Annotated in this window: 50 protein-coding genes and 1 riboswitch (2 of these 51 cut by a window edge); of the genes, 21 read left to right on the top strand and 29 right to left on the bottom strand. The window is 71.5% G+C overall.

The window, feature by feature from the left end; genetic code table 11:
- From ACFYOJ_RS02815 to ACFYOJ_RS02790, 6 genes are all read right to left on the bottom strand, one after another.
- Positions 1–602, bottom strand: the 5' portion of a protein-coding gene (locus ACFYOJ_RS02815) for a ribonucleotide-diphosphate reductase subunit beta (protein WP_356550385.1). Its footprint begins 412 nt before the window's first position; only the first 602 of its 1,014 coding nucleotides appear in the window; its start codon is at positions 600–602; its stop codon lies off the left edge, out of view.
- Positions 602–2,977, bottom strand: a complete 2,376-nt coding sequence (locus tag ACFYOJ_RS02810; RefSeq protein ID WP_356550383.1) for a ribonucleoside-diphosphate reductase subunit alpha — start codon at positions 2,975–2,977, stop codon at positions 602–604. Before ACFYOJ_RS02810 ends, ACFYOJ_RS02815 begins: the two co-directional genes overlap by 1 nt.
- A gap of 123 nt (positions 2,978–3,100) precedes the next feature.
- Positions 3,101–3,281: riboswitch (cobalamin riboswitch) on the bottom strand.
- Between the two features lie 16 nt (positions 3,282–3,297).
- Positions 3,298–3,804, bottom strand: coding sequence for a GNAT family N-acetyltransferase (locus tag ACFYOJ_RS02805; RefSeq protein WP_356550382.1), 507 nt, complete (start codon positions 3,802–3,804; stop codon positions 3,298–3,300).
- 74 nt (positions 3,805–3,878) lie between these two features.
- Positions 3,879–5,489 carry a monocarboxylate uptake permease MctP gene (gene mctP, locus ACFYOJ_RS02800; protein WP_356550380.1) on the bottom strand — a complete coding sequence of 537 codons (1,611 nt, stop codon included), beginning with the start codon at positions 5,487–5,489 and terminating at the stop codon, positions 3,879–3,881.
- Positions 5,486–5,743, bottom strand: a complete 258-nt coding sequence (locus ACFYOJ_RS02795; RefSeq protein ID WP_356550378.1) for a DUF3311 domain-containing protein — start codon at positions 5,741–5,743, stop codon at positions 5,486–5,488. Before ACFYOJ_RS02795 ends, mctP begins: the two co-directional genes overlap by 4 nt.
- Before the next feature lie 167 nt (positions 5,744–5,910).
- A complete protein-coding gene (locus ACFYOJ_RS02790) occupies positions 5,911–6,675 on the bottom strand; it encodes a GntR family transcriptional regulator (RefSeq protein ID WP_356550376.1) in 765 nt (254 codons plus the stop codon).
- 452 nt (positions 6,676–7,127) lie between these two features.
- On the opposite strand from ACFYOJ_RS02790, the gene ACFYOJ_RS02785 reads away from it, so the two are divergent.
- From ACFYOJ_RS02785 to ACFYOJ_RS02770, 4 genes are all read left to right on the top strand, one after another.
- Entirely contained in the window at positions 7,128–8,432 is a 1,305-nt protein-coding gene (locus ACFYOJ_RS02785; RefSeq protein WP_356550374.1) for a sugar ABC transporter substrate-binding protein, read from the top strand.
- Between the two features lie 311 nt (positions 8,433–8,743).
- Entirely contained in the window at positions 8,744–9,736 is a 993-nt protein-coding gene (locus ACFYOJ_RS02780; protein ID WP_356550373.1) for a sugar ABC transporter permease, read from the top strand.
- Positions 9,733–10,641 (top strand): carbohydrate ABC transporter permease, encoded by a 909-nt coding sequence (locus ACFYOJ_RS02775; RefSeq protein ID WP_388596104.1) that lies wholly within the window; start codon positions 9,733–9,735, stop codon positions 10,639–10,641. The genes ACFYOJ_RS02780 and ACFYOJ_RS02775 overlap by 4 nt, the downstream gene beginning before the upstream one ends.
- A 9-nt stretch (positions 10,642–10,650) precedes the next feature.
- Positions 10,651–12,138, top strand: coding sequence for a glycoside hydrolase family 3 protein (locus ACFYOJ_RS02770; RefSeq protein WP_356550372.1), 1,488 nt, complete (start codon positions 10,651–10,653; stop codon positions 12,136–12,138).
- Between the two features lie 171 nt (positions 12,139–12,309).
- Here the strand turns inward: ACFYOJ_RS02770 and nagB are convergent, their stop codons facing one another.
- Positions 12,310–13,095, bottom strand: a complete 786-nt coding sequence (gene nagB, locus ACFYOJ_RS02765; protein WP_356550371.1) for a glucosamine-6-phosphate deaminase — start codon at positions 13,093–13,095, stop codon at positions 12,310–12,312.
- Positions 13,096–13,216: 121 nt separating this feature from the next.
- The gene (locus tag ACFYOJ_RS02760; RefSeq protein ID WP_356550369.1) at positions 13,217–13,978 is read right to left on the bottom strand and encodes an SDR family oxidoreductase; all 762 of its coding nucleotides are present in this window, start codon (positions 13,976–13,978) and stop codon (positions 13,217–13,219) included.
- 97 nt (positions 13,979–14,075) lie between these two features.
- Between ACFYOJ_RS02760 and ACFYOJ_RS02755 the strand changes: the two genes are divergently transcribed.
- Positions 14,076–14,720 carry a TetR/AcrR family transcriptional regulator gene (locus ACFYOJ_RS02755; RefSeq protein ID WP_356550368.1) on the top strand — a complete coding sequence of 215 codons (645 nt, stop codon included), beginning with the start codon at positions 14,076–14,078 and terminating at the stop codon, positions 14,718–14,720.
- A gap of 406 nt (positions 14,721–15,126) precedes the next feature.
- Positions 15,127–16,602 carry a PAS domain-containing sensor histidine kinase gene (locus ACFYOJ_RS02750; protein ID WP_356550367.1) on the top strand — a complete coding sequence of 492 codons (1,476 nt, stop codon included), beginning with the start codon at positions 15,127–15,129 and terminating at the stop codon, positions 16,600–16,602.
- 224 nt (positions 16,603–16,826) lie between these two features.
- Here the strand turns inward: ACFYOJ_RS02750 and ACFYOJ_RS02745 are convergent, their stop codons facing one another.
- Together ACFYOJ_RS02745 and ACFYOJ_RS02740 are read right to left on the bottom strand one after the other, a co-directional pair.
- Positions 16,827–17,084: a WhiB family transcriptional regulator gene (locus ACFYOJ_RS02745; protein ID WP_003973730.1), complete on the bottom strand. Its 258-nt coding sequence runs from the start codon at positions 17,082–17,084 to the stop codon at positions 16,827–16,829.
- 318 nt (positions 17,085–17,402) lie between these two features.
- Positions 17,403–18,371 (bottom strand): diacylglycerol kinase family protein, encoded by a 969-nt coding sequence (locus tag ACFYOJ_RS02740; protein ID WP_356550366.1) that lies wholly within the window; start codon positions 18,369–18,371, stop codon positions 17,403–17,405.
- Between the two features lie 127 nt (positions 18,372–18,498).
- Between ACFYOJ_RS02740 and ACFYOJ_RS02735 the strand changes: the two genes are divergently transcribed.
- The gene (locus ACFYOJ_RS02735; protein WP_356550365.1) at positions 18,499–18,960 is read left to right on the top strand and encodes a hypothetical protein; all 462 of its coding nucleotides are present in this window, start codon (positions 18,499–18,501) and stop codon (positions 18,958–18,960) included.
- A gap of 86 nt (positions 18,961–19,046) precedes the next feature.
- Here the strand turns inward: ACFYOJ_RS02735 and ACFYOJ_RS02730 are convergent, their stop codons facing one another.
- The 3 genes from ACFYOJ_RS02730 to ACFYOJ_RS02720 form a co-directional block, all read right to left on the bottom strand.
- Positions 19,047–20,150 (bottom strand): RNA polymerase sigma factor SigF, encoded by a 1,104-nt coding sequence (locus ACFYOJ_RS02730; protein ID WP_356550364.1) that lies wholly within the window; start codon positions 20,148–20,150, stop codon positions 19,047–19,049.
- Positions 20,147–20,560 (bottom strand): anti-sigma regulatory factor, encoded by a 414-nt coding sequence (locus ACFYOJ_RS02725; protein WP_351995178.1) that lies wholly within the window; start codon positions 20,558–20,560, stop codon positions 20,147–20,149. Before ACFYOJ_RS02725 ends, ACFYOJ_RS02730 begins: the two co-directional genes overlap by 4 nt.
- Positions 20,561–20,821: 261 nt before the next feature.
- A complete protein-coding gene (locus tag ACFYOJ_RS02720) occupies positions 20,822–21,082 on the bottom strand; it encodes a UBP-type zinc finger domain-containing protein (RefSeq protein ID WP_356550363.1) in 261 nt (86 codons plus the stop codon).
- 61 nt (positions 21,083–21,143) lie between these two features.
- On the opposite strand from ACFYOJ_RS02720, the gene ACFYOJ_RS02715 reads away from it, so the two are divergent.
- On the top strand, positions 21,144–22,739 hold the full coding sequence (locus ACFYOJ_RS02715) for a Na+/H+ antiporter (RefSeq protein ID WP_356550361.1): 1,596 nt from the start codon (positions 21,144–21,146) through the stop codon (positions 22,737–22,739).
- A gap of 51 nt (positions 22,740–22,790) precedes the next feature.
- On the opposite strand, the gene ACFYOJ_RS02710 is transcribed toward ACFYOJ_RS02715, so the two are convergent.
- Positions 22,791–23,699 (bottom strand): pyridoxal-phosphate dependent enzyme, encoded by a 909-nt coding sequence (locus tag ACFYOJ_RS02710; RefSeq protein WP_356550360.1) that lies wholly within the window; start codon positions 23,697–23,699, stop codon positions 22,791–22,793.
- A 37-nt stretch (positions 23,700–23,736) separates the two neighbouring features.
- A complete protein-coding gene (locus ACFYOJ_RS02705; RefSeq protein WP_356550359.1) occupies positions 23,737–24,327 on the bottom strand; it encodes an N-acetylmuramoyl-L-alanine amidase in 591 nt (196 codons plus the stop codon).
- A gap of 329 nt (positions 24,328–24,656) precedes the next feature.
- Between ACFYOJ_RS02705 and ACFYOJ_RS02700 the strand changes: the two genes are divergently transcribed.
- On the top strand, positions 24,657–26,063 hold the full coding sequence (locus ACFYOJ_RS02700; RefSeq protein WP_356550357.1) for a family 2B encapsulin nanocompartment shell protein: 1,407 nt from the start codon (positions 24,657–24,659) through the stop codon (positions 26,061–26,063).
- 90 nt (positions 26,064–26,153) lie between these two features.
- Entirely contained in the window at positions 26,154–27,335 is a 1,182-nt protein-coding gene (locus ACFYOJ_RS02695) for a family 2 encapsulin nanocompartment cargo protein polyprenyl transferase (RefSeq protein ID WP_356550355.1), read from the top strand.
- A gap of 386 nt (positions 27,336–27,721) precedes the next feature.
- On the opposite strand, the gene sodN is transcribed toward ACFYOJ_RS02695, so the two are convergent.
- Positions 27,722–28,117: a superoxide dismutase, Ni gene (gene sodN, locus ACFYOJ_RS02690; protein ID WP_356550353.1), complete on the bottom strand. Its 396-nt coding sequence runs from the start codon at positions 28,115–28,117 to the stop codon at positions 27,722–27,724.
- A 145-nt stretch (positions 28,118–28,262) separates the two neighbouring features.
- Here sodN and sodX point away from each other — a divergent pair, with 145 nt between their 5' ends.
- Positions 28,263–28,697: a nickel-type superoxide dismutase maturation protease gene (gene sodX / locus ACFYOJ_RS02685; protein WP_356550351.1), complete on the top strand. Its 435-nt coding sequence runs from the start codon at positions 28,263–28,265 to the stop codon at positions 28,695–28,697.
- On the opposite strand, the gene ACFYOJ_RS02680 is transcribed toward sodX, so the two are convergent.
- Positions 28,601–29,230 (bottom strand): CGNR zinc finger domain-containing protein, encoded by a 630-nt coding sequence (locus ACFYOJ_RS02680; protein WP_356550350.1) that lies wholly within the window; start codon positions 29,228–29,230, stop codon positions 28,601–28,603. The two genes, sodX and ACFYOJ_RS02680, sit on opposite strands and share 97 nt — an antisense overlap.
- Positions 29,231–29,331: 101 nt before the next feature.
- Between ACFYOJ_RS02680 and ACFYOJ_RS02675 the strand changes: the two genes are divergently transcribed.
- Positions 29,332–30,102 carry a class I SAM-dependent methyltransferase gene (locus ACFYOJ_RS02675; RefSeq protein WP_356550348.1) on the top strand — a complete coding sequence of 257 codons (771 nt, stop codon included), beginning with the start codon at positions 29,332–29,334 and terminating at the stop codon, positions 30,100–30,102.
- 74 nt (positions 30,103–30,176) lie between these two features.
- Here ACFYOJ_RS02675 and ACFYOJ_RS02670 read toward each other — a convergent pair whose 3' ends face one another.
- Genes ACFYOJ_RS02670 through ACFYOJ_RS02660 form a run of 3 tightly spaced genes read right to left on the bottom strand, consistent with a single transcriptional unit; the run spans position 30,177 to position 32,891 of the window.
- A complete protein-coding gene (locus tag ACFYOJ_RS02670; protein ID WP_356550346.1) occupies positions 30,177–30,950 on the bottom strand; it encodes an amino acid ABC transporter ATP-binding protein in 774 nt (257 codons plus the stop codon).
- Positions 30,947–31,885 (bottom strand): amino acid ABC transporter permease, encoded by a 939-nt coding sequence (locus ACFYOJ_RS02665; RefSeq protein ID WP_356550344.1) that lies wholly within the window; start codon positions 31,883–31,885, stop codon positions 30,947–30,949. Before ACFYOJ_RS02665 ends, ACFYOJ_RS02670 begins: the two co-directional genes overlap by 4 nt.
- Before the next feature lie 37 nt (positions 31,886–31,922).
- The gene (locus ACFYOJ_RS02660; protein WP_356550342.1) at positions 31,923–32,891 is read right to left on the bottom strand and encodes an ABC transporter substrate-binding protein; all 969 of its coding nucleotides are present in this window, start codon (positions 32,889–32,891) and stop codon (positions 31,923–31,925) included.
- A gap of 623 nt (positions 32,892–33,514) precedes the next feature.
- Here ACFYOJ_RS02660 and ACFYOJ_RS02655 point away from each other — a divergent pair.
- From ACFYOJ_RS02655 to ACFYOJ_RS02640, 4 genes are all read left to right on the top strand, one after another.
- On the top strand, positions 33,515–34,744 hold the full coding sequence (locus ACFYOJ_RS02655) for an NADP-dependent malic enzyme (protein WP_356550340.1): 1,230 nt from the start codon (positions 33,515–33,517) through the stop codon (positions 34,742–34,744).
- A 345-nt stretch (positions 34,745–35,089) separates the two neighbouring features.
- A complete protein-coding gene (locus ACFYOJ_RS02650; protein ID WP_356550338.1) occupies positions 35,090–36,055 on the top strand; it encodes a zinc-binding dehydrogenase in 966 nt (321 codons plus the stop codon).
- Between the two features lie 110 nt (positions 36,056–36,165).
- Positions 36,166–36,375, top strand: a complete 210-nt coding sequence (locus ACFYOJ_RS02645) for an HTH domain-containing protein (protein WP_356550336.1) — start codon at positions 36,166–36,168, stop codon at positions 36,373–36,375.
- On the top strand, positions 36,375–36,935 hold the full coding sequence (locus ACFYOJ_RS02640) for a Clp protease N-terminal domain-containing protein (protein ID WP_356550334.1): 561 nt from the start codon (positions 36,375–36,377) through the stop codon (positions 36,933–36,935). The genes ACFYOJ_RS02645 and ACFYOJ_RS02640 overlap by 1 nt, the downstream gene beginning before the upstream one ends.
- Positions 36,936–36,970: 35 nt before the next feature.
- Here ACFYOJ_RS02640 and ACFYOJ_RS02635 read toward each other — a convergent pair whose 3' ends face one another.
- The 7 genes from ACFYOJ_RS02635 to ACFYOJ_RS02605 form a co-directional block, all read right to left on the bottom strand.
- Positions 36,971–38,029, bottom strand: coding sequence for a helix-turn-helix transcriptional regulator (locus tag ACFYOJ_RS02635; RefSeq protein ID WP_356550332.1), 1,059 nt, complete (start codon positions 38,027–38,029; stop codon positions 36,971–36,973).
- A 1-nt stretch (position 38,030) separates the two neighbouring features.
- Positions 38,031–38,993: a DUF4097 family beta strand repeat-containing protein gene (locus tag ACFYOJ_RS02630; protein ID WP_356550330.1), complete on the bottom strand. Its 963-nt coding sequence runs from the start codon at positions 38,991–38,993 to the stop codon at positions 38,031–38,033.
- Between the two features lie 274 nt (positions 38,994–39,267).
- Positions 39,268–39,447 carry a DUF6104 family protein gene (locus tag ACFYOJ_RS02625; protein ID WP_003992906.1) on the bottom strand — a complete coding sequence of 60 codons (180 nt, stop codon included), beginning with the start codon at positions 39,445–39,447 and terminating at the stop codon, positions 39,268–39,270.
- Between the two features lie 185 nt (positions 39,448–39,632).
- Positions 39,633–43,475, bottom strand: coding sequence for a multifunctional oxoglutarate decarboxylase/oxoglutarate dehydrogenase thiamine pyrophosphate-binding subunit/dihydrolipoyllysine-residue succinyltransferase subunit (locus tag ACFYOJ_RS02620; protein ID WP_356550328.1), 3,843 nt, complete (start codon positions 43,473–43,475; stop codon positions 39,633–39,635).
- Positions 43,476–43,756: 281 nt separating this feature from the next.
- Positions 43,757–44,866: an ATP-binding protein gene (locus tag ACFYOJ_RS02615; protein WP_356550326.1), complete on the bottom strand. Its 1,110-nt coding sequence runs from the start codon at positions 44,864–44,866 to the stop codon at positions 43,757–43,759.
- Positions 44,863–45,603, bottom strand: a complete 741-nt coding sequence (locus ACFYOJ_RS02610) for a response regulator transcription factor (protein WP_356550324.1) — start codon at positions 45,601–45,603, stop codon at positions 44,863–44,865. The genes ACFYOJ_RS02615 and ACFYOJ_RS02610 overlap by 4 nt, the downstream gene beginning before the upstream one ends.
- Before the next feature lie 113 nt (positions 45,604–45,716).
- On the bottom strand, positions 45,717–46,406 hold the full coding sequence (locus ACFYOJ_RS02605; protein ID WP_356550322.1) for a spermidine synthase: 690 nt from the start codon (positions 46,404–46,406) through the stop codon (positions 45,717–45,719).
- Positions 46,407–46,569: 163 nt separating this feature from the next.
- Here ACFYOJ_RS02605 and lon point away from each other — a divergent pair, with 163 nt between their 5' ends.
- Positions 46,570–48,993, top strand: a complete 2,424-nt coding sequence (gene lon, locus ACFYOJ_RS02600; RefSeq protein WP_356550320.1) for an endopeptidase La — start codon at positions 46,570–46,572, stop codon at positions 48,991–48,993.
- An 80-nt stretch (positions 48,994–49,073) separates the two neighbouring features.
- On the opposite strand, the gene ACFYOJ_RS02595 is transcribed toward lon, so the two are convergent.
- A complete protein-coding gene (locus tag ACFYOJ_RS02595) occupies positions 49,074–49,901 on the bottom strand; it encodes a lysozyme (protein WP_356550318.1) in 828 nt (275 codons plus the stop codon).
- Positions 49,902–50,157: 256 nt separating this feature from the next.
- Here ACFYOJ_RS02595 and ACFYOJ_RS02590 point away from each other — a divergent pair, with 256 nt between their 5' ends.
- Positions 50,158–50,652 carry a MarR family transcriptional regulator gene (locus tag ACFYOJ_RS02590; protein ID WP_356550317.1) on the top strand — a complete coding sequence of 165 codons (495 nt, stop codon included), beginning with the start codon at positions 50,158–50,160 and terminating at the stop codon, positions 50,650–50,652.
- Between the two features lie 41 nt (positions 50,653–50,693).
- Here the strand turns inward: ACFYOJ_RS02590 and ACFYOJ_RS02585 are convergent, their stop codons facing one another.
- The gene (locus tag ACFYOJ_RS02585) at positions 50,694–51,485 is read right to left on the bottom strand and encodes a protein phosphatase 2C domain-containing protein (RefSeq protein ID WP_356550315.1); all 792 of its coding nucleotides are present in this window, start codon (positions 51,483–51,485) and stop codon (positions 50,694–50,696) included.
- Between the two features lie 453 nt (positions 51,486–51,938).
- On the opposite strand from ACFYOJ_RS02585, the gene ACFYOJ_RS02580 reads away from it, so the two are divergent.
- The 3 genes in view from ACFYOJ_RS02580 to ACFYOJ_RS02570 are tightly spaced (each overlapping or abutting the next) and all read left to right on the top strand, a layout consistent with a single transcriptional unit that may run on beyond the window.
- Complete coding sequence (locus ACFYOJ_RS02580; protein ID WP_388596097.1) at positions 51,939–55,247, top strand: nitrate- and nitrite sensing domain-containing protein; 3,309 nt, start codon at positions 51,939–51,941, stop codon at positions 55,245–55,247.
- Positions 55,244–55,744 carry a roadblock/LC7 domain-containing protein gene (locus ACFYOJ_RS02575; protein ID WP_356550312.1) on the top strand — a complete coding sequence of 167 codons (501 nt, stop codon included), beginning with the start codon at positions 55,244–55,246 and terminating at the stop codon, positions 55,742–55,744. Before ACFYOJ_RS02580 ends, ACFYOJ_RS02575 begins: the two co-directional genes overlap by 4 nt.
- Positions 55,741–55,856 carry the 5' portion of a DUF742 domain-containing protein gene (locus ACFYOJ_RS02570; RefSeq protein WP_356550310.1) on the top strand. The gene runs 334 nt beyond the window's last position, so 116 of the gene's 450 nt are visible here — the first part of the coding sequence; the start codon lies at positions 55,741–55,743; its stop codon lies beyond the right edge, outside the window. Before ACFYOJ_RS02575 ends, ACFYOJ_RS02570 begins: the two co-directional genes overlap by 4 nt.

Below are 55,856 nucleotides of genomic sequence, written 5' to 3'. Positions count from 1 at the left end.
CCGTGCAGCAGGCCCCGGCTGCGGAACCAGTAGACGTAGGCGAAGGCGCCGTAGAAGAACAGGCCCTCGATGCACGCGGCGAAGCAGATGAGGTTGAGCAGGAAGCGGCGGCGGTCGGCCCTGGTCTCCAGCCGGTCGATCGACTCGACCGAGTCCATCCACCTGAAGCAGAACTCGGCCTTCTCGCGGATCGAGGGGATGTTCTCCACCGCCGCGAAGGCGGCGGCCCGGTCGTCCGGGTCGGGCAGGTAGGTGTCCAGCAGCGTCAGGTAGAACTGGACGTGGACGGCCTCCTCGAAGAGCTGGCGGCTCAGGTACAGCCGCGCCTCGGGGGAGTTGATGTGCTTGTAGAGGGTGAGCACCAGATTGTTCGCGACGATCGAGTCGCCGGTGGCGAAGAAGGCAACCAGCCGCCCGATCAGGTGCTGTTCCTCGGGGCTGAGCTTCGCGAGGTCGGAGACGTCCGAGTGGAGGTCGACCTCCTCGACGTGCCAGGTGTTCTTGATGGCGTCCCGGTAGCGCTCGTAGAAGTCCGGGTAGCGCATGGGGCGCAGGGTCAGCTCGAAGCCGGGGTCGAGCAGGTTCTTGGTGGTGTCGTTCATCACTGACAGGCCTCGCAGGACTCGGGGTTCTCCAGGGAGCAGGCGACCGTTTCGGGGTCCGGGGCGGCCTGCACGGGGACGGTGGCGGCCCGGCCGGCGGCGCGGGCGATGCGGGTCGCCGGGCGGGAGCGCAGGTAGTAGGTGGTCTTCAGGCCCCGCTTCCAGGCGTACGCGTACATCGAGGAGAGCTTCCCGATGGTCGGCGTCTCCAGGAACAGGTTCAGCGACTGGGCCTGGTCGAGGTACGGGGTGCGGGCGGCGGCCATGTCGATCAGGGCGCGCTGCGGGATCTCCCAGGCGGTGCGGTACAGCGCGCGCACGTCCTCGGGGATCCACGCGAGGCCCTGCACCGAGCCGTTGGCCTCGCGCAGCGCCTCGCGGGTGCGGGCGTCCCACACGCCGAGCCGCTTGAGGTCGTCCACCAGGTACGAGTTGACCTGGAGGAACTCGCCGGACAGCGTCTCGCGCTTGAACAGGTTGGACACCTGCGGCTCGATGCACTCGTAGACGCCCGCGATGGAGGCGATCGTGGCGGTCGGGGCGATGGCGAGGAGCAGGGAGTTGCGCAGGCCGGTCGCGGCGACGCGCTCGCGCAGGGCCGCCCAGCGCTCCGGCCAGGTGTGCTCGACGCCGTAGTGGTCGGGGTGCAGCACGCCCCGGGCGGTACGGGTCTTCTCCCAGGCCGGCAGCGGGCCCTTGCGTTCGGCGAGGCCGGCGGAGGTCTCGTACGCGGCGAGCATGATCCGCTCGGCGATGCGGGTGGAGAGGGCCTTGGCCTCGGGGGAGTCGAAGGGCAGGCGGAGCTGGAAGAAGACGTCCTGCAGGCCCATCGCGCCGAGGCCGACCGGGCGCCAGCGGGCGTTGGAGCGGCCCGCCTGCTCGGTCGGGTAGAAGTTGATGTCGACGACCCGGTCCAGGAAGGTGACGGCGGTGCGGACGGTGGCGTCCAGCCGCTCCCAGTCCATGTCGCCGCTCGCGTGGTCCACGAACGCGCCGAGGTTGACCGAGCCCAGGTTGCAGACCGCCGTCTCCCCGTCGTCGGTGACCTCCAGGATCTCCGTGCAGAGGTTGGAGGAGTGGACGACGTGGCCGGGCTCGGCGGTCTGGTTGGCGGTGCGGTTGGCGGTGTCCTTGAAGGTCATCCAGCCGTTGCCGGTCTGTGCGAGGGTGCGCATCATGCGGCCGTACAGCTCGCGGGCGGGCAGGGTCCTGCGGGCCAGGCCCTTCGCCTCGGCCGCCCGGTAGGCCGCGTCGAACTCCTCGCCCCACAGGTCGACCAGTTCCGGTACGTCCGAGGGCGAGAACAGCGACCAGGTCCCGTCGGCGTCCACCCGGCGCATGAACTCGTCCGGGATCCAGTGCGCGAGGTTCAGGTTGTGGGTGCGGCGGGCGTCCTCGCCGGTGTTGTCCCGCAGCTCCAGGAACTCCTCGATGTCGGCGTGCCAGGTCTCCAGGTAGACCGCCGCCGCGCCCTTGCGCCGGCCGCCCTGGTTGACGGCGGCGACCGAGGCGTCCAGCGTCTTCAGGAACGGGACGATGCCGTTGGAGTGCCCGTTGGTGCCGCGGATCAGCGAACCCCGGGCGCGGACGCGGGAGTAGGCGATGCCGATGCCGCCGGCGTGCTTGGAGAGGCGGGCGACCTGGTGGAGGCGGTCGTAGAGGGAGTCCAGCTCGTCCTTGGGGGAGTCCAGGAGGTAGCAGGACGACATCTGGGCGTGCCGGGTGCCGGAGTTGAAGAGGGTGGGGGAGGAGGGCAGGTAGTCCAGGCGGCTCATCAGGCCGTACAGCGCGGCGACCTCGTCCACCGCCCGGTCGGTGTCGTCCTCGGCGAGCCCGCAGGCGACGCGCAGCAGGAAGTGCTGGGGCGTCTCGACGGCCTTGCGGGTGACCGGGTGCCGGAGCAGGTAGCGGCTGTACAGCGTGCGCAGGCCGAAGTAGCCGAAGCGGTCGTCGGCGGCCGGATCGGTCAGCGCGTCCAGGCGGGCCGCGTGCAGCCGTACGAACGCGGCGGTGCGGTCGGCGATCAGGCCCTCGCGGTGGCCGGCGGCGACGGACTCGGTGAAGGTGGTGACGCCCTGGGAGGCGGCCTCGGCGCGGATGGCGAGGGTCAGCAGGCGGGCGGCGAGGCGGGAGTAGGCCGGGTCCTCGGAGATCAGGCCGGCGGCGGCCTCCGTGGCGAGCTCCCGCAGTTCCGCCTCGTCGGCACGCGCGGAGCGGCCGCGCAGTGCGGCGGCGGCGACCCGGCCGGGGTCGGCGTCGGGGAGGTCGGCGGTGAGGCCGGTCAGGGTCCGCAGCAGGGCGGCACCGGGTCCGTCGGATTCCCCGGTCACCGTCACCGGGGTCGCTGAGGCCGGATCGGCTGGCGCGATGGTCACGTGGAGCACTCCCTCGCTCGGCACGGGGCCTTGCGGAGGGCAGGGGGCAGCTCACGAGCGCACGCGGCGTCGCGTCCACCGGCCCATTCCACGAGGCCCGGACGTCATGGCACCCGGGCCAAGGCGGCCGGGTGCACTGCCGGCAGGTCATCGGACTGGACATGCGTGCGCGCACGTGTGGGGACGTACGGAAACACACAAGTACACCGTTGCGGGACAGTTCCGGATTCGCACCGGATTCCCCTGCGGCGACAGCGAGCATGAGCATACATCTTGTGCCGCGGCCCGCGACCACCCCCAGATGTTGTGCCGCGTCGGTGTCACAGGGGCAGCCGGTAGGTGAGCAGCACGATGTCGTCGACCTCGGGCAGCGGGTTCCAGTCGCGGTCGGGGGTGCGGGCGAAGCCCAGCCGCTCGTACAGGCGGTGGGCGGTGCGCATCGCCTGCTGAGTCGACAGGACGAGGCCGGTACAGCCCTCGACGGCCCGGGCACGGTCGGCGCAGAACCGTACGAGGGCCTCGCCCACGCCGCGTCCCCGGGCTTCGTGGGCGACGGCGAGCATGCGTATCTCGGCCTCGCCGGGCCGGGCGATGTCGGCCATGGGACCGCCGGACGGCACGAAGGTCACGCCGCCGAGGACGCGGCCGTCCGCGACGGCGGCCAGGACCTCCGCGGCCGCCGCCCGCTTGGCCACGTTCCGCAGCTCGCCGAGGTACGCGTCGCTCTCCCCGAAGTCGAGGAGGCCGTCCTGGAGATAGGCCCGTGCGGTGATCTCCCCGAGGGTGCCGTACTCGTCGGGGGCAGCCTGCCGGATCACGAAGTCCATGCCGCCGAGTGTGCCCGACAGGTACGACGACGGGCCGCCGGATTTCTCCGGCGGCCCGTCGCTCGCGGGTGCGTTCAGTGCGAGGAACCCGCCGTGGCCGGGGGCAGCTTCACCTGGACGCCGGGGTCGCCCGCGTCCGCCGTGTAGTCGCCCGGCTGCGTCTCGTCGACGCCGTCGGGCGCCTTGAGGCCCTTCAGGACGAAGGTCAGGACCACGGTGATCAGCACGTTCAGCACGAAGGCGGTGAGACCGATGTAGCCGATCTCGCCGATGCCCGGGATCTCCTTCGCGGAGCCGCCGAAGTGCTTCTGCGTCGGCGAGGCCACCCCGTACGCGGCGACCGTGCCGTAGACCATGCCGACCGCCCAGCCGCCGAGCAGCGCCCAGCGGTGGAACCAGCGGGTGAACAGGCCGCCGACCAGGGCCGGGAAGGTCTGCAGGATCCAGATGCCGCCCAGCAGCTGGAAGTTGATCGCGACCGTCTTGTCCATGCCGAGGACGAAGACCAGCGCGCCCACCTTCACCAGCAGCGACACCAGCTTGGAGACCTTGGTCTCCTGCTCCGGGGTGGCGTCCGGCCTGAGGAAGTCCTTGTAGATGTTGCGGGTGAAGAGGTTCGCGGCCGCGATCGACATGATCGCCGCCGGGACCAGCGCGCCGATGCCGATCGCCGCGAAGGCCACGCCCGCGAACCAGTTGGGGAACATGTTCTCGAACAGCTGCGGGATCGCCAACTGTCCGTTCTTCACCTTCACCCCGGCCGCGATCGCCATGAAGCCCAGCAGCGCGAGCATGCCCAGCATCAGTGAGTACAGCGGCAGGATCGTGGTGTTGCGGCGGATCACCTCACGGCTGCGCGAGGACAGCGTCGCGGTGATCGAGTGCGGGTACATGAACAGCGCGAGCGCCGAGCCGAGCGCCAGCGTGGCGTACGTCCACTGGCTCGTCCCGGCCGGTACCAGGCCGCCGTTGCCCGCCTCGGTGAACTTGTCGCCGGCCGCGGCGAAGACGTCGTCGAAGCCGCCCAGCTCGATCGGGATGTAGATGATCGCCACCACGATCACGAGGTAGATCAGCGTGTCCTTCACGAACGCGATCAGCGCCGGGGCGCGCAGCCCCGACGAGTAGGTGTACGCGGCCAGCACACCGAAGGCGATCAGCAGCGGCAGGTCCTTGACGAACCAGTGGGTGTCCTCGCCGCCGCCGACGCCCATCACGTCCAGCACGGCCTGGATGCCGACCAGTTGGAGCGCGATGTACGGCATCGTGGCGAGGATGCCGGTGACGGCGACCGCCAGCGACAGCCCCTTCGAGCCGAACCGGCCGCGCACGAAGTCCGAGGTCGTCACGTACCCGTGCTTGTGGGAGACCGACCACAGTCGGGGCAGGAAGGTGAAGATCAGCGGGTAGACCAGGATCGTGTACGGCACCGCGAAGAAGCCGGCCGCGCCCGCCGCGTAGATCGCCGCCGGGACGGCCACGAAGGTGTACGCCGTGTAGAGGTCGCCGCCGAGCAGGAACCAGGTGACCCAGGTGCCGAAGGAGCGGCCGCCCAGGCCCCATTCGTCGAGGCTGTGCTCGTTCGCGGCCCTGCGCCAGCGGGCGGCCAGGAAGCCCATGGCCGTGACCAGCGCGAAGAAGAAGACGAAGACGGCGAGTGCGACGCCGTTCACGCCGTCGTTCATCCGGCACCGCCTTCCCGGCGGGCGCGCTGGTCACGCTGCCAGAGCTTGTACGCGATCACCGTCAGCAGGGTGGAGATCAGCACCCACGCCATCTGGTACCAGTAGAAGAACGGGATGCCGATGAAGGCCGGCTCGCTCCTGGCGTACGAACCGACCCACAGCATGGCGACGAACGGTGCGACGAGGCAGCAGGCGATGACGACGCGCACCGGCGTCACCGTGGGTCCTCTGCTCGCTTTCGGGACTCCTGACATACGGGGGCTCCGTCCCCTGGCTGGTCACCTGGTGCAGTGCGCACGAAAATCTAGGTGACGCCGTCGGCGCGGCGGAAGACCTCGTCCGTGTATCGCGCCCCCCGGACCGCGGTGCCGGGCACCGCGCGGGACGGGCGGAGTCCAGTCGTGCGGCCTGGCCCTGCGGTCTAGTCCTGCGGCCGCTTGAGCCGGGCCACGAACTTGTAGCGGTCGCCCCGGTACACCGACCGCACCCACTCCACCGGCTGTCCGTCCCGGTCCCGCGAGTGCCGGGAGAGCATCAGCATGGGCAGGCCGACGTCGGTGCCGAGCAGACCGGCCTCGCGCGGGGTGGCCAGCGAGGTCTCGATGGTCTCCTCGGCCTCGGCGAGGCGGACGTCGTACACCTCGGCGAGGGCGGTGTAGAGGGACGTGTACTTCACCAGCGACCGGCGCAGGGCCGGGAAGCGCTTGGCGCTGAGGTGGGTGGTCTCGATGGCCATCGGCTCCCCGTTGGCCATGCGCAGCCGCTCGATGCGCAGCACCCGTCCGCCGGCCGTGATGTCCAGCAGCCCGGCGAGGCGTTCGTCGGCGGTGATGTAGCCGATGTCCAGCAGTTGGGAGGTGGGTTCGAGGCCCTGGGCCCGCATGTCCTCGGTGTACGAGGTGAGTTGCAGCGCCTGCGACACCTTGGGCTTGGCGACGAAGGTGCCCTTGCCCTGGATGCGCTCGAGGCGGCCCTCGACGACCAGTTCCTGCAGGGCCTGGCGCACGGTGGTGCGCGAGGTGTCGAACTCCGCGGCCAGCGTGCGCTCGGGCGGGACCGGGGTGCCCGGAGCCTGCGTCCGGACCATGTCGAGCAGGTGCTTCTTCAGTCGGTAGTACTTGGGCACGCGCGCGGTACGGACGGTCGCCCCACCCTCGTTCTCCGCACTGCTGACGTCGGTGCTCATGCTCTGCCTTCCCGGCTCCGGGTGCCGAAGCGACCGACATCCCCTATCGGCCACGGCTCACATCGTGGCACGGGTTCGCGCGGGGAGGATCCCGCACGCTCCGTGATCTCCTCTGTATACCTCCGAGGCCCCTGTTGGTCTAGTCCACAGCGCCGCCCGCGCCGGTGGTACGCGCCGTCCGGAGGGACCCCGCGCGCCGTCCGAAGAGGGTGGTCCACCCGGCCCCGGTCCGTCCGAAGTGTCGCTTGCGCAATGAAAGGTCCCTGCATATCTCGGTCCCATCACGGACGTCCGGAGGGCGCTTGCGCACCCTTGACAGCCCTATTGGTCTGGGCCAAGCTCCCCCTACTGGTCTACACCATTGGTCCAGGTCCCGGCCCCAAGGGCGGTCCGCGTCGACGAGCAACCGCGGGGAGGCAGGGGGGTTGTGTGGCATCCCTGAGGAGGGTGGCGTGAAGCGCAAGCTGACAGCCGCGATCGGTATCGCGGGCATGATGGCGTCCATTGCGGCGTGCGGGGGCTCCGACGGCGACAACGGGGCCGGCAAGGACCCCAAGGACCGCAAGGGCGAACTCACCGTCTGGCTCATGGTGGACGCCCAGAGCAGCTGGCCGGAGCTGGTCGAGCAGGCCAACGCCGACTTCAACAAGAAGTACCCCGGGGTCAAGGTCAACGTCCAGTACCAGCAGTGGGCGGACAAGACCAAGAAGCTGGACGCCGCCCTGTCCGGCGACTCGTTCCCCGACGTGGTCGAGCTCGGCAACACCGAGACGATGACCTACATCCTCAACGGTGCCCTCGGCGAGATCGACGCCAAGAAGTACGACAACTCGGACACCTGGATCGAGGGTCTCAAGGACACCTGCTCCTACGAGGGCAAGCTGTACTGCGTCCCGTACTACGCGGGTGCCCGGGTGGCCATCTACAACAAGGACATGTTCAAGGCCGGCACCGGTTCGGACCAGCTGCCGACGACCGAGGCCGACCTGATCGAGGCCCTCGACAAGGTCCAGGACAAGTACAAGAAGGACAACGCCTTCTCCGCCCTGTACCTGCCGGGCCGTTACTGGTACGCCGCCATGTCCTACGTCGCCGCGTACGGCGGCGAGATCGCCACCTACGACGAGGGCGGCAAGGAGTGGAAGGCCGCCCTGTCCACGCCGGAGGCCCAGAAGGGCATCCAGCACTTCGTCGACCTGGTCAAGAAGTACAACAACGGCGACCAGACCAAGGACGAGCAGGACCACGCCAACGTCATGGCCAACGAGAAGGCGGCCCTGCTCTACGGCAACGGCTGGGAGGCCGGCAGCGTCGTCGACTCCAAGACGAACGGCAACCCCAAGCTGAAGGACAAGATCGCCGTCGCCGGCATGCCCGGCCCGAACGGCAAGGCCCTGCCCTCCTTCATCGGCGGATCCGACCTGGCCACCATCTCCAAGTCCGACCAGCAGGACCTGGCGCAGGACTGGATCTCGATGTTCACCAACGAGAAGGCCCAGGCCGCGCTCGCCGAGAAGGACATCCTGCCCAACAACACCAAGCAGCTGGAGCCGCTGAAGGCCAAGCCCGAGACGGCACCGATCGCCAACGCCGTCCCCGACGCCTGGTTCACCCCGATCGCCCCCGGCTGGGCCGCGATCGAGAAGAAGGAGACGCTCGAGACGATGCTGCTCGACATCCTCAAGGGCAAGTCGGTCGCCGAGGCCACCAAGGCGGCTGACGCGGAGATCAACTCGCTGATCAACGAGACCTCCTGAGCCGTATCGCTCGACTCTCGTCGACCTCCGGTGCCTTGCCCGGCCACACGGCCGGGCAAGGCCGGTCGGGGGGGGGGGCGCCCCCCGGGGGGGGGCCCCCCCCGGCGGGGCGGGCGCACAGAACCGCAGGCCCCCCCCCCGCGTGGGGCCCCCCACCAGACACCCCGCCCCACACTGCGCCCCCCCCCCGCGGCCCCCCGGGGGGGCCGGCCCCCCCCCCCGGGGGGCCCACGGCCGGTCGGGTGGCCGGCCGCCCGCGGCGTGCCGGCCACCGCTTTGATGCAGAACCCTTCGAACGGAAGGCCAGCACAGTGAGTGCCGCCGACATCAAGACCGCCGGCCCAAAGGTGCCCGCACCGCGGCCACCCCGCGGTGACGGCCCGGCACCGTCCGCACCCCGGCGAAGCCGGTGGACGAACGGGCCCCTGCTGCCCTACCTGCTGATCGCGCCGGCCATCGTGGCCCTCGCCGCGGTGTTCCTCTGGCCGCTGGTCAAAACCGTGATCATGTCCTTCCAGGACGTGGGACGGAAGGAACTGTGGACCGGCCAGGCCGCCGAGTGGGTCGGCTTCGAGCAGTTCACCAACATCCTCGGCGACAGCGAGTTCTACGACGTCCTGTGGCGCACCGTCCTGTTCATGGTCGTCTGCGTCGTCGCCACCATGGCCATCGGCCTCTTCCTCGCCCACTCCATGCAGCGCATGACCAGGTCCGTCCGCCTGCTGCTGACCGGCGCGCTCATCGCCGCCTGGTCGCTGCCGCTGCTCGTGGCCACCTCGATCTTCCGCTGGTTCGCCGACTCCGACTACGGCGTCGCCAACATGGTGCTGACCGAGTACTTCGGTCTCGACTTCCAGGGCCACAACTGGTGGCTCGACCCCAAACAGGGCTTCCTCATGATCGGCGCCGTCGTGGTGTGGGGAGCGGTGCCCTTCGTCGCCGTCACCCTGTACGCGGCGCTCACCCAGGTGCCGGCGGAGCTGGAGGAGGCCGCGGAACTCGACGGCGCCGGACGCCTGGGTGTCTTCCGCTACGTGACCTGGCCCGTCATCAAACCCGTCTTCCAGATGGTGGCCACGCTCTCGGTGATCTGGGACTTCAACGTCTTCGGCCAGATCTTCCTGATGCGCGGCAACAAGCCGGAGCCGGAGTACAACCTGCTCGGCCTGTACTCCTACGAGAAGGCGTTCGAGTCGAACTCCTTCAGCCAGGGCGCCGCCATCGCGCTGATCACCGTGCTGCTCCTGTCCGGCGTGGCCGTCTACTACCTGCGCCAGCTGATCAAGATCGGAGACGTCGAGTGAGCACCACGACCGCCACCACCGCCCCGGGCGCGACGGAGCCCGCACTCGAGTCCGCTCCGCGGCCCGCCCTGCGCCCCGACCGCAAGAAGCGCAGCCGGCACTTCTACAACGCCGTCGGACTCGTCTCCTTCGTGGTGATGGCCTTCCCGGTGTACTGGCTGGTGATCAGCGCCCTGCGCCCCAACCACGAGATCCGGTCCTACGACCAGACGCTGTGGCCGTCGTCCTTCACCCTGGACAACTTCTCCCGGGCGATCGACGCGCCCAACTTCGGCACCGCGATCCGGTCCAGCCTCATCGTCTGCGTGACCGCGGTCGCCGGCGCGATGGTCCTGTCCACCATCGCGGCCTTCGCCATCGGACGCTTCCGGTTCGCCGGCCGCAAGGCCTTCATGATCGTGCTGCTCCTGGTGCAGCTGCTGCCGCCTACCGCCATGCTCATCCCCCTCTACATCCAGCTGAACGACCTGGGAGCGATCAACGAGTACTGGGGTGTGATCGTCATCTACCTCGTCTCCACGCTGCCGTTCGCGACCTGGATGATCCGCGGGTTCGTCGTGAACATCCCCAAGGAGCTGGAGGAGGCGGCGATGGTGGACGGCTGCTCCCGCATGGGCGCCTTCTGGCGGGTGATCTTCCCGCTCCTCGCCCCCGGCCTGGCGGCGGCGTCGATCTTCTCCCTGATCAACGCGTGGAACGAGTACCTGCTCGCCTACATCGTGCTGCAGGACAACGACAAGTACACGCTCAACGTCTGGCTCATGAACTTCACCACCGACCGCGGCACCGACTACGGCGCCCTCATGGCCGCGTCGACACTGATCGCGATCCCGGTCGTCGCGTTCTTCATGATCGTCCAGAAGAAGATGGCCGCTGGTCTCACCTCCGGCGCCGTGAAGGGATAACGCCACCCCATGACGACCACCGCCAAGGCCACCGACACCCTCACCCGTGACGCGCTCACGGTCCTCCAGCCCGGCTTCACCGGCACCACCGCCCCCGACTGGCTGCTGCGCCGCCTCGGCGAGGGCCTGGCCTCCGTCGGCCTGTTCGGACGCAACATCGCCTCGGCCGAGCAGCTCGCCGCCCTCACCGCCCAGCTGCGCGCCGAGCGTGAGGACGTGCTGGTCGCCATCGACGAGGAGGGCGGCGACGTCACCCGGCTCGAGGTGCGCACCGGCTCCTCCTTCCCCGGCAACCTCGCCCTCGGCGCGGTGGACGACGCGGAACTCACCCGCGAGGTCGCCGCGGAGCTCGGCCGCCGCCTCGCGGCCTGCGGCGTCAACCTCAACTGGGCCCCCTCCGCCGACGTCAACTCCAACCCCGGCAATCCGGTCATCGGCGTACGGTCCTTCGGCGCCGGCACCGACCTGGTCGCCCGGCACACCGCCGCCTACGTCGCCGGCCTGCAGTCGGCGGGCGTCGCCGCCTGCACCAAGCACTTCCCGGGCCACGGAGACACCGCCGTCGACTCCCATCACGCCCTGCCGCGCATCGACGTGGACGCCGCGGTGCTGGCCGAGCGCGACCTGGTGCCGTTCCGCGCGGCCATCGCCGCCGGCAGCCGCGCGGTGATGAGCGCCCACATCCTGGTCCCCGCCCTGGACCCCGAGTACCCGGCGACGCTGTCCCGCCGCATCCTGACCGGCCTGCTCCGCGGCGAGATGGGCTACGACGGCCTGATCGTCACCGACGGCATGGAGATGCGGGCGATCGCGGGCACCTACGGCATCGAACGCGGCAGCGTCCTGGCCCTCGCGGCGGGCGCCGACGCGATCTGCGTGGGCGGCGGCCTGGCCGACGAGGAGACCGTACGGCGCCTGCGCGACGCCCTGGTGGACGCGGTCCGCTCGGGCGAGCTGCCCGAGGAACGGCTGGCGGACGCGGCGGAGCGGGTGCGCGCCCTGGCCCGCTGGACGGAGGCCCGGAAGGACGCCATGCGGTCCGTGTCCCCCGACGGCGACGTGGGCCTGCGCGCCGCCCGCCGCGCCCTGCGCCTGACCGGCGCGGAGGACTTCTCCCCCTTGACCGAGGCGCCCTACGTCGCCGCGCTCACCCCCGTCGCCAACATCGCGGTCGGCGACGAGACGCCCTGGGGCATCGCCGCCGAGCTCGGCCGGCTGCTCCCCGGCACCGGGACCGGCAGCTTCTCCGGGACCGACGCGGGCCGGGAGATGCTCGCCGCGGCCGGCTCGCGCCGGATCGTCGCCGTCGTCCGCGACGAGCACCGGCATCCCTGGATGGCGGCGGCCCTGGACACCGTGCTGGCGGCCCGTCCCGACACGGTCGTGGTCGAGATGGGTGTGCCCGGGGCCGAACCCCGCGGCGCCCTCCACCTGGCCACCCACGGCGCGGCCCGCGTCTGCGGCCGGGCCGCCGCCGAGGTCCTCGCGGGCGTCTGACCCGCTCCGCCGCCCGCTCGCCCGGCCGCCCGGCACGGCGAAGGCGCCGCACCTCCGGGGGGAGGTGCGGCGCCTTCGCCGTTCATACCCGTGCGCGTGTCCGCGTCCGCGGGGTGTGCGCGGACACGTGGGTCAGTCCCACCAGCGGCGTCACCACGAACATCATCACTGTCAGAGGTTCTGCCAGTCGGGCTTGTGGGCGTAGGCGTGCCGGAAGTAGCCGGCGAGCTTCAGCTTGCTCGCGGCGGCCTCGTCGACGACGACCGTGGCGTGCGGGTGCAGCTGCAGCGCCGAGGCCGGGCAGACGGCCGCGACCGGGCCCTCGACGGTCGCGGCGACCGCGTCCGCCTTGCCCTCGCCGGTGGCCAGCAGCACCAGGTGCCGGGCCTCCAGGATGGTGCCGATGCCCTGCGTGATCACGTGGTGCGGCACCTGGTCGATGTCGCCGTCGAAGAACCGCGCGTTGTCGAGACGGGTCTGCTCGGTCAGCGTCTTGATCCGGGTCCGCGAGGCGAGCGAGGAGCAGGGCTCGTTGAACCCGATGTGCCCGTCGGTCCCGATGCCCAGCAGCTGGAGATCGACCCCGCCGGCCTCGCCGAGCGCGCGGTCGTACGCCTCGCACGCGGCCTGCACGTCCGCCGCGGTGCCGTCGGGGCCCATGAACGCGTCCATCGGGATGCCCAGGGGCTCCAGCACCTCACGCCGCAGCACCGAGCGGTACGACTCCGGGTGCTCCGCGGGCAGCCCCACGTACTCGTCGAGCTGGGCGATCCTGGCCCGTGCGGTGTCCACGGCACCCGAGCGCACCCGGGCCGTCAGCGCCTCGTACACGGGCAGCGGCGTCGAGCCGGTGGCGACCCCGAGCAGGGCGTCGGGCTTGCGCCTCAGCAGCTGCGCCATGGCCTCGGCGATGAGCTCCCCGCCCGCCTTGGCGTCGGGAACGATGACAACTTCCACGCTTGCCTGCCGTTTCGAAGAGAAGAACTGCCCGGTGCCCCGGGACCGGCCATGTGGTTTAGACCAATCTAACAGAGCAGTTCCCTGCGGGCGTGTCGAAACGGCCGGGCGGGCGGCGGTTTCAGGTCATGGAACCCCCCGTGGCGTCCACCCAGCTTCCCGTGACCCACCGGCCCTCGTGCGAGGCGAGGAACGCGACCACGTCGGCCACCTCCGCCGGCGCTCCCACCCCGCCCAGTGCGGAGAACGATGCCGCCCGCTCCCAGCCGTCCGGGCTCCCGTGCAGCAGCTCGGCCGTGTTGTCGGTCTCGACGATGCCGGGCGCCACCGAGTTCACCGTGATGCCGCGGGCGCCCAGCACCTTGGAGAGATCGCGGGAGAACACGTCCAGCGCGCCCTTCGTCATCGCGTACGCCATGTTGTCCGGCATGACCGCCGAGCGGGCCAGCCCGGACGAGATGTTGATGACCCGGCCGCCGTCGCGCAGCCGCTCCATGCCGTGCTTGAGGAGGAAGAACGGTGCTTTCACGTTGACCGCGAAGACGGCGTCGTACTCCTCCTCCGTCATCTCCCCTATGGGGCGCGTGCTGCCGATCCCCGCGTTGTTCACCAGGATGTCCAGGCCGTCGGCGTGCCGGTCGAACTCCTCCCACAGCGCCTCGGCGGCTCCCGGCGCACTCAGGTCGGCCCCGATCGTGAACGCCGAGCCGCCCGCCGCCTCGATCGCGGCGGCCGTCTCCTTCGCCGCGGTCTCGTTCCTGCCGTAGTGCACGGCGACCCGCGCGCCGTCCCGCCCCAGCCGCTCGGCGATCCCGCGCCCGATGCCCCGGCTCGCCCCCGTGACGAGAGCCGTCCGGTCCTTCAGCGCACCCTCTGCACCCATGCCGGTGCCCCCTCCGGAATTAACTAGTGAACGCTACAGAAAGGACCGTACAGCAGCCCGGCGTCATTTGACTAGTGCTCGTTATAAAATGGTGCGCATGGTGAGTGGAGACAAGAGCGGACAGGCGGAGGCGCCGGCCCGGGGTGCGGCGCGCAGGACCCGCGGCCGTCCCCGCTCCTTCGATCGCGCGACCGCGCTGGAGAAGGCGCTGATGGCCTTCTGGGAACACGGGTACGAGGCCACGTCCGTCTCCGACCTCACCCGGGTCATGGAGATCGGCGCCCCCAGTCTGTACGCGGCCTTCGGGGACAAGCGCTCGCTCTTCGAGGAGGTCGTCCAGGAGTACGGTGCGCGGTACGGCTCCTTCGCCGAGCGGGCGCTCGCCGAGGAGCCGACCGCGCGCGCGGGGATCGAGCGGATGCTGCGGGAGGCCGCTGTCGAGTACACCGCCCCCGGCCGGCCGCACGGCTGCCTGGTCGTCCACGCGGCCGCCAACTGCTCGACGGCCGAGGTCGAGGAGTCGCTGCGGCGGCGGCGCAATGCCGGCATCGCCGCGATGGAGAGCCGTATAGCGGCCGACGTCGCCGCGGGTGTGCTGCCGCCTCACACCGACGCGGCCGCCCTCGCCCGGCACGCCGGTGCGATGATCCAGGGCATGTCGCAGCAGGCGCGCGACGGCGCGAGCAGGGCGGAGCTGGAGGCTCTCGCGGAAATTGCCCTGACCGTCTGGCCCCGTGGATGAGCCAACAGGGTTAGGCTTCAGCCGACCGTCCGGACGCCCGGCGAAGGTGACGGCGGCACGGACCTTTCACCGCATGGACACGACGAATGGTCTAGTCCACAATGGTGAGCGAGACCCTCGCCGTACCGCTCGAGCGAGGTGGACGACAGGCTTCCGCCCTCCCCGCACAGGAGGACGGACCGAGGAACCGGTGCTCTCTGCCCTGACTGCCCCGGCTCCTCACCTTCGGCCGACCGGGACCGCACACCCACGGCCGATGTTGCTCCGGGCTGCGGTGCCGGGAGGGTTGAGGGTCCCTCCCAGGCGCCGCGGCCCGCGGGTGTCCCCGGCCCCGCCCCGGGCCCCGGCCGCGGAGGGGAACGGCCGATTTCGATAGCCGTCCGTACCGCCAGGTACGCTCGGCCACGTGCCCTCCATGAACGAACTCGTACGCCAGCACACCGCCCTCGACGACTCCGACCTCGAGTGGCTCCATCTGCTGGTCTCGGAGTGGCAGCTCCTCTCCGACCTCTCCTTCGCCGACCTGGTCCTGTGGGTTCCCACCCGCGACGGCACCCGGTACGTCTCCGTCGCCCAGATGCGTCCCAACACCGGGCCGACCTCCTACCAGGACGACATGGTCGGCCACCTCGTGCCGCGCGGCCGCCGCCCCATGCTGGACGTCGCCCTGGACGAGGGCCGGATCGTGCGCGAGGGCGACCCGGAGTGGCGCGAGGAGGTCCCGGTCCGCGTCGAGTCCATCCCCGTACGGCGCCAGGGCCGCGTCCTCGGCGTCATCGCCCGCAACACCAACCTGCTCACGGTGCGCACACCGAGCCGCCTGGAACTCACCTACCTGCAGAGCGCCTCCGACCTCGCGCAGATGATCGCGGCCGGCGCCTTCCCGTTCGAGAACCAGCAGGTCGACATGGACGCCTCGCCGCGCGTCGGCGACGGCCTGATCCGGCTCGACGCCGACGGCACCGTCCAGTACGCCTCGCCGAACGCGCTGTCGGCCTACCACCGGATGGGGCTCGCCTCCGACCTGGTCGGCCACGACCTGGGCCGGACCACGGCCGAACTCGCCCCGTCCCGCGGACCGGTGGACGAGGCGCTCGCCAAGGTGGCCAGCGGCTGGGCGCCGCGCGAGTTCGAGATCGAGGCGCACGACGGGGTCATCCAGTTCCGCGCCATCCCGCTCAAGCCCAAGGGCACGCGCATCGGTTCGCTGGTGCTGCTGCGCGACGTCACGGAACTGCGCCGCCGCGAGCGCGAGTTGATCACCAAGGACGCCACCATCCGGGAGATCCACCACCGGGTGAAGAACAACCTCCAGACGGTGGCGGCCCTGCTCCGGCTCCAGGCCCGGCGCATCGAGTCCGAGCGCGGCCGCGAAGCGCTCGAGGAGGCGGTACGCCGGGTCGGCTCGATCGCGATCGTCCACGAGACGCTGTCCCAGAATCTGGACGAGCGCGTGGAGTTCGACGAGATCGCCGACCGCGTGCTGGCCATGGTCGCCGAGATCTCGCCCGGCAAGGTCACCGGCCGGCGCACCGGCCGCTTCGGCATCCTGGACGCCGAGATCGCGACGCCGCTGTCGATGGCGCTGACCGAGGTCCTGCAGAACGCCCTGGAGCACGGCTTCCGTGACGGCGACACCGGCGTCGTCGAGGTCTCCGCGGTCCGCGGGGGGACGACGAAGGAGGCCCGGCTGCTGGTCACGGTCCAGGACGACGGCGTCGGACTGCCCGAGGACTTCGACCCGCACCGCTCCGGCAACCTCGGCCTGCAGATCGTCCGCACACTGGTGGAGGGCGAGCTGGGCGGCGCCTTCGACATGCTCCCCGGTCCGGAGCGCGGCACGCGGGTGATCCTGGACATCCCGGTGCCGGCGGAGAAGTAGGCCCGGGTGCTCCTGCGGGCGCCCGGGACACCGGTGCGCCCCTGCGCCGGGACAGCAAAAAGCCCCGGACCGGTGACGGTCCGGGGCCAGTGCTCATGCGATGCGGAGCATCGGGGTACTGCGCGCTGCGGCTCGGGGGCGGGGGGTTGCGTACGTGCTGTCTACGAAGTAACGCCGTGAGGCACACGCGCCGCCAAGCTCAGGCTGTCAGCAGGGGTGGCAGGTCAGGCGGAGGCCTGACGAGCACGGTTGCGGGCGGCACGGCGCTTCATCGCGCGGCGCTCGTCCTCGCTGAGACCACCCCAGACGCCGGAGTCCTGGCCGGACTCGAGCGCCCACTGCAGGCACTGCTCCATGACGGGGCAGCGGCGGCAGACGGCCTTGGCTTCCTCGATCTGCAGCAGCGCGGGACCGGTGTTGCCGATGGGGAAGAAGAGCTCGGGGTCTTCCTCGCGGCAAACGGCGCGGTGACGCCAGTCCATGGCTGCTACCTCTCCTTGGTATTACGTGCAGGTGCTTGTGAATGTGAACGCTTTCACGAATCCCTCAACAAGGGAAGGGCCTACCGCCAGGTTCCCGGCGTTGGTCCTTGGGTTTGAAGAGGGGTTCCGGTGATCTGTGGAGGCTGGTGTTGCGGGCCGTCCCGATCGCCATGAAGAGACTCGCAAACCTCGGCGGCGGATACAACCCCTTCCGGAAAGTTTTTTTTGATTCTTCGGTGTCGACTAGGTCACAGCCGTACTTCTATGGGGTGGACCCTGGCCTAAACGTTCGAGTGAAAGGACTTTTGCCAGTTCTGCTCACACAATCACACGCAGTGCACGGCGTACGCCTGTGAACGTCACGCTCGTTCGCAGCCCCAGGTGGTCACCGTCCATCTGCAGGGGCAGCGGCACCTTCGAATGCAAGGTGAAGTCGCTCAGATCGTGCAGGGAGACGGCGTGCTTGCCGCGGGGGCCGCGCTCGGGGGACGAAGTGAGCAACTGGGTGCCATACCGGGCAACCGCGGCCGTGGACAGGCGGCTGAGCCCGAAGACGTCGAGGCCTGTGTCGAACGAGGCCCTGGGCGACGCGTAGATGGGGCGGTTGCCGAGGAACGTCCACGGGCACGTGTTCGAGACTATGGACAGCACCAGATCGGTGACCGGGTCCTCGCCGGCGCGCTCCAGGGTGATCGTGCCGCTGCGGCGGTGCGGTTCCCCGATGAGCTGGCGGACCACCTGGCGGACGTAGAGGGCGTGGGTGGACTTCCTGCCCTGCTCCCGGTGCTGCTCGACCCGTCCGACCACACCGGCGTCGAAACCGAGTCCCGCGTTGAAGGTGAACCAGCGGGCCGGCACCGCCTCGTCCTCCGAGCCGGGCGTGCCGGAGGCCAGACCGAGGCCGACGGTGCGTTCGCTGCCCTCGCGCAGTGCGTCGAGCAGGGCGCCGGTGGCCTCCACCGCGTGGTTGGGCAGGCCGAGGGCGCGGGCGAAGACGTTGGTGGAGCCGCCGGGGACCACCGCGAGACCGGGCAGGTGCTCCGGGTCGGGGCCGGCGTGCAGCAGGCCGTTGACGACCTCGTTCACCGTGCCGTCGCCGCCGAGGGCCACCACGAGGTCGATGTCGTCGCTCTGCGCGGCCTGCCGGCCGAGGTCCCGTGCGTGGCCGCGGTACTCGGTGGTGACCGCCTCGAGCTTCATCTCGCTCGCGAGCGCGTGGATCAGCACGTCGCGCGTGCGCGCGCTCGTGGTGGTTGCCGCCGGATTGACCACGAGAAGTGCACGCATGCTGTGCAGGGTACCTACTGGGCGGTACCCGGCCCAGACCGAGGTAGGGATCGGGTAAGAGGCCGGCCCGGGTCGGGCCCGCCGACCGCCGCGCGGGCACCGGCGCCGTGCGGGCTACCCTTCAGGGGTGAGCAGTGAGCAGACCCCCACCCCGGAAGCCGAAGCCGCCGAAGAGGCGGGCGCCCGCCCCGGACGGCTGACCGGCGCGGCCGCGCTCGCCGCGCTGGAGGGGCTGGCGCTCGTCGCCGGCGGCGTCTGGATGCTCGTGGAGGGGCTCACGGGACGGCCCGACGACCGGACCTCGGCAGTCACCGGCGGCATCACCCTGATCGTCCTGGCCCTGCTGCCGTTGCTCGCCGCCCGCGGCCTGCTCGCCCGGCGCGGGTGGAGCCGCGGCCCCGCCGTGATCACGCAGATCATGGCGCTGCCGGTGGCCTACAACCTGCTGCAGGCCGACAGCGTGGCCATTCCCGCGGGGATCGTGCTCGCCGTCGTGTCCGTCACGGCGCTGGTCCTGCTCATGAATCCCACGACGACCCGGGCCCTCGGCATCCGGGGCCCAGGCCGCGCGGAGAGTGCGGAGAAGTAGGGGCGGCGAAGAAACAGCCGGGTGACGGCCGTCACCCGGCCGAACACGGCCGGAACCGGTGCCGGACAGGGCCCGGACACCGGCGGCTACTCCTCGACCAGCAGCTTCTCCCGCAGCTGTGCCAGCGTCCGCGCCAGCAGCCGCGACACGTGCATCTGGGAGATCCCGACCTCCTGCGCGATCTGCGACTGGGTCATGTTGCCGAAGAAGCGCAGCAGCAGGATCCGCTTCTCCCGCGGCGGCAGGTCCTCCAGCAGCGGTTTGAGCGACTCCCGGTACTCGACGCCCTCCAGGGCCTCGTCCTCGGCGCCCAGGGTGTCCGCGACCGCCGGGGACTCGTCGTCGGTGTCCGGGACGTCCAGGGACAGCGTGGAGTACGCGTTGGCGGACTCCAGGCCCTCCAGGACCTCCTCCTCGGAGATCGCCAGCTTCTCGGCGAGCTCGTGGACGGTGGGGGAGCGGCCGTGCAGCTGGGAGAGCTCCGCCGTGGCCGTCGTCAGGGACAGCCGCAGCTCCTGGAGCCGGCGCGGGACGCGCACCGCCCAGCCCTTGTCCCGGAAGTGCCGCTTGATCTCGCCGACGACCGTCGGGGTCGCGTACGTGGAGAACTCGACGCCGCGGTCCGGGTCGAAACGGTCGACCGACTTGATCAGGCCGATCGTGGCGACCTGCGTGAGGTCGTCCAGAGGCTCGCCGCGGTTGCGGAAGCGGCGGGCGAGGTGCTCGACGAGCGGCAGATGCATGCGGACCAGCCGATTGCGCAGCTCCGCGTACTCGGCCGTGTCCTTCGTCAGCGTCCGCAGCTCGGCGAACAGGGCACGTGCCTCGCTGCGGTCCTGCGGGTCGTGCCGGGTGCCCTGAACGCTGCGCGTGCCCGTCGCCCGGTCCCCGGAGTGCCGCTCGTGCTCGCTCATCGTCCCGCCCGTCGCCCTTCCCCGAGCCCTCGCCTCCGCTCGGGGAGGCCGGGCGGGCGTGCTCCCGGTCCCCCCGTCCGCGGGGGCGCTCCGCACGGCACCGTCGCGGCCGCCCGCCCCGGGGGCGTCGTCCTCCGGGTGCGGCCGGGCCTGCTCGGGGATGCCGTCGATGCCGTCCGTCATGCGTGGGGCCTCGTTCCCGGAGCGTGCGTCCTCGGCCGCAAGCTCCCGTGTGCCGCGCTCTTCGTCCTGCACCGGCCCGTCCCCGTTCCTCACGTCGGCCCGGGTCCCGCGCCGCGCTGTTTGTAGAGGCTGATCGAAACGGTCCTGTCCTCGTCCACGGCGGAGGAGACCTTGCCCGCCAGGGCGGACAGCACGGTCCAGGCGAAGGTGTCCCGTGAGGGGGCGTGACCGTCCGTGGTCGGCGCCGAGACAGTGACTTCGAGCGAGTCGTCGACGAGACGGAAGACGCAACTGAGCACCGAGCCGGGCACGGCCTGCTGCAGCAGGATCGCGCAGGCCTCGTCGACTGCGATGCGCAGGTCCTCGATCTCGTCGAGGGTGAAGTCCAAGCGGGCTGCGAGGCCGGCCGTCGCCGTACGCAGCACCGACAGGTAGGCACCCGCGGCCGGCAGCCGGACTTCCACGAAGTCCTGGGTCGCGGGCTCGCCTGCGATCTGGGACACCCTCACCTCCAAGGTGGTACAAGCGTTACAGGACCCGGGGTCGCCCCTCGGGGGTAACGCGACACGTGGTTCAGCGGTGACGCTATCGCGCTCCGACGTCTTCCGTCCCGGGACCCCGACCCCTTGCTGTCACTCATAGTAAACATATGGACACGCACAGTGGCTAGGGGTTCGGCGGGCTCAAATCGGAAGAGCGCGCGCCGGGTTGACGTACCCAGGCGCCGGACGGTCGAACCGTACCCCGGCACTCCCGTGCGAGAGTCACACGAGCACGTGGTCGACGAAGCACCAGCGCCAGTTCTCCCCGGGCTCGAAGGTCCGCACCAGGGGGTGGCCGGTCCTCTCGTGGTGCGCCGTCGCGTGCCGCCCCGGTGAGGAGTCGCAGCAGCCGACGTGGCCGCAGGTGAGGCACAGCCGCAGCTGCACCGGCTCCGTGCCCTCGGCCAGGCATTCCGGACAGGTGTCGCTCAGCGGCTCCGGCTCCGGGTGCGGCAGCGCGTCGGCGTGCGTGCACTGTTTCATGATGGCCAGGTTACGACGGGCGCGCGGCCGGCCGGGCGGAGAAAAAGGGTGGGCGAGGACCATGGACGTGATGCCGCTGCTGCTGCTGGTGGCGGGCAGCGCCGCGATCGCCGCGGCGGGACGGCGCACCCCGGTGCCGGCCCCGCTGCTGCTGGTCGCCGCGGGACTGGCGGTCAGCTACGTCCCCGGGGTGCCCGACTACACCCTCGACCCCCACGTCGTCCTGCCCCTGCTCCTGCCCCCGCTGCTCTACACGGCGGCCACCGACAGCTCCTACCTCGATCTGCGGGCCCAGTTGCGGCCGGTCGCGCTGCTGTCCGTGGGGTACGTCCTCTTCGCGACCTTCGTCGTCGGTTGCGCCGCCTACCTGATCGTGCCGGGGCTGCCACTGACCGCCGCGCTGGTGCTCGGCGCCGTGGTGGCACCGCCGGACGCGGTCGCGGCCACGGCGGTCGCCCGCCGGGTGGGACTGCCGTCCCGGATCACCACGATCCTCCAGGGCGAGTCCCTGGTGAACGACGCGACCGCGATCACCGCCTACAAAGTGGCCCTCGCCGCGGCGGTCGGCGAGGGCGCCACCTGGGCCGGCGGCATCGGCGAGTTCCTGATCGCCGCGGTCGGCGGAGTCGGCGTCGGGCTGGTGCTGATGGTGCCGATCCACTGGCTGCGCACGCATGTGAAGGAGGCCCTGCTCCAGAACACGCTCTCCCTGCTGATCCCCTTCGTCGCGTACGCGGCCGCCGAGCAGGTGCACGCCTCCGGGGTGCTGGCGGTGGTGGTCGTCGCCCTCCATCTCGGCCACCGCGCGTGGGAGGTCGATTTCGCCACCCGCCTGCAGGAGGAGGCGGTCTGGAAGATGGTCGCCTTCGTCCTGGAGTCGGCCGTGTTCGCCCTGATCGGGCTGCAGCTGCCCGTCGTCCTCGAGGGGCTCGGGGCGTACGAGGGCGTCGACACGGCCTGGTACGCGCTCGCCGTCTTCCTGGTCGTCGCCGCGGCCCGGCTCGTGTGGGTGTACCCGGCGGCCTTCCTGCCGCGGCTGCTGTCGGCACGCGTCCGCGCGCGCGAGGAGGACCCCGGCTGGAAGGGGCCGTTCGTGATCGGCTGGGCCGGCATGCGGGGCGTGGTCTCCCTGGCCATCGCTTTCTCCATCCCGCTCACCGTGCACGGCGGCGCGCCCTTCCCCGAACGCAACCTGATTCTGTTCCTGACCTTCACCACCGTCATCGGCACACTGGTCGTGCAGGGGGTGACCCTGCCCCCGCTGATCCGGCTGCTGAAGTTCCCGGCCCGCGACGCGCAGGCCGGGACGCTCGCGGAGGCCAACGCCCAGGCACAGGCCTCCCGGATCGCCGAGCAGCGCCTGGACGAGCTGCTCGCCGACGAGCGCAACGCCCTGCCGGCGCCCCTCGCCGACCGTCTGCGCACGGTCCTGGAACGTCGCCGCAACGCCGTCTGGGAGCGCCTGGGCCAGGCCAACCCCGTCACCGGCGAGTCCGTCGACGACACCTATCGCCGGCTGTCCCGGGAGATGATCAGTGCGGAACGCGAGGTGTTCGTCCGGCTGCGGGACGGCCGCCACATCGACGACGAGATGCTGCGGACACTGCTGCGCCGCCTGGACCTGGAGGAGGCGGCGGCGTACCGGGAGGCCGTGTAGCACCGCCGCCGGCGGTTCTTCCCGCCCGGTGTCCGCGAGGGGCCGGGCCCGTCACGGGAAGGGGCGGCCGGTGACGACCGCCGCGAGGGTCGTGCCGCGGGGGAAGGCGCCCTCCTCGGTCAGGGCGAGCAGGCCGTACAGCATTTTGGCGACATAGAGACGCTCGACGGGAAGGCCGTGGCGCCGCTCGAAGTCCTCGGCGAACGCGTCGAGCTCGGCGGTGACCCGTGCATAGCCGCCGAAGTGGAAGCGGTGGTCGAGGCTCCAGTCGCCGCGCGGTCCGCCGAAGGCCAGCCGCTGCAGCCGGCGTACGTCGTCGTCCAGGAAGCCGCCCTTGAGCACCGGTATCCCGAGTGCCCGCCGGCCGCGGGGGAGACCGGCGGCCAGCCCGGCGAGCGTCCCGCCGGTACCGCAGGCGAGCGCGACGACGTCGGCGGTGTCGCCCAGTTCCTCGCCGAGCGCCCGGCAGCCGCGGACGGCCGCGGCGTTGCTGCCGCCCTCCGGTACGACGACCGCGCCCTCGGCGCCCGCCGCCCGCAGCAGGGCCGCCAGGGTCCCGGGTTCGGCCTTGTGCCGGTACGTCGCGCGGTCGGTGAAGTGCAGCCGCATCCCGTCGGCCGCGCACCGGGCCAGGGAGGGGTTGAGCGGCCGGCCGGCCAGCTCCTCGCCGCGCACCACACCGACCGTGGGCAGCCCGAGCAGCCGGCCCGCGGCGGCCGTGGCGCGCAGATGGTTGGAGTAGGCACCCCCGAAGGTGACGACGGTACGGCCGTGCGCCGCGGCGAGAGTGGGCGCGAGTTTGCGCCATTTGTTGCCGATCAGCTCCGGGTGGATCAGGTCGTCCCGCTTCAGCAGCAGCCGCACCCCGTGCCGCTCGAACCGCTCGTCCACGACCTCGTGCGACGGTGAGGGCAGCAGGGGGCGCAGGGAGGCGAGGCCGGGCGGGTCGGTGCTGGTCACCCCGCCATTGTCGCCCCGCGCCCCACACCGCACGAGGTCACTTGAGCCGGTCCCGGATCCGCTCCCGCATGGACGACATGGAGAACCCCCGCGGGTCGACCTTCCCCGGCTGCCATTCGTGGTGGCCGATGACGGACCGTTCGTTCCAGCCGTGGTGGCGGCAGACCGCCGCCGCGGCCCGCTCGATCGCCTCCAGCTGGGCCGCCGGCCAGGGGTCCTCGCCGTCGCCCAGGTTCTCGCACTCGAAGCCGTAGAAGTGCCGGTTTCCGTCGGTGTTCGCCTCGTTGTCCCGGGGCAGTCTCTTCTCCGCGATGACCGCGCGCAGGACCTCGTCGTCGCCGAGTCCGGCGTGGTTGGCCCTGCCGTAGCCGACCAGATGCACCCTGCCGTCCTTGGTGACGACCCCGTGGCACAGCGGCCCCGGCAGCCCTTCGTACCCCTTGCGGCAGATGTCCACGGTGCGGGCGCTGCCCCTGGTGACCGTGTGGTGGATCATCACGCCGTGGACCGGACCCCACGGGCCCTTGTGGTTACGGTTGTGGTGCCGCCAGTCGCCGACCTCGACGACGGTGAGCCCCTCCGCCTTCAGGGCCTTGAGGAAACTGCCCGCGGACATGGGTGAGGCCATGGCCGACTCCTTCGCGCTGCGCGACGGCCGCCGGACGCGACCGCCTCGTACGGTGCTTCTACCGAAACGGAGCGGCCCTTACTGTCCGGCGGGCGGTGTTCGGTCCGTGTGCGAGCGGATCCGGACACCTCTCGCCCGGTCCGGAGCGCGGGAGGGGCGAGGGACCGCGACCTCGCGGTAGCCGGGGCAGGCCGCCGTTCATGCCCCGGCGGCCGGGGATCCATTCCCGCTCTTTCGTGTAATAGCACCAGCACGCTCGGTGAGGAAGGCTGGTCGTCGCACATCGATGCCGGGGCAAGCGTCCGGCATGACCGGGAGGGCAATTCCTTATGTCGGTAGGCGAAGAGGTCCGCACCGAGCAGACCAGGCCGCAGCAGAGTCTCGGCACGGCGGCCGCGCGGAACCTGGCCACCACGACCAAGTCCGTACCCCAGATGCAGGAGATCAGCTCCCGCTGGCTGCTGCGCACGCTTCCCTGGGTGGACATCCAGGGCGGCACGTACCGGGTGAACCGGCGTCTGACCTTCGCCGTGGGCGACGGCCGGGTGACGTTCGTGAAGACCGGGGACCGGGTCGAGGTCATCCCCGCGGAGCTGTGCGAACTGCCGGCCCTGCGCTCGTACGAGGACGAGGAGGTCCTCGCGGAACTCGCCCAGCGGTGCGAGCAGCGGGAGTTCGGCCCGGGAGAGGTGATCACCTCCTTCGGCGGGCAGGTCGACGAGGTCTACCTGCTCGCGCACGGCAGGGTGGAGAAGGTCGGCACCGGTCCGTACGGCGACGACGCGGTCCTCGGAGTCCTCGCGGACGGCGCCTACTTCGGCGACCACGCCCTGCTGGACGGGGACGCCATCTGGGAGTACACCGCCCGTACGGTCACCGCCTGCACGGTGCTCGTGCTGCCCCGCCAGGAGGTGGAACAGATCGCGGAGCGTGCCGACTCCCTGCGCGACCACCTGCGGCAGCGGCGCTCGATCCCCGCACAGCGCACCAACAAGCATGGCGAGAAGGCGATCGACCTCGCCGCCGGCCACAGCGGTGAGCCGGACATCCCGCACACCTTCGTCGACTACGAGGCCAGCCCTCGCGAGTACGAACTGAGCGTCGTCCAGACCGTGCTGCGCATCCACTCGCGCGTGGCCGACCTCTACAACCAGCCGATGAACCAGACCGAGCAGCAGATCCGGCTGACGGTCGAGGCGCTGAAGGAGCGCCAGGAGCACGAGCTCATCAACAACCGCGAGTTCGGCCTGCTGCACAACTGCGAGTACGACCAGCGACTCCAGCCGCACGACGGCGTGCCCGGCCCGGACGACCTGGACGAGCTGCTCAGCCGCCGGCGCGGCACCAAACTGCTCCTCGCCCACCCGCGGGCCATCGCGGCCATCGGACGCGAGCTCAACAAGCGCGGGCTCGTCCCCGAGACGATCGACATCGCCGGCAACCGCATCCCCACCTGGCGCGGTGTGCCCATCTACCCCTGCAACAAGATCCCGGTCACCGAGGCCCGTACGACCTCGATCATCGCGATGCGTACCGGAGAGGCGGACCAGGGCGTCATCGGTCTTCGGGCCGCCGGCATCCCGGACGAGATCGAGCCGAGCCTGTCGGTGCGCTTCATGGGCATCAACGAACAGGCCATCATCAAGTACCTGGTCACGGCCTACTTCTCGGCCGCGGTCCTCGTGCCGGACGCGCTCGGTGTCCTGGAGAACGTCGAGATCGGCCGCTGGCGGTGACTCCTGTTCCCCGAACGCCGTGTTCCCGCCGTCACGGGTGGGTACAGCCCGGGGGGACGAAGACGGACGCGTGGGGGAGGTGAGCCGGTGATGGAAGCTGGGCCGAGTGCCACCGATACGCCTCGTCCCACCGGAACCCTGGACCGGCACGGGCTCATCGGCGCACAGCGCGACAGTGAGCCGGGGCAGCCGTCCGCCGGGCCCGGTCCGGCGGTGGCGGACGGCAGCGATGCCGGGGAGTCCGAGGAACGGGAGGCGGTGACGCTGCTGCGTCGCTCCAGGGCCTCGGTCGATCCCGAACTGCGCTCCGCCATCGCGTCATTGCCCGCCACGATGCGCCGCATCGCGCTCTACCACTTCGGATGGCAGCACGCGGACGGCACGCCGGCGGCCGGGAACGCGGGCAAGGCGATCCGTCCCGCCCTCGTCCTCGTCTCGGCCGCCGCACTCGGCGGTCCGGTGGCCAGGGCGGCGGCGGTCCGGGCGGCGGCCGCGGTGGAGCTGGTCCACAACTTCACGTTGCTGCACGACGACGTGATGGACCGGGACACCACCCGCCGCCACCGGCCCACCGCGTGGACCGTGTTCGGCGATGCCGACGCGATCCTGGCAGGAGACGCCCTCCAGGCACTGGCCCTGCGGCTGCTCGCCGCGGACCCGCACCCGGCGTCCGCGGCGGCCGCCGCCCGGCTCGCGGACTGTGTCATGGAGCTGTGCGAGGGACAGCACGCGGACACCGCCATGGAACACCGTGGTCCGGGCGAGGTCACCCTGGAGGAGACGCTCGCGATGGCGGAGGCCAAGACCGGTGCGCTGCTCGGATGCGCCTGTGCCCTCGGGGCGCTGTACGCCGGCGCGGCCGACGAGGACGTCGAAGCGCTGGACGCCTTCGGCCGCGAGGCCGGGCTGGCCTTCCAGCTCATCGACGACGTCATCGGCATATGGGGCGACCCGGGCCGCACGGGCAAACCGGCCGGTGCGGATCTGGCCGCCCGCAAGAAGTCGCTGCCGGTCGTGGCCGCCCTCGGCTCCGGCACCCCCGAGGCCGCCGCGCTCGCCGAGCTGTACGCGACACCGTTCGTGGAGGGGGAGGAGGACCTGGAGCTCACCGCGCTGGCCGTGGAGCGGGCGGGCGGCCGGGACTGGGCCCAGGCCGAGGCGGCCGACCGGATGGCGCGGGCCATGCACGAGCTGGCCCGGGCGGTGCCCGAGCCGGAGGCGGCGGGCGGCCTGCTCGCCCTCGCCGAGTTCGTGACCCGGCGCAGTACCTGACCGGCCGCGGCCACGGTCGCGCAGGACACCGGAGCGCCCCGGCCCGGCCCCAGCCCGTACGGTTCGGGCGGGGCCGGGCCGCTGCCCGGATCGGGGCCGTGTGGCTATGAGGGGGCGGCGTAACTCCCGTACGGAGAACGACGGCCGGTGACCGGTGCGCCGGGTGGCATCGGGGGCCGGGGCGGGAAGGCCGCCGCAGGTGCGGCGGGACCGTGGTGACGAGCCGGCTCGCAAGCCCGACGAAGACCGCCGGGCTGCTGCACAGGGGCCATGAAAAGACCGCACCCGGTCCGTCATGGCCGCCGTGCTCGGCGGCCTGCGGGCCGGGTGCGGACAGGTGGGCAGTCAGACCCGCGAAAGTGCGGGTCGGGCGGCCTGGCCGGAGATCAGGCCTTCTTGGTCTCCCAGAAGATCTTGTCGATCTGGGCGATGTAGTCCAGGGCCTTCTGGCCGGTGGCCGGGTCGGTGGACGCCTTGGCGGCCGACAGGGCCTTCAGGGTGTCGTTGACCAGCTGGTGCAGCTCCGGGTACTTCTCGAAGTGCGGGGCCTTGAAGTAGTCGCTCCACAGCACGGAGACGTGGTGCTTCGCGAGCTCGGCGCGCTGCTCCTTGATGACCGTGGCACGCGCCTGGAAGTGCGGGTCGTCGTTGCCGGCCATCTTCTCCTGGACGGCCTTCACCGACTCCGCCTCGATGCGGGCCTGGGCCGGGTCGTACACGCCGCAGGGCAGGTCGCAGTGGGCGCTGACCGTGACCTTGGGGGCAAACAGGCGGGAAAGCATGGAGCATTCCTTCCTCGTGATCGTCTTCTCAGGGGGGACATTACTCCCTGGGAGGCTCGTTTTCGCGAGTGGCCCCGTGGGCTTAGGACAAAAGTCCGGGGTGAGACTGAGACTGGTGGAGGAATGACCGGGGAGGTGCCGGGTGATGCCGGAGTCGTCGCAGGAGACCGGGCGGGCGCGAGGGACGCTGCCGTTCGGGCCCGCCGAGGTGACCGGTCCGTCGATGGTGCCCACGCTGCACCACGGGGACCTGCTCCTCGTGCACTGGGGGGCCAGGGTCAGGCCGGGGGACGTGGTCGTGCTGCGGCATCCGTTCCAGCAGGACCTGCTCGTCGTCAAGCGGGCGGCGGAGCGGCGCGGGACCGGCTGGTGGGTGCTCGGGGACAACGCCTTCGCCGGCGGCGACAGCACCGACTACGGCACGGTTCCCGAGGACCTCGTGCTGGGCAGGGTGCGGTTCCGGTACCGGCCGCCGCGGCCCGGTCAGCGCTCGCCGCTCGCCGTGGTCCGCTGGGCCCTCTCGGCGCTCAGGCCGGTGCTGTCCGACCGGTCGGCCTCCAGGCGCTTGCGGGCGCGGTAGGCCGCCACGTTGGCGCGGGTGGCGCAGCGGTCGGAGCAGTAGCGCCGCGAGCGGTTGGTGGAGGTGTCCAGGTAGGCGTTGCGGCACGGGGGCGCCTGGCACAGGCCGAGGCGGTCCACGCCGTACTCGGTGAGGTGGAAGGCCAGGCCCATCGCGGCGATGGCGGCGAAACCGGCGGTCGCGTTGGACGGGTGGTCCGCCAGGTGCATGTGCCACAGCGGGCGGCCGTCGTCGTCGCGATGGTCGTGGCCGGAGATCTGCGGGCTCACGGGGAACTCCAGGAGCAGGGAGTTCAGGAGGTCCACGGCGAGTGTCTCGTCGCCCTCGTCGGCCGCCTCGAAGACCGCGCGCAGCCGTCCCCGCACCGAGCGGAATCGCGTGACATCGGAGTCGGTGGCCCGCCGGGCCGCCGACCGGTTGGCACCGAAGAGCTCCCGGACGGCCTCGACCGAGGTCAGGGAGTCCTGTCCCCGCGCCGGTTCCTCGGTGTTGACGAGGCGTACGGCGTAATCCGAGTAATAGGCCAGTTCCACTTGTAGTCCTTACGGAGGGGCTCTATGGTCGTGCCTGCGGTCAGGTAACAGCTGATCGTGCATACAGGGTATTACGTGTGTCGATGTGACGGAGGGGCTCGATGACGGACGCGGAGATCACCACGGCCGGTGCGGACTGGAACGCCTGGCAGGAGAGCTGGGACCGGCAGCAGGAGTGGTACATGCCGGACCGCGAGGAGCGCTTCCGGATCATGCTGGACATGGTCGAGGCCCTGACCGGACCGGCGCCGCGGGTGCTCGACCTCGCCTGCGGCACCGGCACCATCACCGCCCGGCTGCTCGCCCGATTCCCGGAGGCGGTCAGCACCGGTGTGGACCTGGATCCCGCGCTGCTCGCCATAGCCGAGGGCACCTTCGCGGGGGACGACCGGGTCTCCTTCGTCACCGCCGACCTCAAGGACCCCGACTGGCCGGCGAAGCTGCCGTACGACTCCTACGACGCCGTCCTGACCGCGACGGCCCTGCACTGGTTCCACGCCGAACCTCTCACGGCCCTCTACGGCCAGGTCGCGGAGCTGGTCCGCGACGGCGGTGTCTTCATGAACGCGGACCACATGATCGACGAGACGACGCCCCGGATCAACGCGGCGGAGCGCGCCCAGCGGCACGCCCGCATGGAGGAGGCCAGGCGGGGCGGGGCCCTCGACTGGTCCGAATGGTGGCAGCTCGCCGCGAAGGACCCCGTCCTCGCCGAGCCCACGGCCCGGCGTTTCGAGCTCTACGGCGAGCACGCCGACGGCGAGATGCCCTCGGCGGCCTGGCACGCGCGCGTGCTGCGCGAGAAGGGCTTCGGCGAGGTGCGGCCGGTGTGGTGCTCGCCGTCGGACACGCTGCTGCTGGCGCTCAAGTAGGAGCAGCGGGGAGGGCCGCATGCCGAGGGGGCGGTACGGAGATCCGTACCGCCCCCTCGGGCGGGCGCGTGTGCTCAGAGGACCTTGGAGAGGAAGGCCTTCGTCCGCTCGTGCTGCGGGTCGGTCAGCACGTCGCGCGGGTTGCCCGACTCGACCACCACGCCGCCGTCCATGAACACCAGGCTGTCGCCCACCTCGCGGGCGAAGCCCATCTCATGGGTGACCACGACCATCGTCATGCCGGACTCGGCCAGGTCGCGCATGACGTCGAGGACGTCACCGACCAGCTCCGGGTCCAGGGCCGAGGTCGGCTCGTCGAACAGCATCAGCTTCGGGTCCATCGCCAGGGCCCGCGCGATCGCGACCCGCTGCTGCTGGCCGCCGGAGAGCTGCGAGGGGTAGTTGCCGGCCTTGTCGGCCAGGCCCACGCGCTCCAGGAGCTGCATCGCGCGCTCCCTGGCCTGGCCCTTGGCGATGCCCTTGACCTGGACCGGTGCCTCCATGACGTTCTCGGCTGCCGTCATGTGCGGGAACAGGTTGAAGCGCTGGAAGACCATGCCGATGTCCCGGCGCTTGAGGGCTACCTCGCTGTCCTTGAGCTCGTAGAGCCTGTCGCCCTTCTGGCGGTAGCCGACGAGCTCCCCGTCGACGTAAAGACGTCCTGCGTTGATCTTCTCGAGGTGGTTGATACACCTGAGGAAGGTGGACTTGCCGGAGCCGGAGGGGCCGATGAGGCAGAACACCTCGCCGGTCCTCACCTCCAGGTCGATGCCCTTGAGGACCTCGACCGCTCCGAAGGACTTGTGGACGCCCTCGGCCTTCACCATGGCGTGGGAGGACTGCTTCATGCCGCGGCTCCCTTCGGGCGGCGCGTGGGCAGGACCGCGGCCCTGAGGCGCTGCAGCGGTGTCGGCGGCAGGGAGCGGCTCGACCCGCGGGCGTAGTGGCGCTCGACGTAGTACTGCCCGACGCTCAGGATCGAGGTCATGATCAGGTACCAGGCCGCGGCCAGGAAGTACATCTCGACCGGGGAGCCCGCGTTCTGGCCGATGTCCTGGGCCTGCTTGAAGAGGTCGTAGAACTGCACCGCCGAGACGAGCGAGGTCGTCTTCAGCATGTTGATGACCTCGTTGCCCGTCGGCGGCACGATGACCCGCATCGCCTGCGGGATCACGATCCGGCGCAGCGTCTTCGTGTGGCTCATGCCCAGGGCGTGCGACGCCTCGGTCTGCCCCTCGTCGACCGAGAGCAGACCGGCGCGGCAGATCTCGGCCATGTAGGCGGCCTCGTTGAGCCCCAGACCGAGCAGCGCTGTCAGCAGCGGCGTCATGAAGGACGACCAGTAGTCCTTGTAGACCGGGCCCAGGTTGATGTACTCGAACACCAGACCCAGGTTGAACCAGACGAAGAGCTGGACCAGGACCGGCGTGCCGCGGAAGAACCAGATGTAGAACCACGCGATGGACGAGGTCACCGGGTTCTTCGACAGCCTCATCACGGCGAGCAGGATGCCGCCGGCGATGCCGATCACCATCGAGAGCACCGTGAGGACCAGGGTGTTCCAGACGCCTTCGAGGATGCGGTCGTCGAAGAAGTAGTCGGGGATCGCACCCCAGTTGATCTTGCCTTGCGCGAAGGCGTAGACGACCGAGCCCAGAAGGGCGAGCGCGACGACCGCGGACACGTACCGTCCCGGGTGCCGGACCGGAACGGCCTTGATGGCCTCCGGTCCGGCGGGGGGCCTCGCGTCGGGACCGGTCGTCTTGTTGACGTCAACAGTCACGGATGGAGCCTTTCAGAGCCGCGTCGAACGGGACGGTTCAGGAGCCGCCGTTGATCTTGGCCTCGGTGACCGCGCCGTCCGCGACACCCCACTTGTCGACGATCTTCTTGTACTCGCCGCTGTCGATGACCGCCTGCATGGCCGCCTGGAGCGCGTCGCGCAGCTGGGTGTTGTCCTTGGCGACGGCGATGCCGTACGGGCCCGCCTCGACCTGGTCGCCGACGATCTCGAAGTACTTGCCGCCGCCGGAGTTCTTCACCGAGTACGCGGCGATCGGGAAGTCGGCGGAGACGACGTCGGCGCCCTTGGAGCGCATCCGGGTCTCGGCCTCGGGGTTCGTCGCGAAGTCCTCGATCTTCAGCGTGGCCTTGCCGTCCTTCTTGCACTTCGCCGCCTGTTCCTTGGCGAGGTCGTGGGAGAAGGTGTTGCGCTGGACCGCCATGGTCTTGCCGCACAGGTCGTCCCAGGTCTTGATGGACTGGTCGTCGCCCTTGTTGGTGTAGAGCGAGACGCCCGCGGTGAAGTAGTCGACGAAGTCGACGCCGGCGCCGACCTTCTTGCCGGTGTCGGAGTCGATTCCCTCCTGCCGGTCCTTGGTGTCGGTCATGGCCGACATGGCGATGTCGTAGCGCTTGGAGGCGAGACCGCCGATGAGGGTGTCGAACGTGGCGTTCTGGAACTCGAACTTCACGCCGAGCTGCTTGCCCATGGCGGCGGCGAGATCGGGGTCGATGCCGACGGTCCTGCCGGAGTCGTCCTTGAATTCGACCGGAGCGTAGGCGATGTCGGATCCGACCTTGATGACGCCCTTGTCACGTATCGCCTGCGGCAGCTTTTCGGCCAGCGGGGCGCTCGAAGCGGACCGGCTGTCGCCGCCGTCGTCGTTCTTCTTCTTGGTCTGGTCGCCGCATCCGGTGAGCAGCAGGGCGCCTGCGACCGCGATCGCACCGACCGCGGCTGGCCGGTACTGCGCGGCGGTCGTACGACGGGTGGAGCGTGCGGTCATGGTGGTTCCTCCGGCGGATGAGGGAGTTGCCGATGGGACGGGACGCCGGCCGGGGGACCGGCAGGCGCCGTGGGTCGACGGGAGCACACGCCTTCGAGTGCCGCGACCTCGTGTGATTACGGCATCTTGCCATTCGGACTCGGCCGTACAGGGGAGTCGTCATGTCAAAATCGGATAACGGGCGACCACCCGAACTGCACCAGGTCGGTACATCACGACCGAACCTTTGCGGGAATCGGTCTCCCCGACCGGAAGATCTTCGGACTTTCTCGTTATGTGGACACGGTTCGCGGGTGCGTGCCTCCGTTGAGGTGCTGTTTTCCGGGACTGTCAAGAGGTAAAGGGAAGTTGGCCGGATCCCCGGCTATGAGTCATGTCACCGGCATGCGGCGTGCGGCGTCCGGCATGTGAGCTTGCGCTTATCAGACTCGTCGCGGGGGGCGTCCGTCGGGTAAGAAGGTTCCTCACACCCCTCATCAGGGGCTCAGGGCGCGTGTGCGGCGCGCCCGTCGCGCAGGGGCCCATGCGGCATCAACGTGCCCATGTTCCTGCGCGGTGCCCGCCCGTTCCTCACCAGGAACGGACAAACCCTCAGACCATGAACACTTAAGGGGTAAGACAAAGTGGCAGCGGAGATCGTCAATCCTCGCAGCGACAACGACGCCGGTGCGGACCAGGAGACCGGGGCGGAGCCCCTCGACTCCTTCGATCCGGCGTTCGCGCTGCACCGCGGCGGCAAGATGGCTGTGCAGGCCACCGTGCCGGTCCGCGACAAGGACGACCTGTCCCTGGCGTACACGCCCGGCGTCGCGAAAGTGTGCAGCGCGATCGCCGAGCAGCCCGACCTCGTGCACGACTACACATGGAAGTCGTCGGTCGTGGCGGTCGTGACGGACGGTACGGCGGTTCTGGGCCTCGGGGACATCGGTCCCGAGGCATCCCTTCCGGTGATGGAAGGCAAGGCGATCCTTTTCAAGCAGTTCGGCGGCGTGGACGCGGTCCCGATCGCGCTGAACTGCACGGACGCCGACGACATCGTCGAGACGGTGGTGCGCCTCGCGCCCTCCTTCGGCGGAGTCAACCTGGAGGACATCTCGGCGCCGCGGTGCTTCGAGATCGAGCGCAAGCTCCAGGAGCGGCTGGACATCCCGGTCTTCCACGACGACCAGCACGGCACGGCGGTCGTGACGCTGGCGGCGCTGCGGAACGCGGCGCGGCTGAGCGGGCGGACGCTGGGCGAGCTGCGGGCGGTGATCTCGGGCGCGGGCGCGGCCGGTGTCGCCATCGCCAAGATGCTGGTCGAGGCCGGCATCGGGGACGTCGCGGTCACCGACCGCAAGGGCATCGTCTCGGCCGACCGGGACGACCTGACGTCCGTCAAGCAGGAGCTGGCCTCCTTCACCAACAAGGCCGGGCTGACGGGCTCGCTGGAGGCGGCCCTCGCGGGCGCCGACGTCTTCATCGGCGTCTCCGGCGGCACGGTGCCGGAGCCGGCGGTGGCCTCGATGGCCGAGGGCGCGTTCGTGTTCGCCATGGCCAACCCGAACCCCGAGGTGCACCCCGAGGTCGCGCACAAGTACGCGGCGGTCGTGGCGACGGGGCGGTCGGACTTCCCGAACCAGATCAACAACGTGCTGGCGTTCCCGGGCATCTTCGCGGGCGCGCTGCAGGTGCGGGCGTCCCGGATCACCGAGGGCATGAAGCTGGCGGCGGCCGAGGCGCTGGCCTCCGTCGTGGGTGACGACCTCGCGGCGGACTACGTCATCCCGTCCCCGTTCGACGAGCGCGTCGCGCCGGCCGTCACGGCGGCGGTGGCGGCGGCGGCCCGTGCGGAGGGGGTTGCGCGCCGGTGACGGTGTGATGCGTGTGGTGAACGGCCTCGCCCTGGTGGGCGGGGCCGTTCGCTGTGGGGGCCGGATACGTGGGCACCCGGCGTGGGTGCCGGGCGGGGCAGACGGTCCTTCCCGGCGTTGTGGGGTGCCCTCTCCCGCTCTCGGCTGCGCTCGAGCGGGAGAGGTGACCCCCACCGCCCACCCGTGCCGCCCCGGGGGGCCTCCCAGGCCGTTCAGGCACTGGGGGAGGCGCGGCCGCCCGCAGCGGCGGCAGGTCGCGCAGGGGGTGCGGCCGTGTGGCAAGAGGGGGAGTGTCACAGGGGTTTGTGGTTCCGGACGGCGGGGGTGGAACCTATCGTCGAGGCCATGTTCGCTGTCTACGCCGCCCGGATCGACCGCGACCAGCCGCTGAACGGCCTGGAGTCGGGGGAGCGCCCGGCCCCCGAGGCCCGCCCCGGCTGGAGCGTCGTCGATGTCCGGGCCGCCTCCCTCAACCACCACGACCTGTGGTCCCTGCGCGGCGTCGGGCTCCCGGAGGACCGGCTGCCGATGATCCTCGGCTGCGACGCGGCCGGTGTCGACGCCGACGGCAACGAGGTCGTCCTGCACTCCGTGATCGGCCAGACCGGTCACGGCGTCGGCCCCCGGGAGCCCCGCTCCATCCTCACCGAGCGTTATCCGGGGACGTTCGCCGAACAGGTCGCCGTGCCGACCTGGAACATCCTGCCCAAGCCGAAGGAGCTCTCCTTCGAGGAGGCCGCCTGTCTGCCGACCGCCTGGCTGACTGCCTACCGGATGCTGTTCACCAACGCCGGGGTGCGTCCAGGCGACTCGGTGCTGGTGCAGGGTGCCGGCGGCGGGGTCGCCACGGCCGCGATCGTGCTCGGCAGGGCCGCGGGGCTGCGGGTCTTCGCCACCAGCCGGGACGAGGCCAAGCGGAAGCGGGCTCTGGAGCTGGGCGCCGTGGAGGCCGTCGATCCGGGCGCGCGGCTGCCGCAGCGGGTCGACGCCGTCATCGAGACCGTGGGCGCCGCGACCTGGTCGCACTCGGTGAAGTCGCTGCGCCCGGGCGGCACGCTCGTCATCTCCGGTGCCACCAGCGGCGACCGGCCCTCCCACGCCGAGTTGACCCGGATCTTCTTCCTGGAGCTCAAGGTCGTCGGCTCCACGATGGGCACCAAGGACGAGCTGGAGGACCTGCTGTCCTTCTGCGCCGCCACCGGTGTCCGCCCCGTCATCGACGAGGTGCTGCCGCTGGACCGGGCCCGGGAGGGCTTCGAGCGGATGGCGTCCGGCGAGCTGTTCGGCAAGATCGTGCTCAGCGGGCTCTGATACCTCCTTGCGACCGTGCGCGGCGGGTCCGGTTCTCCGGGCCCGCCGTTCGTGCTCCCACGATGTCAACAGAGGTTGACAGACCCAATGTGTCAACCTATGTTGACGGTATGAGTGAAGCAACGGATCTCGCCGCACGTGCGGGTGACCGTGACCCCCGGGTCGGGCTGCGGGCCGTCGCCGCGCTCCGCAGGCTCCTGGAGCAGCTGGAGTCGGTGCAGGTGCGCAGCGCGCGCAACCAGGGCTGGTCGTGGCAGGAGATCGCCACGGAGCTGGGGGTCAGCAGGCAGGCCGTGCACAAGAAATACGGGAGGCATTGATGTTCGAGCGGTTCACGAAGGATGCCCGTGCCGTGGTCCGGGGGGCCGTCGAGCACGCCGAACGGACGCAGGCGCAGACCGTCGGCGCCGAGCACCTGCTGCTCGCCCTGCTGGACCAGGAGGGCGGCCGCGCCTCGACCGCGCTGGCGGCGCTCGGAGCGGACGAGGGCAGGGAGTCGGTACGCCGGGGCCTGGAGGAGGCGCGGCGGCGGGCCGGTCTGTCGCAGGCCGAGACCGACGCCCTCGCGGGGCTGGGGATCGACGTATCGGAGATCGTCGCCCGGGTGGAGGAAGCCCACGGCGTCGGCGCGATGTCCGGTGACCGGAAGGACAAGCGGTGGTGGTCCGGTCAGCGTAGCTTCGGCCGGGACGCCAAGGAGGTGCTGGAGAAGGCCCTGCGCGTCGCCGTCGCCCGGCGTGACCGGCACATCGGCGACGAGCACATCCTGCTGGCCCTCACCGTCCGCCCCGGTGTGCCCGCCGAGGTGCTGGCCGACCGCGGGGTCACCCACGAGTCTCTGACCAGGGTGCTCGGCGGCGGGGGAGAGGCCTGCGCCTGATCCGGACGGGCCCCTGCCCCCGGAAGCCGTCGACGTCAGACCTTCGGAGACCGCAGTATCGCCCCGATGCGGGCCGCCGCTGCCGACAGTTCACGGCGGGCGTCGTGGAGCTGGTCGGCCGTGACACCGTGGTCGCGGGCCGTGTCGCGGATGTCGTCCCGGAAACGGTCCAGCAGCCGCTCCAGGTCGCGGGCCGGGTCCCCGGTCGAGTCGGTCGTGTCCTCCTCGGCCCACGCCGGGACGTAGTCCGCCGGGAAGTCCTCCGGGGTGGCGGAGTACTCGGGCGGGGAGGCGGACGGACCCGTCCCGGGGCGTCCGAAGCCCCATTCCCTGCCGAAGTCCTTCCCGAAATCCTTGCCGAACTCACCGACCTCCTTGGCCAGTTCGCTCAGGCCCTCGCGAAGCCCCGTCGGCCAGTCCCCCCGCGCGAAGTGGCTCTGCACCTGCTCCTGGACCCGCTGGGCGATGCGCTGGACCTCCTCCTGCGCCTGGGCACGTGCCCGCTCCTGGGCCTCCTTCGCCTGACGCCGGGCCCGCTGGGCCTCGTCACGGGCGCGGCGGCTCTCGTCCTTGGCGCGGCGGGCCTGTTCCTTCCACTCCTGCTTGACCCGCCGCATCTCCTCCTTCGCGGCCTGCCAGGCCTCCTTGTCGCCCAGCACCGCGGCGTCGCCGAAGCCGAAGCTCCCCTCGCCCTCGGGGTCCGTGCCGGCACCCCGGCGGGCCGCTGCCCGCATCTCCCGGCGCAGGTCACCCGCGGCTCCGCGTACATCGGCCCGGATCTCGGCGGCGAGTTCGGCGACCGAATCCCGGATCTCGACCTCCAGGTCGGCGAGTTCGCCGCTGCGGTCGGCGAGTTCGGCCCGGCCCGCGTCGGTGATGGCGTACACCTTGCGGCCGCCCTCGGTGGTGTGGGTGACCAGGCCCTCGGCCTCCAGCTTGGCCAGGCGCGGGTACACCGTGCCCGCCGACGGCGCGTACAGGCCCTGGAAGCGCTCCTCGAGGAGCCGGATCACCTCGTAGCCGTGGCGGGGGGCCTCGGCCAGCAACTTCAGCAGATACAGGCGGAGGCGCCCGTGGGCGAAGACGGGGGACATGTCAGAGCACCTTCTTGTCGGTCGTGCCGTCGGCCGGGGAGCCGGTGACGTCGTGATCCCGGCCGGAAGCGGAGTTGTCCTCCGGCTCGTGCCGCGTGTCGCCCACCGGTCCGGCGTCCGCCGGATGCGGTTCCGGTCCCGGCTCCCACGGGGTGTCCTCGGACGGGGGCCGGCGGAGCAGGGCGATGGAGCCGGAGACCGTGGTGGCCTTGAGACGGCCGTTGCCCGCGCCGAGCCGGCCGGTGATCCGCTTGGCGCCCCACTGGCCGGACACCCGGAGGTCCTCGAAGGCGTTGGAGACCGCGCCGCTCGCGGTGCTCGCCTCCACCTCGGCGTCGGCGGGCTGGGGCAGCCGGATGGCGATCTCGCCGGACACGCTGGTCAGGCTGATGTCCGTGGGCCGCCCGGCCGGGTCGAGGTCGACGATCATCGAGCCGCTCATCGAGTCCGCCCTGACGGAGGAGCCGGCCTCCACCACGGTCAGGTCGCCGGAGACGGAGTGGAAACGGAGGTCCCCGTCTATCGCCTGCGCCTCCAGACTGCCGGACACCGTGTCGGCGCGGACCGGGCCCGCGAGGCGCACCAGGGTGGTGTCCCCGGTCACGCCCTTCACCTCGGTGCCTCCTTCGACACCGGAGACGACGGCCGCGGCACCGACGACGCCCACCTCCACGCGGGCGCGGGCGGGGACGGCCAGGGACACCACCGCGCTGCGGCGCCAGCCCTTGCGGTCGAGCCACTTGAGGAAGCCCTTCCAGGGCAGGTCCTCGTAGGCCACCGTGAGCGTGCCGTCCCGGTGGGTCACGATCAGGGGAGGACCCTCGATCCCGGACACCTCGAGGCGGGCGGAACTCTCGTCCGTACCGACGACGTTCACTGTTCCGTTGACGATGCGCACCTGGAGCTCGCTCACAGGCTCGTCGAAGGTGAACTTCCCGGGCTCCGCGACGGACCACTCGGACATGGTGCAGACCTCCTGGCCGAACGCGCCATATCGCGTCCTCCGCTATTCACGATATGTCGTGGGTGGGGAAAGTCAAGACACTCGTTCCGGTGACCTGTGAGCGAGCGGGAGGCCGGTGCGCGGACATGCCGACGGACGGCCCCGCCGCCGGACGGGCCGACATGGGCCCGTCCGGCTCGCGCGGGCCGGTGAGGGAGAGAGGGCGGTGTCAGGAGAGGGGGGAGCGGCAACGGGCGGGACCGGTGACTCCGCCCGCCCGTGGTGGGGCCGGTTCCTACTCGTCGTCCTCGTCGTCCAGCCGCGCCAGCCATGTCGCCAGCCGCTCCACCGGCACCTCGAAGTCCGGGTTGAGGTCGACGAAGGTGCGCAGCTGCTCGGCGAGCCACTCGAAGGTGACCTCTTCCTCGCCGCGCCGCTTCTCCAGTTCCTCGATGCCGCGGTCGGTGAAGTACAACGTGCTCTCCGTCGGAAGGGTCGACTGGGTCGAACGGGTCGGACATGGGCGTCGCTACCAGGATAGGCGGGGGCGGCACCCCCTCTTTCCGCCCTGCGCGGGAGCATGCGGAAGGGCCCGGTCCGCGTTCACCGAACGCGGACCGGGCCCTTCACAACAGCTCACAACGGGCCGGGCCCGAGGGCTCAGGCCTCGAACACCTCACGCACCAGCTGCTCCTGCTCGGCCTGGTGCCGCTTGGCGGAACCGACGGCCGGGGACGAGCTGTGCGGGCGCGAGATGCGGCGCAGGCGCTCGCCGTGCGGGACGTCGGCGCCGACCGCCAGGTCCAGGTGGTCGATCAGGTTGAGCGCGATGAACGGCCACGCGCCCTGGTTCGCCGGCTCCTCCTGGGCCCACAGGTACTTCTCGGCGTTCGGGTACTTGGCGATCTCCGCCTGGAGCTCGGCACCCGGCAGCGGGTACAGGCGCTCGATGCGGATGATGGCCGTGTCCGTGACACCGCGCTTCTTCCGCTCGGCCTCCAGGTCGTAGTAGACCTTGCCGGCGCAGAAGACGACCTTCCGGACCGCGGACGCCTCGACCGAGTCGTCGCCGATGACCGGCTGGAAGCGGCCCGTCGTGAACTCCTCCGCCTTCGAGGCCGCCGCCTTCAGGCGCAGCATCGACTTCGGGGTGAAGACGACCAGCGGCTTGTGGTGCGGGTTGTGCACCTGCCACCGCAGGAGGTGGAAGTAGTTCGCCGGCGAGGTCGGCATCGCGACCGTCATGTTGTTCTGGGCGCAGAGCTGGAGGAAACGCTCCGGGCGGGCCGAGGAGTGGTCCGGGCCCTGGCCCTCGTAGCCGTGCGGGAGGAGCAGGACCACCCCGGAGGTCTGGTTCCACTTCTGCTCCGCCGACGAGATGAACTCGTCCACGACCGTCTGCGCGCCGTTGACGAAGTCGCCGAACTGCGCCTCCCACATGACCAGGGCCTCGGGGCGGGCCAGCGAGTAGCCGTACTCGAAGCCCATCGCCGCGTACTCGGACAGCAGGGAGTTGTAGACGTTGTACCGGGCCTGGTCCTCGGACAGGTACAGCAGCGGCGTGAACTCCTCGCCCGTCTCGCGGTCGATGATGACCGCGTGGCGCTGGCCGAAGGTGCCGCGCTGCGAGTCCTGGCCCGCCAGGCGCACCGGCACGCCCTCCAGCAGGAGGGAGCCGACGGCGAGGGTCTCGCCCATGCCCCAGTCGATCGTGCCGTCCTCGACCATGGCCGCCCGGCGCTGCAGCTGCGGCAGCAGGCGCGGGTGGACGGTGACGTGGTCGGGGATGTTGACCTGGGACTCGGCGATCCGCTTGACGACCTCGGCGGAGACCGCGGTGTTCACGGCGACCGGGAACTCGGCCTGCGGCTCGGAGGGCTCCACGGCCGAGGGCTGGGAGGTGGCCTCGCGGACCTCGGTGAAGACCTTCTCCAGCTGGCCCTGGTAGTCCTGCAGCGCCTGCTCGGCCTCCTCCAGGGTGATGTCGCCGCGGCCGATCAGGGACTCGGTGTAGAGCTTGCGCACCGAGCGCTTGCGGTCGATCAGGTCGTACATCAGCGGCTGGGTGAAGGCCGGGTTGTCGGACTCGTTGTGCCCGCGGCGGCGGTAGCAGATGAGGTCGATCACCACGTCCTTGTTGAACGCCTGACGGAACTCGAAGGCCAGGCGCGCGACGCGCACGACGGCCTCCGGGTCGTCGCCGTTCACGTGGAAGATCGGGGCCTCGATCATGCGGGCCACGTCCGTCGCGTACATGGAGGAGCGCGAGGACTCGGGGGCCGCGGTGAAGCCGACCTGGTTGTTGATGACGATGTGGACCGTGCCGCCGGTGCGGTAGCCCCGCAGCTGCGACATGTTCAGGGTCTCGGCCACCACGCCCTGGCCCGCGAAGGCCGCGTCGCCGTGGATCGCCACCGGCAGGACGGTGAAGTCCGTGCCGCCCTTGTTGATGATGTCCTGCTTGGCGCGCGCGACGCCCTCCAGGACCGGGTCCACCGCCTCCAGGTGCGAGGGGTTGGCCACCAGCGAGACGCGGATCTGGTCGCCGTCCAGGCCGGTGAAGGTGCCCTCGGCGCCCAGGTGGTACTTCACGTCGCCGGAGCCGTGCATCGACTTCGGGTCGAGGTTGCCCTCGAACTCGCGGAAGATCTGCGCGTACGACTTGCCGACCACGTTGGCCAGCACGTTCAGCCGGCCGCGGTGGGCCATGCCGATGACGACCTCGTCCAGGCGGGACTCGGCGGCCGAGTCCAGCACGGCGTCCAGCAGCGGGATGACGGACTCGCCGCCCTCCAGGGAGAACCGCTTCTGGCCGACGTACTTGGTCTGCAGGAAGGTCTCGAAGGCCTCCGCCGCGTTCAGCCGGCGCAGGATGCGCAGCTGCTCCTCGCGCTCCAGCTTGGAGTGCGGGCGCTCCACGCGGTCCTGGATCCACTTGCGCTGCTTGGGGTCCTGGATGTGCATGAACTCGATGCCGGTGGTGCGGCAGTACGAGTCGCGCAGCACGCCGAGGATGTCGCGCAGCTTCATCATCGACTTGCCGGCGAAGCCGCCGACGGCGAACTCGCGCTCCAGGTCCCACAGGGTGAGCCCGTGCTCGGTGATGTCCAGGTCGGGGTGCTTGCGCTGCTGGTACTCCAGCGGGTCGGTGTCGGCCATGACGTGGCCGCGGACCCGGTAGGAGTGGATCAGCTCGAAGACGCGGGCGGCCTTGGTGACGTCGTCGTCGTGCGAGGCGTCGATGTCCTTGAGCCAGCGGACCGGCTCGTAGGGGATGCGCAGCGCCTCGAAGATCTCGTCGTAGAAGCCGTTCTCGCCGAGGAGGAGGTTGGCGACCTGGCGCAGGAACTCGCCGGAGGCGGCGCCCTGGATGACCCGGTGGTCGTAGGTCGACGTGAGCGTCATGACCTTGGAGATGCCGAGCTTGTTCAGGGTGTCCTGGGAGGTGCCCTGGAACTCCGCCGGGTAGTCCATGGAGCCGACGCCCATGATGACCGACTGACCGGGCATCAGACGCGGCACGGAGTGGACGGTGCCGAGGCCGCCCGGGTTGGTCAGGGAGACGGTGACGCCGGTGAAGTCGTCCATCGTCAGCTTGCCCTCGCGGGCGCGGCGGACGATGTCCTCGTAGGCCTGCCAGAACTCGAAGAAGTTCATGGTCTCGGCCTTCTTGATCGCCGCGACGACCAGCTGGCGGTCGCCGTTGGGCTTGACCAGGTCGATGGCGAGACCGAGGTTGACGTGCGGCGGCTTGATCAGCGTCGGCTTGCCGTCCTTCTCGCCGAACGCGTAGTTCATCGCCGGCATGGCCTTGATGGCCTGCACCATCGCGTAGCCGATCAGGTGCGTGAAGGAGATCTTCCCGCCCCGGGCGCGCTTGAGGTGGTTGTTGATGACGATGCGGTTGTCGAACAGCAGCTTCACCGGGACGGCGCGCACGGACGTGGCCGTGGGCAGCTCCAGGGAGGCGTTCATGTTCTTGGCGACCGCGGCGGCCGGGCCGCGCAGCGTCACCAGCTCGGGACCCTCGGGGGCCTCCTTGGCCGGCTCGGCCTTCGCCTTCGCCTGCGGCTTCGCGGCCTGCTGGGCGGCGGGCTTCGCGGCCGGAGAAGCCGGAGCGGCCGGGGCCGCGGCGGCGGGCTGGGCCGCCGGCTTCGCGGGGGCGGCGGCCTGCGGGGGAGCCGCCGGGGCCTGGGCCGGGGCGGGCTGCGCCGGAGCGGCGGGGGCGGGAGCCTGAGCCCGGGGCGCCGGAGCGGCCTGCGGAGCGGCGGCGGTGCCCGTGGTCGTCGCGGAGCCGGCCGCGGCCTGGGCTGCGGGCGCCCCTGGCTTGTAGTCGGCGAAGAAGTCCCACCAGGCGCGATCCACGGAGTTCGGGTCCTGGAGGTACTGCTGATAGATCTCGTCGACGAGCCATTCATTGGCACCGAAGGCCGCCGCGGGGTTCTTGCCCGCTTGGTCGGTGTCGGTCGAGATGCTCGAGTTACTGGGGGACTGTGGCGACACGGCGAGAACCGCCCTCTTCCGCTTCACAAGGTGGTGGACAGCGGGAATCAAGGCTACGCCTCCCCGGCCCGGAAGGTCAGACCGGGCCCGTTCAACGTCGCGTAAGTCACATCGTGAACGGTGTTTCGGTGCTGGAAATGGCGGGAAACAAGCGAGGTTCTGTGGCGTCCGGGAAGGGGAGAGCCAGGCCTGGCGCGCAGTGGCCGCGGCCCTGTGCCTGATCACACGCGTCCGTGGGGACGAAAGCTTGTGGATCTTGAGGCTCCGCTTCGAACCCTACGTCAACTCGGCGTGGAAGACGGTCCCGGAAGAGTGATGAGGATCCGGCATCCCCGCTCGGATTCGGCCACTCCGATCCGGCCGCCGTGCAGATCCACCGCCCAGCGCGCGATCGCGAGGCCGAGACCGGTGCCGCCGTCGCTGCCCGGACCGTGCGGCCGGGCCACCGCCCCCCGGTTGAACCGCTCGAACACCCGTCGCCACTCCGAGCGCGGGATGCCGGGACCCTCGTCCAGGACCTCCAGCTCGAGGGACTCCGGCTCCGCCCCGGCCCGCGCCCTGACCGTCACCCGGCCGTGCGGCGGGCTGTGCTTGACCGCGTTGTCGATGAGGTTGGCGACCACCTGGTGGATGCGCTCGGGGTCGGCGTGGGCGGTCAGGCCGGACGGGAACACGTCGAGGGCCAGGTGCACGTCGGTACGCGTGTGGCTGCCGGAACCGGAGGCGATGCCGGCGCGCGCCGAGGCCACCATGTTGGCCTCCTTCAGCACGCCCGCCAGGTACGGCCACACCTCGAAACGCCGCTTCTTCAGCGGGACGACGCCGTTGTCCAGCCGGGACAGGTCCAGCAGCGTCTCCACCAGCCGGCCGAGCCGTTCCGTCTGCCTGAGCGCGGTCCGCATGGTCTCCGGGTCGGCCTCGGTGACGCCGTCGACGATGTTCTCCAGCACCGCGCGCAGGCCCGCGATGGGGGTGCGCAGCTCGTGCGAGACGTTCGCCACCAGCTCCTTGCGCTGGAGGTCCTGGGCCTCCAGGTCGTCGGCCATGCGGTTGATGGTGACGGCCAGGTCGCCCAGCTCGTCGCGGCGGTTCTCGCGCACCCGGCGCGTGTAGTCGCCGTGCGAGATGGACCGGGCCACGGCGTTCATCTCGTCCAGCGGCGCGGTCAGCGAGTGCGCCACGAACTGCGTGATCAGCAGCGTGGCGATCATCGAGAAGACCGTGATGAAGCGCAGCTCCGTCTTGGTGTGCACCGCGATCACCGACAACCCGGTGGTGATCAGCACCGACGTGACGACCAGCGCGCCCAGCTTGGTCTTGATCGAGAACGGGCGTACGCCGGCCCAGGGTCTCCCGGGGCTCCTGCGTGCGGCTTCCCGCCCCTCGCTCACGGCGCCGGTGTCTCCAGCGCGTAGCCCACGCCGTGCACGGTGCGGATGCGCTCGGCGCCGATCTTGCGGCGCAGCGCCTTGATGTGACTGTCGACGGTCCGGGTGCCGGAGGCGTCCGCCCAGTCCCACACCTCGGCCAGCAGCTGCTCGCGGGAGAGCACCGCGCGGGGGGTGTTCGCCAGGCACACCAGCAGGTCGAACTCGGTGGGGGTGAGGTGGACGTCCTCGCTGCGCACCCGTACCCGGCGCTGGGCGTGGTCGATCTCCAGCTCGCCGAGGCGCAGGGTGCCGCCGCGCGGCGTCGAGGCGGCCACGACGGCCCGCTCGACCCTGCGCAGCAGCACGTGCACACGCGCGGCCAGTTCGCGCATCGAGAACGGCTTGGTCATGTAGTCGTCGGCGCCCACGCCGAGCCCGACCAGCATGTCCGTCTCGTCGTCGCGCGCGGTGAGCATCAGCACCGGCACCGGCCGCTGCGCCTGCACGCGCCGGCAGACCTCCAGGCCGTCGAAGCCGGGCAGCATGATGTCGAGGATCAGCAGATCGGGCTGCCATGCCTCGGCCGTGTCGACGGCGGCGGGGCCGTCGCCCGCCGTTTGCACCAGGAACCCCTCGGCGCGCAGGCGGGTGGCGATGGCTTCCATGATCGTCTGGTCGTCCTCGACCACCAGTACCCGGCGCTGTGCGCCCTGGGTGGCCGCCGCCGAACCGTTGTGGGAGGTCTGTGTCTGCTCCATCGCCCGCCCCTGAGGTGTGCTTTCCGGAATCCGTGGGGTGATCCCATGACTGCGCCCGGCGCGTGAACGACCGGCGCCAGGGCAGCAGCGTACGGGGATTCGCCGCGGCTTTGCTATCCAGCCCGGACGGCGAGGTGGACGACGTCCGGAACGCCCCGGGCAACGGGGATCTCTTCGGTACGCACCCGTGGGAACCCGGCATTACGCAAGGTTTCTTCGAATTCCGGAGAGGGCTGCGCGGACCATACGGCGAGTACCCCGCCGGGGGTCAACACCCTTGCGCAGCTTGCGATTCCGGCCGCTGAGTACAGTCCGTCGTTGTCCTCGGTGACGGTCCAGTCGGGGCCGTTGTCGATGTCGAGGCACAGCGCGTCGTACGTGGCGGAAGTCTCATTGACGTACGCGACCAGATCCGCCTCCACGACCTCCGTGCGCGGGTCGGCGAGGGCTGTGGCGGACACCTCGGCCAGCGGTCCGCCGCGGTGCCAGTCGACGACCGCGCGCTCGCGCTCGACGACCGTGATCCGGCCCCAGCGGGGGTCGGCGGCCGCGTGTGCGAGCGAGAAGCCGACGCCGAGCCCGCCGATCAGCAGGCGCGGTGCCGGGCGCCCGTCGAGCGCCTCGGCCGCCGCGTCCACGAGGCGGCGCTCCGAGCGTCCGTCGGAGGTGTCCATCAGGAAGCAGCCGTTCGCGATGATCTGCAGCAGTGCCCCGTGCCGGCGCAGGACGACCTCGCCGTACGGGCCCTCGCGACGGTCCAGGACTTCCGGGGTGTCGTAGGAGTCGTAAGAGGTGATGGGCATCGGCCCATCCTGGCACTCGCCGCACCGCCGTGTGACCGGACGGGGAGGGGCGGCGACCGGGGACGTCCGATTGATCGCTCTCGGCGAACAGGTGGTGGGGAACAATCGCCGATCGCCAAGCATTGAGTCGGCATAACTCAACTTGAATGCCGAAGGGGAGATCATGGCTGCTGAGTCCGCCGACGTCACACCGCTCACCCTGCCCGTGCTGCCGCTCGACGACGAGGTCGTGCTGCCGGGGATGGTCGTCCCCCTGGACCTGAGCGACTCCGAGGTACGGGCCGCGGTGGAGGCCGCCCAGGCCGCCGCCGGGTCCGAGCCGGGAAAGCCCCGGGTCCTGCTCGTCCCCCGCATCGACGGCACGTACGCGAGCACCGGCGTGCTCGGCACCGTCGAGCAGGTCGGGCGGCTGGCCGACGGCGACCCCGGGGCCCTGATCCGGGGCCGGGGCCGGGTCCGGATCGGCGCCGGCACCACCGGCCCCGGCGCCGCGCTGTGGGTCGAGGGCGTGCGGACCGAGGAGAGCGTGCCCGATCCGCTGCCCGGCCAGGTCGCCGAACTCGTCAAGGAGTACAAGGCGCTGGCCACCGCCTGGCTGCGCAAGCGGGGCGCCTGGCAGGTCGTGGACCGGGTCCAGGCCATCGACGACGTCTCCGCGCTCGCCGACAACTCCGGTTACTCGCCCTTCCTCACCACCGAGCAGAAGGTCGAGCTGCTGGAGACCGCCGACCCGGTCGCCCGCCTGAAGCTCGCCACCCAGCAGCTGCGCGACCACCTCGCCGAGCAGGACGTCGCCGAGACCATCGCAAAGGACGTCCAGGAGGGCGTCGACAAGCAGCAGCGGGAGTTCCTGCTGCGCCGTCAGCTCGAGGCCGTGCGCAAGGAGCTGCGCGAACTCAACGGCGAGAAGGAGGGCGAGGAGTCCGACGACTACCGCGCCCGCGTCGAGGCCGCCGACCTGCCCGGGAAGGTCCGTGAGGCCGCGCTCAAGGAGGTCGACAAGCTGGAGCGGGCCTCCGACCAGTCGCCCGAGGGCTCGTGGATCCGCACCTGGCTCGACACGGTCCTGGAGATGCCGTGGAACGAGCGGACCGAGGACGCCTACGACATCCAGGGCGCCCGGGCCGTCCTCGACGCCGAGCACGCGGGCCTGGAGGACGTGAAGGAACGGATCGTCGAGTACCTCGCGGTGCGCAAGCGCCGCGCCGACCGGGGGCTCGGCGTCGTCGGCGGCCGGCGCGGCGGCGCGGTCCTGGCCCTGGTGGGCCCGCCCGGCGTCGGCAAGACCAGCCTCGGCGAGTCCGTCGCGCACGCGATGGGCCGCAGGTTCGTCCGGGTCGCCCTCGGCGGCGTCCGCGACGAGGCCGAGATCCGCGGCCACCGCCGCACCTACGTCGGCGCGCTGCCCGGCCGGATCGTGCGGGCGGTCAAGGAGGCCGGTTCCATGAACCCGGTGGTCCTCCTGGACGAGATCGACAAGGTCGGCTCCGACTTCCGGGGCGACCCGGCCGCCGCCCTGCTGGAGGTCCTCGACCCGGCGCAGAACCACACCTTCCGGGACCACTACCTGGAGGTCGAGCTCGACCTGTCCGACGTCGTCTTCCTGGCCACCGCCAACGTGCTGGAGGCGATCCCGGAGGCGCTGGCCGACCGCATGGAGGTCGTGCGGCTGGACGGCTACACCGAGGACGAGAAGGTCGTCATCGCCCGTGACCACCTGATCCCGCGCCAGCTGGAGCGGGCCGGCCTGGGCGAGGACGAGGTCACGATCGACGAGGGCGCGCTGCGCAGGCTGGCCGGCGAGTACACGCGGGAGGCGGGCGTGCGGACCCTGGAGCGGTCCGTCGCGCGGCTGCTGCGCAAGATCGCGGCCCAGCACGAACTGGGCGAGCGGGAGCTGCCGTTCACCGTGACCGACGGCGACCTGCGCGATCTGATCGGCCGGCCGCACCACGTGCCCGAGTCCGCGCAGGACCCGGCCGAGCGGCGCACCTCGGTGCCGGGCGTGGCCACCGGCCTCGCGGTCACCGGCGCGGGCGGCGACGTGCTGTACGTCGAGGCCTCGCTGGCTGACCCGGAGACGGGCGCGGCCGGTCTGACCCTGACCGGTCAGCTCGGCGACGTGATGAAGGAGTCCGCGCAGATCGCGCTGAGCTTCCTGCGCAGCCACGGCGCCGAGCTGGAGCTCCCGGTGGGCGACCTGAAGGACCGGGGCGTGCACATCCACTTCCCGGCGGGCGCGGTCCCCAAGGACGGCCCGAGCGCCGGCATCACGATGACCACGGCGCTGGCCTCGCTGCTGTCGGGCCGGCTGGTCCGCACGGACGTGGCGATGACCGGTGAGGTCTCGCTGACCGGGCGGGTGCTGCCGATCGGCGGGGTGAAGCAGAAGCTGCTCGCGGCGCACCGGGCGGGCGTCACCACGGTGATCATCCCCAAGCGCAACGAGCCCGACCTGGACGACGTCCCGGCGGAGGTGCTGGACAAGCTGGACGTCCACGCCGTCACCGACGTCCGGCAGGTCCTGGAGCTGGCGCTGACGCCGGCGACCAGCGGGGCGGAGCCGGAGGTCCCGGTCGCGGCGTGAGGGGCGCGTGGCCGGACGGGCACGGGAAAGGGCCCGGACTCCGCGCGGAGTCCGGGCCCTCGCCGCACGCGCCGTGCTCGTCAGCCGGTCGCGAGCGCCCGGACGCGGTCCAGGGCCCCGTTGAACTTGTTGTGGTCCCCGACCGTCGGGCCGGTCGAGGTGTACTGCCACATCGTGTAGTACGACCAGCCCGCCGGCAGCGTGCCCACCGTCGAGGCGTACCGCGCGATCCACAGCGGGTTGTTCGCCGCGAAACCGCCGTAGTTGCCGGTGCACTGGGTCCACCAGCTGGTGGCCGTGTAGATCACGGCGTCCCGGCCGGTGCGGGCCTTGTAGGTGTTCAGGAAGTCGCGGATCCAGGAGACCATCTGGCTCTGCGTCTTGCCGTAGCAGGTGGCCCCGTACGGGTTCCACTCGATGTCCAGCGCGCCCGGCAGGGTCTTGCCGTCGCGCGACCAGCCGCCCCCGTTGTCGACGAAGAAGTTGGCCTGGGCGGCGCCGCTCGTCGTGTCCGGCGTGGCGAAGTGGTACGCCCCGCGGATCATGCCGACGTTGTACGAGCCGTTGTACTGCTGGGCGAAGTAGGGGTTCTCGTAGTAGGTCCCCTCGGTGGCCTTGACGTAGGCCCACCTGACCCCGCTGTTCCACAGGGTCGACCAGGCGACGTTGCCCTGGTGGCTGGAGACGTCCACGCCCTCCGTCTGGACGGCGCGGCTGCCGATGGGCGTGCCGTGCCGGCCGTCGTGCTCCACGACGCCCATGCCCATGTGGGCGGACCCGCGCGGCGGGGTGTCGGCGGCCGACGAGGAGTGGGCGGGGGCGGTGAACAGCAGGGAGAACGCGGCGAGCAGAGTCCCGGCGACGGCGAAGCGCCGTCCGCGGGCCGATCCCGGTCTGTGCACGGGCATGTCGTGCCTCCGATGGCTCGGTGGTGCTCGGTGGGGATGCGCGGGCGGGGAGAGACCCGGCGGGGCACACACGACAAGCTGGCGTGCGCATGCCATCCACCGGTCCCGGAGGAGACGCTACGCACGTAGAACACCGGGTGGGAAGAGGGCCTGGGAGCCGCCGTTGGTCTAAGCCTGCGAAATACTTGCCGAGCTGCGGCGATGGCGCCCCGCGGCGGAAACTTTCAGGAGCGGGAAGAACGAGGCAGGGGCTGACGTGCACGAGGACGGGAACGGCGACGGTCGCGGAGGCGAATCCGCGGTGTCCGGCAGTGGTGTGGACCAACCGGAGTTCCTGGCGCTGGAGCGGGAGCTGACCGTCCTGCTGCGGCGGGCCCGGGCCAGTCAGGGCGAGATGGCCCGGGAGGTCCACCCCGACCTGGAGTCGTCCGCGTACGGCCTCCTCGTCCGGCTCGGCGAGTGCGGCGGGCAGCGGGCCACGGAACTCGCCGCCTACATCGGCGTCGGCAAGGCCACCATGTCCCGCCAGCTGCGCGCCCTGGAGGAACTCGGCCTCGTCGCCCGGGAACCCGACCCCGCCGACGGCCGGGCCTGGCTGGTCACCCTCACCCCCGAGGGCCAGGAACGCGTCGGCCGGGTCCGGGAGGCCCGCCGCGCCCGGTACGCCCGCCGGCTCGCCGGCTGGGACCCGCGAGAGGTGGCCGAACTGGCCCGGCTGCTGCGCGAGCTGAACCGGGGCATGGAGAAGTGACGCCGGGGCGCGCCCCGTTCCCGGGAACGGGGCGCGCCTTCTCACAGCCGCGCGTACACCACCGTCGCGTCGTCGTGCGTCTTGCCGCGGCCGAGGAACTCCCGTGTCCCCGCCGCGTCCGCGCGCTCCAGCTCCCGCACCCGGTCCACCAGCGCCCGCGCGCCCCGCTCGCGCACCAGCGCCAGGCAGTCCGCCCAGTCGCCCTCCCGGAACGTCTCCACCCAGCGCGCCGCCCCGTCCGTCAGCGCCGCCAGCGTCCGTACCCCGTCGCGCGGCAGGGTGCCCGTCACCGCGCGGGCGGTCACCTCCGGGTCGGCGGCGGCCGTGAAGAAACCGCCCTCCTTGTTGCGCAGGACCGTGTCCACCAGCGAGTCCGTGGCGAGGGCCGCGCGGGGCAGGCGGGCCAGCCGGTCGTCGAGCAGGGCCGTGACCGCGCCGTCGGGCGCCTCCACGAGCAGGGCCGAGTCGGACAGCACCAGATACTCGACCAGGTCGGGGGACCAACGCGCCAGGACCACGGTCGCCTGAGGCGTACGCGGGTGAGAAAGGTCACAGGTTTCCGCGTGTGCCGACGCGGTACGCGCGATGGCGCGGGACAAGGCTTCGGCGAGAGGAACATCCGGGAGTGAAACGGTCAGTTCGGTCAGTGCTCCGCCGAGCCGCGCGGTGAACCAGGGCACGGAATGCAGACAGCCCGTCCCGGACCCCGGCGGGGTCACACCGTCCAGCACGACGAGCGAACCGCCCTGTCCCGAGGCCGGTAGCACGATACTTGCGAAGTCCTCGTTGGGGCGGTCGGCGAGGCCTGGTTCCGAGACGAGTTCCGTACGCATCCGGCCAGTCTGCACGACCCCTTCACAAGACCCGCGAGAGGCCGGTGGCGCACCCCCGGGACGGCGGTGCGGTGCAGGTCAGGAGCCGGATTTGGGCCGGAATGCTGCTCTCCGGGCACGCGTGGCGGCACATGGTGCCACCGGCCGGCGCGGACGTCCAACCGGCGCGCCGCCCGAAGACGCCGTACGGGCCGGGGGAACTTGCTCCCCAACTCCCCTCCGGGGTTCACTCCTTCGGGTGGCGGGTCAGGTGATGCGCACTCACCGCCCACCGGCGCTGGGAGGGTCGGGAGCCGGTGGGGGGCCTGCCCTGCTCACACGGCCTCCCCGTCCGGCGCCCGGCCGGTGGCGGGGGAGAGGCCCAGAGCTTGGACAAGGGTGCGCGTGCCGGCCGGCCAGTTGACGGAGCGCCACCCGGGCCCACGGGTACACGAGTCAGGAATGCGAGCACCGGTGCACAAGACGCGGCCTCGTCGTACAGGCAAGCAGACGGCCCCCACGGGGAGCGCGGAGAGGCCCCCCGGCACCTCCACCACCCCGGTGGCCGAGGCGCCGCCCGTCGGCAGGGGCCGTCCCACCCATGTACGCAACCGGCTCATCGTCGCCGTGGCGGTGGTGGCCGCCGCCGTCGCCGGGGCCGGCGCCCCCTCGGTCGTGGCCGCCTCCGGGCAACTGCACGACTCCCAGGAACTGGTGACGCTCGCCGAGCAGACCCAGGACGCCCTGGCGCTCGCCCACGCCCTCGCCGACGAACGGGACGAGGTCACCCCCTACATCGCGGCCGGCCGCCCCAGGTCCGAGGCGCCCTCCGAGCAGCGCGGCGCCCGCGTCGACCGGCAGGTGGAGGAACTGCTCGCCGACACCGACACGCCGGCCTCCCTGCGCGAGGACCTCGAGGCCGTCGCGGCGCTGCGCCGGGCAGCGCTCAGCGGCAGGAGCACCGCCCTGCAGGCCCACGACGCCTACTCGGACGCCATCGCCGGGCTCCACGCCCTGGCCGAGCGGCTGGCCGAGCGGACGCCGCCGCGCGCGGGCGCCGGCGCCCACGCCCTCGCCGAACTGGACACCGCCGTCCAGCAGGCCGCCGCCACCCGCGGCCTCCTCCTCGCGGCCCTCGGCGTGCCGAGCAGCACCGAGACCGTCATCGACCCGGTCACGGGGCTGCCGACCGAGGCCGTCACCTCCTCGGACGCCGACGCCGAGCAGCGCGACGCCCTCACCGCCGCCGCCCAGCAGGCCCGCGTGCGCTCCGACGCCGCCCTCGCCGGCTTCCGCGAGACGGCGCCCAAGGAGGCGCGGGACAGCTTCGACGCCACGGTCACCGGGCCGGAGGTCAACTCCGCGGAGAAGTACCTCGCCGGCCTCACCGACCGGCCCACCCTCTCCGACGCCGAACTCGCCACCTCCGCCAAGAAGCTGGACGCCGCGCTCTCCGCCCGCGTCGACGCCATGCGCGGCGCCGAGTCCGCCCTGTACGGGAAGCGCACCGAGGCGCTCGAGCGGCTGCGCGACGACGACGTGACCGCGCTGGAGATCCGGGTCGCCGTCCTCGGCGCGCTGCTCCTGGCGACCATCGGCATCGCCACCGCCATGGCCCGCACCCTCACCCGCCCCCTGTCGGTGCTGCGCCGAGGCTCGGCCCGGCTCGCCGGCGCGGCGGACCCGGCGGCCGAGGCCCCCGTCGCCTTCACCGGCCGCAACGACGAGTTCGCCCAGGTCGTCCGCTCCGTCAACGCCCTGCACGCGCACGCCGTCACGCTCGCCGAACGCGTCACCACGCTGGAGGCCGACCGCAAGCACCTCGTCGGACAGCGTCAGAAGATGGCCGACGCCCGCGAGGAACTGCGCGCCGAACTCGCCGGGTCCACCGCCCGGCTGGAGGCCGTGCGCAAGCACATCGGCTCCACCTTCGTCAATCTCGCGCTGCGCACCCTCGGCCTGGTCGAGCGGCAGCTCGCCGTCATCGAGGACCTGGAGCAGCGCGAGCAGGACCCGGACCGCCTCGCCACCCTGTTCAAGCTCGACCACTTCGCCACGGTCATGCGCCGGCACAACGAGAACCTGCTGGTGCTGGCCGGCACCGAGCACCACCAGCACAGCGCCGGCCCGGTGCCGCTGGTCGACGTGGTCCGGGCCGCGGTCAGCGAGATCGAGCGGTACGAGCGGGTGCGCATCGCCGCCCTGCCGCCGCACGCGCACGTGGCCGGCTTCGCCGCCGACGACCTCTCCCACCTGCTGGCCGAGCTGCTGGAGAACGCCACCTCCTTCTCGCCGCCGGACCTGCCCGTAGAGGTCTCCGGCTGGTTGCTGGAGAGCGGCGAGGTGATGCTCTCCGTCCAGGACGAGGGCATCGGCATGGCCACCGAGCGGCTCCAGCGGCTCAACGCCCGTCTCACCGACTTCGACCCGGACGCGCCCTACGAGCAGGAGGGCGAGGACGGCCTCGGGCTCGGCCTGTACGTGGTGGCCCGCCTCGCCCACCGGCACGGGGTGCGGGTGCGGCTGCGGGAGCAGAAGCAGGGCGGGGTCGCGGCCGTCGTGGTCCTGCCGAACGCACTGCTCGCGGCGGCACCCCCGGCGGCCCTCGCCCCGGCCGCCCCGCCGTCCGACGGCACGGGCTCCTTCACCCTGCCGGGCGCCGACGCGGAGGCCAACTCCAACGTCCTGCCCGGCCGCGCGGAGAAGGGCGTCCGGCGGGACGCCGACCCGCTGGTGGCCTCCGCCGAACAGGCCGTGCACCGGGCGGAGACGGCGGCCGCGGCCGCCGCGGAACCGGAGGCGGACGCGGCGTCCTCCGCCGACCCCGCGACCCCGCCCACGGACGACACCGGGGCCGCGATCCCGGACACGGACACCGCCGGGCCCGTTGGCCTCGTACCGGACCGGGCCGAGCCCGCGGGATCCACGGCGGCGGACGGCACCGCGGACCCGGCGGACGGCCCCGCCACCGGGCCCGTGCCCCCGGCCGGGGAAACCACCGAGCCGGGGCCGGGGCCCGGGACCGCGGTCCCCGCCGGTCCCGCGCAGCCGGAGCACGCCGGTGCGCCGGCCGAGCCCGCTCCCGCGCCGGCCTCCGGCCCGCGGGAACACGTGGACGAGGACACGCGGGAACGCGCCGACGAGAACACACGGCCCGCAGACACCCCCGCCGAGGGCCCGCAGCCCGCCGGGGACTCCTCCGAGGCCGCCTCACCGGCCCCGGAGCCCGACGAGGACCGGGCGGCACCCGCCGCGTCCGGTGTCAGGGACTTCCCCGACGACACCACGATGGAGCTGCTGCTCCCGGCACAGTCACAGGCGCGCCCGGAGGCACCGGCGCCGGCATCGGCGTCCGGGACCGCCCGGCAGGAGCCCCACGACACCCCGGAGGCACCGGAACCCGCCCCCGCCCGGCAAGGGCCCCGCGCCCCGGAGCGTCCGGACCCCGCCGGCCCCCGCACCATCGGCCCCGACGCCCACGAACGCAGCGCGGACGAGAGCGCCGGGCCCGAACCGGCCGGCTCTCCCGTCACCGCCAAGGGCCTGCCCAAGCGGACCCCGAAACTCACCACGCCCGCCACGGTGCCAGGCCCTCGTACGGCGGGCTCCGTCGACGCCGAGGCGCTGCGCCGCCGCCTGGGAGGGTTCCGCCGGGGGGCGGAGGCCGGCCGGCGTGACGTCGAGGCCGAGATCACCGGGCGGACGGACCGTGACCAGGCACCGCCGGCCGCGGGAACGACCGAAGAAGCCACGGGGGGCACCGTCGAGGAGGCAAGCAGTTGACCGCTCCCAGTACCTTCGGACTGAGCAGGGAAGCCCGTGATCTGCACTGGCTGCTGGCCGACCTGGTCGAGGAGGTCCCCGGCATCCTGTCCGTCGCCGTGGTCTCCTCCGACGGCCTGCTCCTGCTCTCCTCCGACCAGGTGAGGAACGACGAGGCCCGCGCGGCCCGCGGGACCCGCACCGGTCCGCGCGGCTCCGCCGCCGACCTCGCCACCGTCGTCGCCGGCGTGGCCAGCCTGACCGTCGGCGCCGCCCGGCTGATGGACTTCGGGAACGTGAAGCACACGATGGTCGCCATGGACGAGGGCAGCCTGTTCGTGATGTCGATCAGCGACGGTTCGCTGCTCGGCGTGCACGGTTCCGCGGACGCCGACCTGAGCGTCGTCGCGTACCACATGGCGCTGTTCGTCGGCCGCGCCGGTCACGTGCTGACCCCCGAACTCCGCAGCGAGCTGCGGGAGTCACTGGAGTCCGGGACGGCGGGGAGCGCCCGGTGAGCGGCGGCCCCGGCAGGAAACCGAAGCAGCCGGGGAGTCTCCCCGTGCGCGGCGCGGACCGCCGGCCGGCCCGTGTCCGCCCCTACTCGCTCACCGGCGGCCGCACCCGCTT

This window comes from Streptomyces sp. NPDC006384 (assembly GCF_042870695.1).
Classification (GTDB): Bacteria; Actinomycetota; Actinomycetes; order Streptomycetales; family Streptomycetaceae; genus Streptomyces.
The sequence above is the reverse complement of the archived record's forward strand: the minus strand, read 5'-3'. Positions and strand labels throughout refer to the sequence as shown.

What these genes read in the sequence shown, in the direction of transcription:
- mctP (WP_356550380.1), bottom strand. Translation starts at nt 5,489, where the DNA reads ATGAACGACGGCGTGAACGGCGTCGCACTCGCCGTCTTCGTCTTCTTC.
- ACFYOJ_RS02760 (WP_356550369.1), bottom strand. Translation starts at nt 13,978, where the DNA reads ATGGGTGCAGAGGGTGCGCTGAAGGACCGGACGGCTCTCGTCACGGGG.
- ACFYOJ_RS02695 (WP_356550355.1), top strand. Translation starts at nt 26,154, where the DNA reads ATGGAAGCTGGGCCGAGTGCCACCGATACGCCTCGTCCCACCGGAACC.
- ACFYOJ_RS02700 (WP_356550357.1), top strand. Translation starts at nt 24,657, where the DNA reads ATGTCGGTAGGCGAAGAGGTCCGCACCGAGCAGACCAGGCCGCAGCAG.
- sodN (WP_356550353.1), bottom strand. Translation starts at nt 28,117, where the DNA reads ATGCTTTCCCGCCTGTTTGCCCCCAAGGTCACGGTCAGCGCCCACTGC.
- ACFYOJ_RS02605 (WP_356550322.1), bottom strand. Translation starts at nt 46,406, where the DNA reads ATGCCCATCACCTCTTACGACTCCTACGACACCCCGGAAGTCCTGGAC.
- ACFYOJ_RS02740 (WP_356550366.1), bottom strand. Translation starts at nt 18,371, where the DNA reads ATGCGTGCACTTCTCGTGGTCAATCCGGCGGCAACCACCACGAGCGCG.
- ACFYOJ_RS02610 (WP_356550324.1), bottom strand. Translation starts at nt 45,603, where the DNA reads ATGGAGCAGACACAGACCTCCCACAACGGTTCGGCGGCGGCCACCCAG.
- ACFYOJ_RS02720 (WP_356550363.1), bottom strand. Translation starts at nt 21,082, where the DNA reads ATGAAACAGTGCACGCACGCCGACGCGCTGCCGCACCCGGAGCCGGAG.
- ACFYOJ_RS02595 (WP_356550318.1), bottom strand. Translation starts at nt 49,901, where the DNA reads ATGCCCGTGCACAGACCGGGATCGGCCCGCGGACGGCGCTTCGCCGTC.
- ACFYOJ_RS02715 (WP_356550361.1), top strand. Translation starts at nt 21,144, where the DNA reads ATGGACGTGATGCCGCTGCTGCTGCTGGTGGCGGGCAGCGCCGCGATC.
- sodX (WP_356550351.1), top strand. Translation starts at nt 28,263, where the DNA reads ATGCCGGAGTCGTCGCAGGAGACCGGGCGGGCGCGAGGGACGCTGCCG.
- ACFYOJ_RS02645 (WP_356550336.1), top strand. Translation starts at nt 36,166, where the DNA reads ATGAGTGAAGCAACGGATCTCGCCGCACGTGCGGGTGACCGTGACCCC.
- ACFYOJ_RS02805 (WP_356550382.1), bottom strand. Translation starts at nt 3,804, where the DNA reads ATGGACTTCGTGATCCGGCAGGCTGCCCCCGACGAGTACGGCACCCTC.
- ACFYOJ_RS02675 (WP_356550348.1), top strand. Translation starts at nt 29,332, where the DNA reads ATGACGGACGCGGAGATCACCACGGCCGGTGCGGACTGGAACGCCTGG.
- ACFYOJ_RS02770 (WP_356550372.1), top strand. Translation starts at nt 10,651, where the DNA reads ATGACGACCACCGCCAAGGCCACCGACACCCTCACCCGTGACGCGCTC.
- ACFYOJ_RS02790 (WP_356550376.1), bottom strand. Translation starts at nt 6,675, where the DNA reads ATGAGCACCGACGTCAGCAGTGCGGAGAACGAGGGTGGGGCGACCGTC.
- ACFYOJ_RS02650 (WP_356550338.1), top strand. Translation starts at nt 35,090, where the DNA reads ATGTTCGCTGTCTACGCCGCCCGGATCGACCGCGACCAGCCGCTGAAC.
- ACFYOJ_RS02705 (WP_356550359.1), bottom strand. Translation starts at nt 24,327, where the DNA reads ATGGCCTCACCCATGTCCGCGGGCAGTTTCCTCAAGGCCCTGAAGGCG.
- ACFYOJ_RS02630 (WP_356550330.1), bottom strand. Translation starts at nt 38,993, where the DNA reads ATGTCCGAGTGGTCCGTCGCGGAGCCCGGGAAGTTCACCTTCGACGAG.
- lon (WP_356550320.1), top strand. Translation starts at nt 46,570, where the DNA reads ATGGCTGCTGAGTCCGCCGACGTCACACCGCTCACCCTGCCCGTGCTG.
- ACFYOJ_RS02635 (WP_356550332.1), bottom strand. Translation starts at nt 38,029, where the DNA reads ATGTCCCCCGTCTTCGCCCACGGGCGCCTCCGCCTGTATCTGCTGAAG.
- ACFYOJ_RS02755 (WP_356550368.1), top strand. Translation starts at nt 14,076, where the DNA reads ATGGTGAGTGGAGACAAGAGCGGACAGGCGGAGGCGCCGGCCCGGGGT.
- ACFYOJ_RS02745 (WP_003973730.1), bottom strand. Translation starts at nt 17,084, where the DNA reads ATGGACTGGCGTCACCGCGCCGTTTGCCGCGAGGAAGACCCCGAGCTC.
- ACFYOJ_RS02795 (WP_356550378.1), bottom strand. Translation starts at nt 5,743, where the DNA reads ATGTCAGGAGTCCCGAAAGCGAGCAGAGGACCCACGGTGACGCCGGTG.
- ACFYOJ_RS02660 (WP_356550342.1), bottom strand. Translation starts at nt 32,891, where the DNA reads ATGACCGCACGCTCCACCCGTCGTACGACCGCCGCGCAGTACCGGCCA.
- ACFYOJ_RS02640 (WP_356550334.1), top strand. Translation starts at nt 36,375, where the DNA reads ATGTTCGAGCGGTTCACGAAGGATGCCCGTGCCGTGGTCCGGGGGGCC.
- ACFYOJ_RS02585 (WP_356550315.1), bottom strand. Translation starts at nt 51,485, where the DNA reads ATGCGTACGGAACTCGTCTCGGAACCAGGCCTCGCCGACCGCCCCAAC.
- ACFYOJ_RS02670 (WP_356550346.1), bottom strand. Translation starts at nt 30,950, where the DNA reads ATGAAGCAGTCCTCCCACGCCATGGTGAAGGCCGAGGGCGTCCACAAG.